This window comes from Bradyrhizobium sp. LeoB3, assembly GCF_055456055.1.
On the sequence record NZ_JBVBEF010000042.1, the window covers coordinates 1 to 53,315 of the forward strand.

Genomic DNA, 53,315 nt, shown 5'->3' on the forward strand with positions numbered 1-53,315 from the left:
CCCCAGCATGGAGTTTGAATCAGAAATTCCTCCAATTGGGAATCCCGATTCCGCTAAAAAACAACACGCTCTAGAGCGCCAAGCGGTAGGTGGATTAACGTCCCGAGCTTCGCTTCAGCGCGCGACGGCGCAAGCGCAATCGTCGCGAGCAGGGCGGCGGGTTACGCCTTACAGCTTCGTGCGTTGAGGCCGCCGAGACTGGGGGGCGGCTAACCGACCCTACGAAACTATGCCGATCATCCAACCGCAAACGGCTTGGCGGGGCGGTGGCGGTCGGCCTGGCTCTGCGGCAGCCGTGTCACGCCGGCAGCGCGCTTGATGCCGCGCTCTGACGGCGGCTCCGGACGGGGAAACAGGTTGGCCTCGAAACGTACGCCCGGCGCTTGCTCCGCGGTGCCTGAGCACACCGCGGTCTGGCCCTTGAACACCCCGGTCAGCTTTGCCTCGACCTCGTCGACACCGAACACGGTGGTCGGGCCTTCGGCGTAGCGCTTGGTCGTCAGCGTTGCGGTGAACCGGTCTTCGTCGAGCTCGTAAGTGCCGCTATAGGTGAACATGCAGTCGCCGCCCGAGATCCTGCCATTTGCAAGATAGATGATCCCGGTGCCTTCGCCGTGCGGCGTCCGAAACCAAACGGCATATTCGCCATCCCTGATCATCGAACACACCCATAACGAGAAAATTTGCGTCGTGCACTACCTAGAGCGCGACGCCGCCAACTTCCAGCGAGTGAGGGCGCGAGGGTTAATGGGGCGTGAAAGGCCGCGCGTAAAATCACCATCATGCCTGACCCGCACGTGTATCAGATCGCCAACCTGATCCTCATCGATGGACCGGCACGCCTCACGTTCTAAGCCTCGTTCTTGGGCGTATATTTGCCCATGACGCATTTGTAGCTCTTCAGCTTCCACTCGTGATACGGCCCCTTGGAGAGCCAGTCGGCGATGCCGATTTGCGCGTTCACACTGCAGGCTGCCATGGTGATGCCGGATTGCTCACTGTTGGTGACGACTTTTTCAAGACAAAGCGGGCCGTTGCAGAGAATAGCGACAAGCGTGACAAGCATTTTGACCATCGGCTGATTGGGGAATACCCGGTTGGATTGGTTTATGCAGGCTTCGTGCCAGTGGTTGGACTTGCGTGATCACATCTCTTCGAAATGTGATCTGCGCTCGCCTGCATCTGACCTGCTGTACGTAGTTTCCCGGGGTATGCTTCCGATGCAGAGGTGCCCGGCGTTCCGCTACTTGCAGGTGGGATTAGCCGGATCCGCGACCGAGAAAAAAGTGATGCTGGTCGGGGCCAGCTCGGTACGCGATGTCGCGAGCGGCTCGCCTTCCAGCACAGGCAATTCATCATCTGCAGCGAGCTTCAATTCGCGGCCATTCAGGCGCACGCGCGAGCCAGTGAGACTGGCTGCGGTCAGGGTGTAGCGTCGCGCCGTTCCGGAGAACTCAAGCGACCGCCGCGCCATCCGATCGGTGTTGATGGCAAGCAGCGCCACGCCGCCTGACTTGTCCCGCAAGCAATGCGCGTAGAGATATAGTCCCGGCACCGCCGCCGATCCGGCGTCGAGCACGACCGTGCCCATCAGTTTTCGCCAAAGCAGTGCCGCCCAATAGTTCGGGCGCGGCGTGAAATCCTTCTCTTCCAGCAGGCCGTAGTCACTGGCTGCAAGCGTGTTGTGCATGAGGACTTGCACCTGCCGTTTGGCCATGCGCCCGAGCGTATCGAGATAACGGAAGCTATCGAGGAAAGTCGAGCTCCAGGGATTGCCGCCGCAGGCGGCATCCGCCGTTTCCGTGATCCACAGCGGCCGGCCGGGTGCGAACCGGTCGCGCAATTTTGCGTAGAAGGAGGCTGCACGGTCGATGCCGGACAACCAGTCCTGCGACAACGCGTTGTTGTCGCGCGCCGCAGCCGACGGCACCGTCCTGCTGCAACGTGGCGAGAGCGCGCCGTAATAGTGGAACGAGATCGCGTCGAACACGGGGCCTGCGGCCGCCAACAGCTTCTCACTGCCGAGCGCATCGCCTGATCCGCCGGTGCTCACGGTATCAGGGCCAAGCAGGATCGTTTCCGATGATGCATGCTTGAGGAACGGCGCGAACACGGCGATGTCGCGGCCGAAGCTCGCGGCATCATAGCCGGAAGGCGTGCCGCCGATGGCGGCGAGGTCAGGCTCGTTCATGAACTCGGCGGCGGCGATGTTGCCGCCGAGGGCCTGCGTCGCCGTGATCAGCTTCTCGGCCTGCGCCGGCGTCCAGACGCCGCTGGCATCGCGCGTGCCCAGGCCTGTCGCAAAGGAGGTGACGAGCCTAGCGTCCGCCGCGCGCGCGAAGTCGATGACACCTCTCCATTGACGGCGGGTCAGCACGCCGTTGAAGCCGGGAGGCGGGGACCGCGCGCCCTCGTCGGCGTCGTCGAAATAGGTGGTGTTGGCCCAGGTGCCGCTCACGCGCAGATAGGCCGGCCCCAGCGCCGCGGTGAGCTTGCGCAGCCGCGGATTGGCGAGATCGATCGGCTTGCGGTAGGCGTACATTGCGGGATCCCTGCCCGCGGGGATGACATCCCCTTTTGAAGAAGGTTTGCGCCGATCGGCGTAAGGACGCCAGAAGTGCCCGCCGGTCACCTCGACCATCTCGACATTGTAGGATTGAAAGCGCTCGTCGACCGAGCCGATGCGCGCCATGGCCGCCGGCGCGAGCGCGATGCTCGGATCGGTCGCCGACGCAGGCGGGGCGCACAGGATGGCGAGCGCAAGACCGATCAACACGCGCATCGGGCAAGGCTGAACGCTCGTTCCGTTCGGCATGCTGCAATGCTACACGAAAGCGCTGAGATAAGCTCGGTTTGCATCCGCAATGGACGCTCTACTCCCTCTCCCGCGTGCGGGAGAGGGCTGGGGGGAGGGTGTCTCCGCGATGGGACCATTCACGGCGAGAGAGTCCTCAGCCACCGTCAAAAAGCCGCGACCCCCGCCAGGGGAGCTAGCGAGGGCCGCGTTGGAACACCTCGTTGCGCCTAGGTTCGCAACAAAGTGTGGGAGCTGGTTTGAAGTAGGTCAGAACGGCAGCAGCACGTCCATCACCTGCTGTCCGTAGCGGGGCTGCTGGACGTCGGTGATCTGGCCGCGGCCGCCATAGGCGATGCGGGCCTGGGCGATCTTGCTTGAATCGATGGTGTTGTCGCTCTGGATATCCTCGGGCCGCACGACGCCCGCGACGATCAGTTCGCGGATCTCGAAATTGACGCGGATCTCCTGCTTGCCTTCGACCACGAGATTGCCGTTCGGCAGCACTTGCGTGACGACGGCCGCGACGTTGGTCTGCAACGCTTCCTGCCGGTTCACCGAGCCCTTGCCGTCGCTGGAAGAGGTCGAGTCCGTGGTGAGGATCTTGCCCGGCAGGACCTTCAGTGGCTGCGTAACCGTTTGGGAGCCGAGGAAGTCGGTAATACCAGAATCTTCCTTGGCGGTACGGCTGCGCTGGGTCTCGTTGGCGATGTTGGCCCTGTCGGTGAAATTGACGGTGACCGTTAGCAGGTCGCCGACGCGTGCGGCGCGCTGGTCCTTGAAGAAGGCCCTCGAGCCGTTGCGCCACAGCGAGTTCGGGCTGTAGGAGGCCACTTCCGGTTTCGGCATCGGCATCTGCACCGGCTTGTAGCCCGGCTGCGTGGTCGGATTTTCGATCGCGGTCAGCTTCGGCTGTTCGCCGATCTGCGAGAGGCGGTCGATCGAGGAGCAGCCGCTGGCGAGGATGCCTAGCGTGAAGAGGGCGCCGGTGAGGACGAGGCGGTTGATACGGGGAGCGGACATCACGGTTACTCGGCTTTCGGGGCGACTGAACTGACGTTGGCGACGGCGACGGGGCTCGCCTGCTCGGCGGGCGCGAGCGAGGCGGTGGGTTCAAGGACAGTTGCGGCGCGCGGCGGGGTGATCGTGACCTGGCCGCGGCCGGTGACGGTGCCGGAGACGGTGCGCTTGGACTGCAGGTTCATCACGCTGACGACATCGCCCTCAGTGCCGCCGTCGAGCGCCTTGCCGCGGATCGTGAGGTAGAGCCCGGCCGCCTGATAGATCAGCGTCACGTTCTGATCGCGGGTCACGAGATCGGGCCTGGCGAGATCGGCGCTCTTCAGCGCCTGTCCGGCGCGGAGCTGGCGACGGGCCTGCATGCCGACAGCATTGTCACGGAGCGCGAGGTCGTTGCCGACCTCGGCTTTCGGGCGGCGCTCGACCAGCACGTCCGAATGCTTCAACATTTCGCCGCGCTCGACAGCGCGTGCCAGCACGGCGGCTTCGACGGTTTCGATCGCGGTGCCGGTGAAGCGCAGCCTGGTCGGCGCGGCGCCGGTCTCGTTCGCGATCTCGAAGGTGATGTCGAAGCGGCTGTTGCGCGGATCGTAGCGGAGAGCGATCGGCTGCAGATTACCGGAATTGGTGGCTTCCAGCCTGATGTCGCCGACGTCGCGATCGAAATTGATGGTGAGATTGGCGGCTTCGCCAAGGCCGTTGCGGCGCTCCAGCGTGCGGGCGACCGCTTGCTCGACCTCCTGCCGATCTATCGCGCGCGCGGCGCGTGTCACCGTAATTTCCTTGAGGTCGCGGGTGTCGACGCCGATCACCTGATGGGTCCGCAGCGTGGCGAGCACCTGCGCGACCGGCAGCGTGCCTGTGGTGCCGAGATCGGGCGCGCGATAGATCGGCGTCGTGCCGAAGCTGCCGGCGTTGTCGACGAGATCGCCGATGCGGACGATGTCGCTTGTGATGGTGACATTGGCGCGCAGCGTCGGCGGCGTGATGACGTCGTTGCGGTCCCGCGCGACGGCGTCGCTGCGGCTCTGCGCGATCGCATTGGAGACCGACGCGGCAAGGAGCAGCGCGGCGAGGAGAAGCGGGCGGGCGAACATGGTCACTCTCCCCCTCAGCGGAACAGGTTGGAGGTGGATTGCAGCATCTGGTCGGCAGCGCTGATCACCTTGGCGTTCATCTCGTAGGCACGCTGGGCCGCGATCAGGTCGGAGATTTCCGACACCACCTCGACATTGGCCTGTTCGAGGTTCGACTGCTGCATGTCGCCGAACCCGTCGGTGTTGGCGATGCCGTCCTGCGGCGTGCCGGAGGCCGGCGTGTCGACGAACAGGTTGTCGCCGATCGGCTGCAGGCCGGCCTTGTTGATGAAGCGCGTCAGCCCGATCTGGCCGACCAAAGTCGGCGTGGTCGAGCCCGGCAGCATCACGGTGAGCTGGCCCTGCGCATTGATCGTGATCTGCGAGGAGTTCTGCGGGATGGTGATGGTCGGCTGCACCGGGTTGCCCTGCGCGTTAACAACGCGCCCCTGCTGGTCCATCATGAACGAGCCGTCGCGGGTGTAGGTGTAGGTGCCGTCGGGCATCTGGATCTTGAAGAAGCCTTCGCCGCGGATTGCGATGTCGAGATCGTTGCCGGTCGGCGAGAGCGTGCCCTGGCTCATCAGGCGTGGCGTGCCGACGGTCTTGACGCCGCCGCCGAGATCGATGCCGACCGGCAGGATCGTGCCCTGGTCGGAGGCCTGCGAGCCGACGCGGCGCACATGGTCGTAGATCAGGTCCTGGAACGCGGCGCGCTGCTTCTTGTAGCCGGTGGTGCGCAGGTTCGCGATGTTGTTGGAGATCACCTGAACGTTGAGTTCCTGTGCCGCCATGCCGGTCGCTGCAGTGTAGAGAGCGCGCATTGACTATTCTCCTTTACGCCGGAACGTCGGCGAGCTTGTCGATCGCCGATTTGTGCAGATCGCTCTGCTGCTGCAGCAGTGACGAGATCTGGGTGTAGGTCCGCGTGATCTCGATCATGCGGCTCATCTCGGTGACGGAATTGACGTTGGACTTCTCGACGAAGCCCTGGCGCAGCCGCGAGGTGGTATCCACCGCGGCCGGGTTGCCTTCGCCGGCGGAATAGAGGTTGTTGCCTTCCTTCACGAGCTGCTGCGGCTGGGCGAAATTGACCACGCGCAGCTTGCCGCGGATCGAATCGATGCGGCCGGTGCCTTCGAGCACGGTGACATAGCCGTCGGCGGCGATGCTGATGTCCTTGTCGGTCTGCTGGAACACGATCGGGCCGGCATTGCCGAGCACGGGATAGCCGGACTGGGTGACGAGCTGGCCCTGGTTGTTGACGGTCAGATTGCCGTCGCGGGTGTAGCGCTCGCCTTGGGGCGTCTGCACCACGAGGAAGCCCGAGCCGTCGATCGCGACGTCGAGCGGGTTCTTGGTCTCCTGCGACGGTCCTTGCGAGAAGTCGTGGAAGGTGGCGCGGTCGTTGACAAAGGACACGCGGCGGTCGGAGGGAGCAAAATTATCCTCATGCGCGCCGGACCTCAGGAATTCCTGGAACAGCGAGCGGTCGGCCTTGTAGCCGTTCGTCGTGATGTTCGCGATGTTGTTGGCGACGACATCCATCTGCCGCTCCAGCACAACCTGCCGCGATAGTCCGACCAGAAGCGTATTCTGCATCGGCGGTTCTCCCCTTCGTGGACGGTCCGCGAAAAAGAGGTTCTCCCAAACCCCAAGCCCCCGGACCTCGTGAACCTTTGGGCTCTCCCAAACCCGCCGGCTCGCATGGTCTTCAGCGAAAGCCGTGCCAAGTCGGAAAGTGATGATTTGTGAGGAGGTTAGGTGTTCAGCCTGGGGCGGAGAGGGCGGCAGAAAGGTCTTGTTGACCATGTTTGCCCGGCAGTTTTTTCCTAGTTGCGGCGCAATCGAAAGAAACCATTAACCATTCTTACCCTAGCGTTGCACCGTACAGAGCGCGCGTGCGCTGGCGGCATTGGTATTGCGTCTTAAAGGGCTTGGCTGGGGCAAATCGCGTTCGTCTCCGATCTTTTAGCGGGCGGGCGATGGCGGACGAGGACAAGGCGGAGGGCGGCGCCGAGGGCGAGGCCGCAGCTTCGAAGAAGGGCAAGCTCAAGCTGATCATTGCCGCCGTCGGCTTCCTCGCCATCCTTGGCGGTGGCGCCGGCTGGTTCTTCTTCATGCGCGGCCACGGTGAGGAGGTGCATGCCGAAACGCCGCCGCCGAAGCCGCCGGCCTTCGTCGAAGTGCCCGATATGCTCGTCAACCTCGTTGGCGCGCCCGGCGAGCGCATCCAGTATCTGAAGGTCAAGCTGGTGCTGGAGGTGAAGGAGGAGAAGCAGGTCGAGGCGATCAAGCCGTCGCTGCCGCGCGTCACCGACCTGTTCCAGACCTATTTGCGCGAACTGCGCGCCAGCGACCTCAACGGCTCGGCCGGCCTGTTCCGCCTCAAGGAAGAACTCACCAAGCGTGTCAACGCGGCGGTGTCGCCCAACCAAGTGAACGCGGTGCTGTTCAAGGAAGTCGTGGTTCAGTAGCGATGGCCGGCAACGACCAGATGGACCAGGATGCGATCGCCGCCCAGTGGGAGGCGTCGCTCGACTCCGAGGATCCCGCAGCCGCTGCGGAAGAGGCTGCGAAGAACGAACTGTCGGAGAGCATGTCGCTGCAATGGGCGGCCATGGTCGAGGACGGTAGCCGCGACTTCGGCACCAAGAACGGCGGCGAGCGGGTCCTCTCGCAGGAAGAGATCGACAATCTGCTCGGCTTCACAGTCGGCGACGTCAATCTCGACGACAATTCCGGCATCCGCGCCATCATCGACTCGGCGATGGTGTCGTATGAACGCCTGCCGATGCTGGAAATCGTGTTCGACCGCCTGGTGCGGTTGATGACGACATCCTTGCGCAATTTCACCTCCGACAACGTCGAAGTCTCGCTCGACCGCATCACCTCGGTGCGCTTCGGCGATTACATGAACTCGATCCCGCTGCCGGCGGTGCTCAGCGTGTTCAAGGCGGAGGAGTGGGAGAATTTCGGGCTCGCCACCGTCGATTCCAGCCTGATCTATTCGATGATCGACGTGCTGCTCGGCGGCCGCAGGGGCCAAACCTCGCTGCGCATCGAGGGCCGCCCCTACACCACGATCGAGACCAACCTGGTGAAGCGCCTGATCGAGGTCGTGCTGTCAGATGCCGAGCAGGCGTTCCGGCCGCTGTCGCCGGTGAAATTCACCATCGACCGCCTCGAGACGAATCCGCGCTTTGCCGCGATCAGCCGTCCGGCCAACGCCGCAATCCTGGTGCGGCTGCGCATCGACATGGAGGACCGCGGCGGCAATATCGAATTGCTGCTGCCCTATGCGACCATCGAACCGATCCGCAACGTGCTGTTGCAGATGTTCATGGGCGAAAAGTTCGGCCGCGATCCGATCTGGGAAGGACATTTCGCGACTGAGGTGGCGCAGGCCGAGATCTCGGTCGAGGCCGTGCTCTATGAAGCCGACATTCCGCTCAAGCAGTTGATGAAGCTGAAGGTCGGCGACACGCTGCCGCTCGACATCCGCGCGGACTCGCTGGTGTCGGTGCGCTGCGGCCACGTCACCCTGACCGAGGGCCGCATGGGCCGCGTCGGCGACCGTGTCGCGATCCGCGTCAGCAAGAATTTGCGCAAGCCCAATACCACCTTTGCGATGTTCGAGAAGGCCGACGAGCAGACCAAGATGATGGAGGCATAGTTTGAATCATTCCCTCGGAATTGCGATTGAAAGCCTGGTCGCCGTGCTGTTGATGCTGACGATCGGCTACTGCATGCTGCTCAACAAGCGCCTGCAGCGGCTGAAGGCCGACGAGCACTCGCTGAAGGCCACCATCGCCGAACTGATCACGGCAACCGAGATCGCCGAGCGCGCGATCGGTGGGCTGAAGCACACCGTGCGCGACGTCAACGAGAATCTCGGCAGCCAGCTCACCGCGGCGACGCAGATGTCGGCGCATCTGAAGGGCCAGCTCTCCGAGGCCGACGCCATGATCCGGCGGCTATCGAGGATCGTGCAGGCGGGACGGCCGGTGACGGAGGCTGCGCCCGCGGCAGCCGCTGCACCCGCGCCGGCAGCGCCGAAGATGTCGCCGGCCAAGGCGGTGGCGGCGGCTGCTGAAGCCTTCACCGAACGCAGAAAGGCAGGCGGTCTGGCCGCATGAGCGCGTTTCGCGACATCCGCGTCATCCCGGTCGTGCTGGTCGCGATCTTCGGCCTCGTGGTGCTGAAGGTCGCGGGCCTCGTGCTCGATGGCGGCTATGTGTTCGACTACAATCCGCAGTCGACCAAGCCGTCATGGGCGCAGGAGATGCTGAATTTCCCGGGAGGAAAGAACAAGGGAGATCCGAACGACGTCACCGGCTCCGTGCATGCTCCGGCGGAGAAAAAGAAGGAAGAGCCGCCCGCGGCGACCGATCCGCCGCCGCAGCCGGATGGCGTCGTGATCAATCCGAACCTGCCCCCGCAGATCTCGGCCTCCGAGCGCGCGATCCTGGAACGGCTGCAGGCGCGCCGGCAGGAACTCGATGCCCGCGCGCGCGAGATCGAGATCCGCGAAAGCCTGTTGAAGGCCGCCGAGAAGCGCATCGAGGCGAAGGTGGAGGAGGCCAAGGCGAGCGACGCCAGGACCAGCGCCAGCGCGGCGCAGAAGGCCGAAGCCGACGCCGCGCGCTTCAAGGGCATCGTCACGATGTATGAGGGCATGAAGCCGAAGGATGCCGCGAAGGTGTTCGACCGGCTGGAAATGGGCGTGCTCTACGAGATCGCGTCCCAGATCGCGCCGCGCAAGATGGCTGATATCCTCGGCCTGATGCAACCCGAAGCGGCCGAGCGGCTCACCGTCGAGCTCGCCCGCCGCGCCAGTCCCGACAAGCTGCAACCTGCCGCCGACCTGCCGAAGATCGAGGGCAAGATGCTCGCGCCGAAGCTGAATTGACGACTTCAGCGCATCGCTTGCAGCAGTACTATCAAGCAGCCGGTGCAGCCGGCGCAGGTGGAGTAGGAACAACCGCTTGCGCGCCGGCCAGCGCCGCCCGCAACGCGTCTTCCTTGGTGTGGTCGAGAGACGTCTTCAGCACGGTCCCGCCTTCGCCCCTGAGGCCTTCGAGCACTTTGTCCCCGGTCACCCTGCGTGCCAGCACGAAGAGGGCCGCAGTTCCGGGCTGAATGGCTTCAGCGGTCTGCTTCATCCATTTGTCGTCGATACCGACATCGGTCAGATATCCGCCGAGCGTGCCGCCGGCGGCGCCAAGCGCCGCTCCTGCCAGCGGCATCAGGAAGATCAGGCCGATCAGGGTGCCCCAGAAAGCGCCGCCGACCGCGCCGGCCGCGGTGGTGTTGATGAGCTGGTTCAGCTTCACCCGGCCTTCGGGATCCTTCACCGCGATCACGGCATCGCCGAGTTCGATGAGGTACTCCTTCTGCATGGCCAGCAATTTCTGACGAACTTCTTCCGCCTTCGCCTCGGTTGGGAATGCGATCACGACAAGATCACTCATTTGCAGTTCTCCTCTATGGCCGCCCGACTCTATTGCGTCTCCATGACCATCCGAATGCAAAGCAAATGGCACGCGAATGCGATTGATTTACATCAACCCCCGGCGAGGAGAGCGTAGCACGTTGTTCAATCTGTGGCTTTGCGGCCTTTGTCACAAATGAAGCGGGGAACCCGGCTACCGCCGACGGGCCCCGGCTGGCGCTTTCGCGCCTGCGCCCGCGAAATACGGGTTGGCAAAACATTCGGCTGCGCGGCCTGACGCCGACGCCTTGCACTGAGCCATCGATGTATATCCGCAGCCGATGGCAGGGCCGTCAATGCTGAAGACCTGCATGCAGATCGGGTAACGCGGATCGTAGGTCTGCGCCTGGGCGGGCAAGGCCGCCAGGATTGCGACGCCAACCAGGATCGCCCGAGCCACGGGGCGCATCGGAATCTCCTTAAAGGGAAGTCACTTCCCGTTTTCTTTCTACTTCCTTCTACTTTGGAGATTTTCCTTGTGTATTATAGTTGACAGTCACAGGGTGTGTATCCTAGTACACGCGATGCAGATCATCCAGACCGAAGCTTACTCGACGTGGTTCGCTAAGCTTGGCGACATTCAGGCCAAAGCCCGCATCGTTGCCCGCATCCGCCGCATGGAGTTGGGCAACCCCGGCGATGCCAAATCGGTTGGCGACAGTGTGAGTGAAATGCGGATCGACCACGGCCCGGGATATCGGGTTTACTTCACGAAGCGCGGCAAGACCGTTGTGATCTTGCTCTGCGGTGGCGACAAGAAATCACAGAAGCGAGACATCGAAACCGCGAAGCGAATGGCAAAGGAGGTCTGATATGGCCATCAAGACAACCCCCTTCAACATCCTTGATCACCTCAAGACTCCAGAGGAGCAAGTCGCTTACCTTGAAGCGGCCCTGGAGATCGATGATCCGTCATTCATCGCGGCAGCTATTGGCGATGTTGCCAAAGCCCGCGGTGTGAGCGAATTCTCTCGCGAGACTGGCCTAAGCCGAGAGGCGATCTACAAGGCGTTCAAAAAGGGAGGCAATCCAACCCTTGAAACGCTAGACAAAGCGCTGAAACCCCTTGGAATGCGACTGACACTTACTGCACGAAACGCAGCTTAACGACGCGCCGCGCTCCGCGGCTTACCGATCGCACTGATAGACGCGGCCAGCGGCGAACTGCGCGTCATCGATCTGGCGATGAGCATGCAGCCGTGCAAGCGGGGCGTTCCGAGCTGCCGAGCCTGACTCGATGGTTGCCCGGATGGGCAACCAGGTGGAGCCACTCAAGGCCGAGCTTGAAACGATGTGCATGTCCGCTTCCGAAGTTCAGCGGTGTAGGCGGCTCGGATGTCTTCAGTGAACGCATCGATGACCTTTGGGCGTACTCGCGCTGGTCCCGATAGCCATCAATGTCCCCGCCGGAGCACTGCTCTATTTCCTCGATTTCGGGGACCGTTCCCCGAAGTTTCGAAGTGGTCGTCGTTAACAACTCCTTAAGCGAGCCAATTCAAGATTCGGATGCGGGGTGGCGCATTGGTGGCTGCTTCGAGGCTTGAGGGCTGAAAGACGTAACTGGCATGGCGCGACGGGCTGCCGCTGGACTAAGGTCGCATGGCCGCGTTTTGCCGCGGACGGCGTATCTTTGCCTGGGCCGGCTGCTGCCGCTTGCCGTGCTCCTGATTTCCCTGACACTTGCCCCGGCCGCCCGCGCCGACGATCCGGTCAAGGGCGTGGCGACGTTCTCGGCGGCGAACGGTTTTGCGCGGCTGGTGTTCAAGCTCACCGAGGATGTCGAAACCGAGGTGTCGACGGCCGGCTCGATCGTCGTGATCCGCTTCAAGCGGCCGGTCGATATCCCCGTGGAGAGATTGGCCGATGCTGTGCCCGATTATGTCGGGATGGCGCGGCGCGATCCGGACGGAACGGCGATCCGCCTGTCGCTGTCGCGGCGGGTGACGATCAACACGATGACCGCGGCGGAGCGGATCTTCATCGACTTCCTGCCCGATGAGTGGGCCGGGCCGCCGCCGCCTTTGCCGACGGACGTGATCCGCGAACTGGCCGAGCGCGCCCGCGCGGCCGAGCGTGCGTTGCGCGCGCAGCGGGCGGCGGACGCAGCCAGGAAAAAGCCGCCGGTGCGCGTGCGCGCTTCGGTGCAGCCGACCTTCGTGCGCTTCGTGTTCGAAATTCCCGATGGCGTCAGCGCGTCCTCGGTGCTGAACGAGCAGAAGCTGACACTGTTGTTCAACAGCGTGCTCAGCTTCGACCTCGCGGATGCCAAGGTAGCGGCGCCGCCGAACGTCGCCTCGATCAACCAGCGCTCCGACACCGACACATCAGCTGTCGACATCAACCTGATCGGCGAAGTCGATGTGCGTTCCTTCCGCGAGGACAAAAACTACGTCGTCGACGTCGCCTTCCAGCAGCCGGAGAAGCCGGCAGCGGATGGGCACGCCGCCAACGTTCCACCCGCGCCGGCAAAGCCGCTGGTCGCCGTGGCGGCCGGGCAGGGCAGGGCGATCAGGGAGACCACGCCGTTGCAGCAACCGGCCCCGGTCGCTCCGGTGACCTCAGAGAGTTTCGCGGCGGAGGCCAAGATCGCCATCAAGCCCGAGCAGGGCACAAATGCGCCGCAGGCGGAGCCCGCGGTGGCGGCTGAGAGCACGGCGCCTGCGGTCGCGAAGCCGCAGCCCCCCGCCGCCGAAACGCCCGCGCCGGCGTCCGAGAAGGTCGCGCAGGAGGTGCCGCCGGCTCCGCCTCCACTGCAAGCGGCGCCTGCCGAGCCGCCGCAGCCTGCAGGAGCGTCCGCGAAGGAAGCTTCACCGCCATCTGCGAATGTCGCGCCGAAACAGGCCGCTGCAGCAACGCCACAGACTTCCTCCGCTGAGAAGCCTGTTACGGTCGACGCGCAGCGCGACAGCGACGGCTTGCGCGTGACGTTCACCTTTCAGAAAGCGACGCCGTCGGCGTTGTTCCGTCGCGCCGATGCGGTGTGGCTGGTGTTCGATTCTTCAGAACCGATCGATGTCGCGCCGATCTGCGACAAGGCCGGCGCCATCATCTCCGACGTCAGCCGCTTGCCGCTGGACCAGGGGCAGGCGATCCGCTTCCGCCTCAACCGCCCGCAGATGCCTTCGCTCGAGGCCGACGAGCGTTCCTCCGGCACCGGCTGGACGGTGACCTTCGCCGACCGGGTGCAGAAGCCGCCGCAGCCCTTGATGGTGGTGCGCAACGTCAGCGATCCCGCACTCGCCAATGTCAGCGTGCCCCTGGCCAATCCCGGGCAATTGCACCGGCTGGTCGATCCCGATGCCGGCGACATGCTGTGGGTCGTGACCGCGCCGCCGCCGTCGCGCGGCTTCATCCGTCGGCAGGATTTCGTCGAGCTGTCGCTGCTTGAATCCGTACACGGCCTCGTGGTGCATCCGAACTCCGACGACGTGACGGCCGAACTCGGCGCCGACAAGGTGGTGCTGGGACGTCCTGGCGGGCTGACGCTGTCATCGGCCGACGTTGCCGCCGAACGCGCCACCGCCGCGGTCAAGCCGCTGTTCGATGCCGAGGAATGGAAGAACAACCAATCGGAGAACTTCATCAAGCGGCTCGATGGGCTGACCACGGCCAGCGCCGAGGCGACCACGTCGCCCGAGCAGCTCGCGCAGTCGCGGCTCAACCTTGCCAAGTTCTACGTCGCACGCGCCATGTATGAGGAAGCCCACGGCGTCGCCAACCTGATGCTGTCGGAGAGCAAGCGCGGCGCCGAGGATCCGGCCGTGCTGATGATCCATGCCGCCAGCAGCATCATGATGGGCCGGCCCGAGCGCGCGCTCAAGGATCTCGCCAGTCCCTTGATCGGCAACGGCTATGATTCCCAATTGTGGAAGGGGCTCGCCCTTGCGCGCCAGGGCAAATGGGCGGATGCGCGGGAGAAATTCAAGAACGCGGAGTTCTCGGTCGCGACGCTGCCGCCCGATCTGCAGCGCGTCGTCATGCTGGAATCGATGAGGGCCGCGCTCGAGGTCAAGGATTTTGCCGGTGCCGCGCGCCGCCGCAGCGAGCTTGAGGTGATCGGACTGCCGAAGGAATTGAAGCCCGCCGCCGCGGTGCTGCGCGGCCGGCTCGCCGAAGCGCTCGGCTATGAGAAGGACGCGCTCGACGCCTACCGCTTTGCCGCGAACTCGCCCGATCGGCAGGCCGCGGCAGAAGGCAAATTGCTCGAGGTCATACTGAAGCAGAAGCGGGGTGAGATCACGCAAGGAGAAATCCTGCGCGAGCTCGAACTGCTCGCGGTGATGTGGCGCGGCGACAGCATCGAGCTGCGCACGCTGCAGATCCTGGCGAAGATCTATTCCGACACCGGCCGCTATGCGGAGGCGTTAGCGGCTACCCGCGCCGCGACGAAACTGCAGCCGAACTCGCCGGAATCGCGGCAGGCACAGGATGCGGCGTCGGCGCTGTTCTCGCAGCTTTTCCTCGGGCCCGCCGGCGACAGCATCCCGCCGATCGATGCGCTGACGATGTTCTATGAATACCGCGAGTTGACGCCGATCGGTCGCCGCGGCGACGAGATGATCCGCCGCCTGGCCGACCGTCTCGTCGGCGTCGACCTCTTGGATCAGGCCGCCGAACTGCTGCAGTACCAGGTCGACAAGCGGCTCGAGGGCGCAGCGCGCGCGCAGGTCGCCGCACGCCTTGCCATGGTCTATCTCACCAATCGCAAGCCGGAGCGCGCGATCGCGGCGCTGCGCCTGACCCGCATCTCGGATCTCTCGGGCGAATTGCGCCAGCAGCGACTGCTGCTCGAGGCGCGCGCGCAGAGCGACGTCGGCCGGCATGACCTCGCGCTCGACATCATCTCCAACATTCCCGGCCGCGAGGCGATCCGGCTGCGTTCCGACATCTATTGGGCGCAGCGGCACTGGCGCGAGGCCTCCGAGCAGATCGAGCTCTATTATGGCGACCGCTGGCGCGACTTCACGCCGCTGAACGCGGCCGAGAAGGGCGACGTCATCCGTGCCGTGGTCGGCTATGCGCTCGCCGAGGACGCGATCGGGCTCGCCCGCTTCCGCGAGAAATATGCGCCGCTGATGTCGGGCGAGGCCGACCGAACGGCGTTCGACATTGCAGCCAGGCCGGCTGCCGCCAACAGCGCCGAATTCTCAGAGATCGCAAGGATGGCCGCCAGAGTCGATACGCTCGACGGCTTCATCCGCGACATGAAGCTCCGCTTCCCCGACGCCACCGCCCGCGCGCCGCTGCCCGATCCGATCGCGACCGGCACGGTGCCCGGCACGAAAGCCGATCCCGAAGCGCTGCCTGCGATCGTCGGCACCAAGCGCACCAGCGCGGCAAGGTAGTACCCTGCTCCTTCTCCTTCCCCCTGAAAGGGGGAGGGAGGGGTGGGGGTTAGCCACGGGCGACGGCGTTCGTGGAGAGACCGGATCCCCACCCGGTTTTGCGCGTTGCACGCGCAAAACCGACCTCCCCTTTTCAAGGGGAGGTGAAGCACGCTCGCAAACACTAACGTGAATCTCGCGGTTGTGTGACGACGATCGTCCTCTCGACAGCGCCGCGTTTAGGCGGCAATTTGCGGCGGCCACGCAAATCGCCGGAGGATGTCGTCACCATGAGCAAGCCGACCAAGACCGAAGCCGAACTCATCGAGATGGCAAGAGCCGAGCTGAAGGTCCATGCCGATTGCCCTGATGGCATCGTGATCTCCGTGATCCGTGACGGCGACAGTTGGGAATTTCGTGCGGCCGCCGACGCCGCGACGGTGGCTAAGCCGGGTTATCCCGAATGCGTGGCGATGCTGGTCCAGGTCGGCGATCACCTCAGCAAGCAATATGACTTCAAGAACTGACCGGCTGCGCTGTTATCCGTGACGAGCGCCGGCTCGCTACGGCGTGTAGTCGTAATCCCCCGCCGCAGATCGGTGGCGGTTGTGGGAGTTGGCTTCGTGCCACCACCAGTTACCCACGTAACGCAATTCCGGATTTCCGAAATCTTTCTGTAGGCGTCCTGCGCCATCATCGTCGCTGGTGGATGGTCACTTCTAACACGAAAGGAGCTTCCATGAAGATTCAAGTCCGCAGGCTCGCGATTGCAGTCGCAATTGCTGTCCCTCTCGCAGCGGCCGCCACGGCCAAATCGTCTGCTGCGCCGATCAATGGCATGTCGATCAAGGCGGCGGTACCAGCCGTGACGATGGACGTGCGCTATCTGGTGCGTCGGGATTATCCTTCGTACTGGGGCTATCCCACCTATAACTCGTACTGGGGCTATCCCACCTATAATTCGTATTGGGCCTACCCGACCTATAATTCATATTGGAGCTATCCGAGCTATTACTACTCCTATCCCGGCTACACTTACGGCTGGTGATGACGTCAAGCATTGGCAGCGTGCGGCTCCCTTCGAGCCGCCGCTCGCCAACATGTATTTAAGAGATTTTATCCTTCCTCACCGGCGAGATTCTGCACGTCGATGGTGGCCAGAGCGCCGGTCGCTAATTCGAGCGCGATCCAGCCATCTCCGTCGGCGATGGCAGGAATCAGAACTAACCATTTCCTTTTCCGTCGGCGAGGCGGCTTAACCGATGTCGATGTCAAGCACCCACGCTCACCGTCATCCGCATTCAGCCGCGGCCAATCATCATCATGAAGGCGGGCCGGTCTGGCTGTCGGCTGCGGCGGGGCTTTGCGCCTCGCTGGTCGGTCTCGGGTTGGCGCGCTTCGCCTACACGCCGCTGATCCCGGCGCTGATCGCGGCAAAATGGTTCAGTCCGGCCGATGTCGTCTATCTCGGCGCTGCCAATCTTGCGGGCTATCTCGGCGGCGCGATTATCGCGCGCCAGGTCGGCGCTCGCATCGGGGCGGTGCGCTCGCTGCGCGCGATGATGGTGCTTGCATCGCTCTGCTGCTTTGCCTGCTCGGTGCCGATCTCGTTCGCCTGGTTCTTCGTGTGGCGCTTTCTTGCCGGTCTGTCCGGAGGCGTGATCATGGTGCTTGCGGCGTCGACGATCCTGCCGCATACGCCGCCGAACAAGAAGGGCGTGGTCGGTGGCGTGATCTTCGCCGGCGTGGGCCTCGGCGTTGCGGCGTCCGGCACGCTCGTGCCGTTGTTGCTGCGGCAAGGGCTGCAAGAGGCCTGGTATGGACTTGGGATATTGTCCGTGCTGCTGACCCTGGCGAGCTGGAAGGCCTGGCCGGCCGAGGTCCGCGGCGCGAAAGCCGTAGCTCAACATCGCATAGCATCGCGGCCGCGATCACTGGCGATCCGCGCGCTGTATGCGGAGTATGGCCTCAACGCCCTGGCGCTGGTGCCGCACATGGTTTTCCTGGTCGACTTCGTGGCGCGCGGGCTGGGGCAGGGGATTCCGGCCGCTTCGCAATACTGGGTGCTCTACGGCATCGGCGCGATCGCGGGTCCGCTCGTGACCGGGCATCTCGCCGACCGTGCGGGCTTCGGCCCGGCGCTGCGCGTCGCCTTCCTGGTGCAGGCGGTTGCCATCGTGCTGCCTGCGGTCAGCGTGGCTCCGGCCGCGATGATCGTCTCGAGCGTGATCGCTGGCGCCTTCACCCCCGGCATCGTGCCGCTGACGCTCGGCCGCATCCATGAACTCGTTCCGCACAACAGCGCCGCGCAGGGCGCGGCCTGGGCGCAAGCAACCACGAGCTTTGCGCTGTTTCAGGCCGGCGGCGTCTATGGCCTGTCCTACTGCTTCGAGCAGACCGGCGGCAACTACGCGCTCCTGTTCATGATCGGAGCCGCCGCCATCATCACAGCGCTCGCCGTCGATCTCGTGGTCGGCCTATTGGGCGATCGCGCGCGCTCGTAGTTCGTCGCGCTATCCCCCGTAGCTCTGCACCAGGCTGCCGGCGACCAGCGACCAGCCGTCGACCAGCACGAAGAAGATCAGCTTGAACGGCAGGGACACCACGACCGGCGGCAGCATCATCATGCCCATCGACATCAGGACGGAGGCGACCACGAGGTCGATGATGAGGAAGGGCAGGAATAGCAGGAAGCCGATCTCGAAGGCGCGCTTCAATTCGGAGATCATGAAGGCGGGGACGAGGATGCGCAGCGACATCTCTTCCGGGCTCGCGGGCGGCGGCTCGCCGGAGAGATCCATGAACAGCTTGAGGTCCTTCTCGCGCACATTCTTCTGCATGAAGCCGCGCAACGGGACGGAGGCGCGCTGCAGCGCGTCCTCGACGCCGATCTGGTTGGCGACCAGCGGGCGGATGCCGTCGTCATAGGATTTCTGCAGCACCGGGCCCATCACGAACGCGGTCAGGAACATCGCCAGCGCGATGATCACGGAGTTCGGCGGCGCGGTCGCGGTGCCGAGCGCGGTGCGGAGCAGCGACAGCACCACGACGATGCGCGTGAACGACGTCATCATGATCAGGATCGACGGCGCGATCGAGAGCACGGTGAGCAGCGCGATCAACTGGATCGCGCGCTCGGTGACGCCGCCATTGCCCTGGCCGAGATTGATGCTGATGTCCTGCGCAAGCGCAGGCGCCGCCAGCGAGCTGGCGGCGATCAGGACGGCGCTGAATAAAACTCTACGCGGAAACTTCGGCGGCCTCACGAAGGGTTCTTCGGGCGGCCGAGCAAGGAGGCCATCTCGTCTTCGAGATTCTCAAAGCCGCTCTTCTGCGGCGCAGGTGAGGGCGGAGGTTCGCTGCGTGCGGGGCGCGGTGCAGGTGCCGGCTCGGGCGCCACCGGCGGCGCGGCAGCTTCGCTCGGCGGACGGCGCAGCGCGGCCTCGAGCCGCTGCGCCATCTCGGCGAGATTGGCGTCGGCGCTGGATGTGTCCGGCGGCGGCGGAGGAGGAGATGGCGGAGACGGAGGCGGCGGTGTGGGTGCTGCGGCACGCTCGGGGGTGCGCAGCGGCGCGATCTTCGGCTCGGTCGTGCGGGGCGGGCGCGGGATCAGGGGCTCGGTGCGGGGCACGCGCGGCGGGATCGGCTCCGACCGCGGTTCGGTGCGCTCGGGGCGGCTGCCGATCGGCTCCGGCGTGAAGCCGGTGAGCGGATCGCGTCGCTCTGTCAGCGGCGGGCCGGCCGGACGGCGGAGCTCTTCGGCAAAAGACGGGCGCGCGGGCCGCGGCGGCGGCTCAGGCATCGTCGGCTCCGGCGTATCGAAGATCTCGGTGCGGGCGCTTTCGGCCTCGGCCCACGCGGCATCCGGGAGCGGCGCAACCCGCGGTGGCGGTTCGGCGCTGGGGATGACCGGACGCGGCGGCGCCTGGTCGCGGGCCGACGCGCGGACGATATTGGGTTCGACGACGATGTCGGTGGGGCCGCCGATCATGAGGAGATGCTCGACATTGTCGCGGCGGACCAGCACGAGGCGGCGCCGCCCATCGACCGCGGCCGCGTCGATCACCGCCAGCCGCGGCATCCGCCCGCGGTTGGTGTTGGCTCCGAGGCGGTTGCCCGCAAAGCGGCGGACCAGCCATGCGGCCAGACCGATCAGCGCCAATACGGCGATGAACGCAAAGAGGAACCACAGGATCTGCATATTACTGTCCCCGGCCATCTGGCCCTGCTTTCATGCTGGCGTCGACGGATGCGGGCTGAAGCGATCCGATCAGCGAATCACGCCCGAGATCAGCCTTATTTCTTAATTCCCCACGGCAGTCACGCCGCCCATGTTTACTAATAGACCAAGAATCGATTGTTCCAAAACGACTTCTAAGCCCACCTGCGCGCGCTGGTTAACGCAGCCATCGTGGCGAAAATGTGCACTTCCGGATGATTCGGAGGCCTGCCCACGGCCTCCCGGAACAATTTAACCAGCCGTTAACCATACACCGGGCAAATTCTGCCTACCTCGGGGACGGCCCCAGAGGTTAACGGGGGCGCGGCGATGGCCATCAACGATCTACCGATCCTGTCGGCGCTGCGCACCAAGATGCAGTGGCATCAGGAGCGCCAGCGGGTGCTGGCCGAGAACGTCTCCAATTCGGATTCGCCGAACTTTCGGCCGCGCGACCTGGTCGAGCCGACCTTCGGCCGCAATGGCGCGCCGGTCGGCGGATCGATGGGCACGCTGCCGATGATGCGGACCGCCTCCGGCCATATCGCGGCCTCCGGCGCGCCGGAGAATTTCGACCATGACGGCGGCAAGAACGCCTTCATGACCAGGCCGGCCGGCAACGCCGTCAACCTGGAAGAGCAGATGCTGAAGGTCTCCGCCAACCAGATGGACTATGCGGCGGTGACCTCACTCTACAGCCGCAGCCTCGGATTGATCAAAACCGCCATCGGCAGGCGCTGACAGGTTTTTAGGGAGAAGGGATCATGGCCGACGATGGAAGCGATTTCGCCCGCTCGATGACGATTGCCACCTCCGGCCTGCGCGCGCAGGCCGGACGGATGCGGGTGATCTCGGAAAATATCGCCAACGCCGATTCGACGGCGCAGACCGCGGGCGGCGATCCCTACCGCCGCAAGGTGCCGACCTTCTCCTCCGCACTCGACCGGACGCTGGATGCCAAGGTGGTGACGCTCGGCAGAGTGCGGCCCGACCAGTCGGCGTTCCGCGTCAAATACGAGCCGAGCAATCCGGCGGCGGATGCGACCGGCAACGTGAAATATCCCAACGTCAATCCGCTGGTCGAAATGACCGACATGCGCGACGCCCAGCGCTCCTATGAGGCGAACCTCAACATCATCAGCGCGACGCGGCGGATGATCCAGCGCACGCTCGATATCCTCAAGTCCTAAGAAACAGGAAGCGATCCAACATGGCCACACCGACAGTTGCCGCCAATGCCTATGCCAGTCTCGCCCGCATGATGGAGCGGGGCGGTGCCGAGAAGGGCGGCGAGACCGCAGGCCCCTCGTTCGGCGCGCTGGTGAAGGAAGCCATCGGCAGCGTCATGGATGCCGGCCGCAAGTCCGACGCCCAGACCGTGGCGATGACCTCGGGCCGGGCCAATGTGATGGACGTGGTGACCGCGGTCGCCGAGACCGACGTCGCGGTCTCAACTCTGGTGTCGGTGCGGGACCGGGTGATCCAGTCGTATGAAGACATCATGAAGATGCCGATCTAGTTCGCCCCTCATCCTGAGGAGCCGGCGCAGCCGGCGTCTCGAAGGATGGCCACGGGCGAGATCGGGGCCTCATGGTTCCCAAGGCGACGCGAAGCATCGTCCGGAGACGGCGCTGCGCGCCTCCTCACCATGAGGGGAGACAGAGAGGAAATGAAAATGACCGGTGCTGAAACCCTCGACGTGGCGCGCGATGCGATCTGGACCATCGTGGTGGTGTCATCGCCCCTGATGATCGTCGGCCTCGCGGTCGGCGTGATCGTGTCGCTGTTCCAGGCGCTGACGCAGATCCAGGAACAGACGCTGATCTACGTGCCGAAGATCCTCGCGATCTTCGTGACAATGCTATTGGCGCTGCCGTTCATGGCTGACGCGATGCACGCCCACATGCTGCGGATATCGTCGCGAATCATCGGCGGTTAATGCACTGTGCGTAAATTATGCGCATCGACGTATCCCTGCTGCCGGCGCTCGCCGCGACCTTCGTGCTGGTGTTTGCGCGCATGGGGGCGATGGTGATGCTGCTGCCCGGATTCGGCGAGAGCAATATCCCGGCGCGAATCAAGCTCGGGATCGCGCTGCTCTTGACGCTGATCATCCTGCCGCTGCACCGCGCCGACTATCATGTCGACATCACGTCGGTGACGTCGCTGATGGTGTTGATGGTGCACGAGATCGTCATCGGCATCGTGCTTGGGGCGACCGCGCGCGTGACGTTGTCGGCGCTTGCAGTCGCGGGCTCGGTGATCGCCCAACAGCTCGGGCTCGGCTTCGTCACTGCGATCGATCCGACGCAGGGCCAGCAGGGCCAGCTCATCGGCAACTTCCTCACGATCCTCGGCATGACGCTGTTGTTTGCGACCGACACCCATCATCTGGTGCTCGCGGCGCTGAACGAGAGCTACAAGATCTTCTCCCCGGGCGCGACGATGCCGACCGGCGACGTCGCGGCGCTGGCGACGCGCGCCTTCGCGGAAGCCTTCAAGATCGGCCTGCAACTGTCGGCGCCGTTTCTCGTATTCGGTCTCGTCTTCAATATCGGGCTTGGTGTGCTGGCGCGGCTGATGCCGCAGATGCAGGTCTATTTCGTCGGCGTGCCGCTCTCGATCCTCGCCGGGTTCCTGATCCTCGCCGTGGTGATCGCGGCGATGATGGGGACCTATCTCGAATACTTCATCGGCGTCATGCACCAACTGACGCCGCTGAAATAGGAAGCCGCCATTAAGGAAGCGCGATGGCCGAGGATAGCGACGACAAAACAGAAGACCCTACGCAAAAACGTCTCGATGACGCACATGCGAAGGGCGATGTCGCCAAGAGCCAGGAGGTCAACACCTGGTTCGTGATCGCTGGCGGCACCTTGGTGCTGTCGACCTTCTCGACCTCGACGGCAGCAGGCATCCTGACGCCGCTGCGCAACCTGATCGCCAATTCCTGGATGATCAGGACCGACGGCCCGGGGCTGATGTCGCTGATGCAGACGCTCGTGATCGCTGTCATCGCGGCAATCGGCGTGCCGCTGCTGATGCTGATGCTGGCGGCGATTGCCGGCAACATGATCCAGCACCGCCTGGTGTGGTCGACGGAGTCGCTGACGCCGAAATTCAGCAAGATCTCGCCCGGCGCCGGCTTCAAGCGCATTTTCGGCAAGCAGGCGGCGGCGAATTTCCTCAAGGGCATCTTCAAGGTCGTCGCGCTCGGCGCGGTCATGACGGCGGTGCTGTGGCCGGAGTGGCACCGGCTGGAATCGCTGCTTAGAATCGACGTCGCCTCGATCCTGCCCGCCACCACCAGCCTGACCTTGCACCTGCTGGGCGCTGTGGTGGCGATGCTCGCCGCGGTCGCGATCGCCGACTATTTCTTCCAGTACCGGCAATGGTACGAGCGGCAGAAGATGTCGGTGCAGGAGATGAAGGAGGAGTTCAAACAGTCGGAAGGCGATCCGCACATCAAGGGGCGCATCCGCCAGTTGCGGCAGCAGCGCATGAAGAAGCGGATGATGGCCGCGGTTCCCAAGGCGAGCGTGATCATCACCAACCCGACCCACTATTCGGTGGCGCTCGCCTACGACCGCGACATGCAGGCGCCGGTCTGCGTTGCCAAGGGTGTCGACATCATCGCCTTCAAGATCAGGGAGATCGCCAAGGATCACGACATCCCGATCGTCGAGAACGTGCCGCTGGCCCGCGCGCTCTATGCAACCGTCGATATCGACGAGGAAATTCCGGTCGAACACTATCACGCGGTCGCCGAAATCATCGGCTACGTCATGGGCTTGAAGCGTCGCGGGCTGTCGGGACAGCGAAGCTGACGCGGCATGGGGCTCCGGGAATGGAACGAAAGCGGCCTGAGATGGGCTTAACCTGGGAAATCGCGGCCTGATGGACTTGCGCTCCAAGCTCCGATTGAGGCACTCAGGAGGACGGGCGAATCTGCGCGCCTTCACCGCCGACGGGCAGCTTCAGTCAATGACCGCCGAGACCGATCACAACCAGGCTGCCGAGCCGTTCGTGGCCCACGAACCGGCGCGGCGGAGCGGCAGCATTGTTCTGGTGCTGCTGGTGGCGGCCGGCCTCGTCGCGGTGGCGGTCGCGCTGATGACGATCGGCCGCGGCCAGGCACAGCCCTATATCCTTGGCGTGCTGGCGCTGCTCGCCATGGTCGGGCTGTTCAGCCTCTTCGCCTTTGCCGCCGGAATCGTCCGTTTCTCCGACCGTTCCACCGACGACCCCGTGATGGGCCGGATCGCCAACCACGCCTATGACGGGCTGGCGGTCACGGATTCGCACGGACAGGTGGTCTATTCCAATGCCGCCTATTTCGCGCTGACGGGGGCTTCGAGCCCGCAGGAGGTGCGGCCGGTCGAGCGCGTCTTCATCGGCAATCCGGATGTCTCCGAGGCCGTGTTCCGCCTGCTCAAGGCCGCGCGCGAAGGCAAGCGGCAGCAGGAGGAGGTCCGTATCGCCGGCCATGACGGCCTCCAGGGGCGGTGGCTCAGGATGCGGGTGCGCCCGCTCGGCCAGAGCAAGCGCGAACAGAAATATGCGGTGTGGTCGATCGCCGACATCACCCGCGACCGCGAGCGCCAGGAAGACGTGTTCAAGGAACTGCAGCACGCGATCGAATATCTCGATCACGCGCCTTGCGGCTTCTTCTCGGTCACGCCGTCCGGCGAGATCGCCTATGTCAACGCGACGCTCGCGAACTGGCTCGACTACGACCTCGCCGAGATCGGCTCGGGCGGCTTGAAGCTCACCGACATCGTGTCCGGCGACGGCGCGGCGCTGCTGACCTCGATCGTGCCGGCGCCGGGTGAGGTGAAGACCGAAGTCTTCGACATCGATCTCAGGATGCGCAGCGGCAAGCCGATGCCGGTGCGGCTCTATCACAAGCTCGCCTTCGGCGCCGACGGCGCGCGCGGGGCCTCGCGCACGCTCGTCATCAGCCGCGCCCGCGACGAGCATCACGATCCCGAGCGCGCCGCCGAAGTGCGCTTCATGCGCTTCTTCGACCATACGCCGATGGCGATCGCGACCGTCGACCGCGGCGGCAATGTCGTGCGCGCCAATGCGCGCTATGCCAAGCTGGCGCAAGGCCTGAGTGCGGATGGTGCTGCCGCCAAGTCGATCTTCCGCGCGGTCAATCCGCGCGACCGCAGCCTGGTGATCGCGGCGATCAACCAGGCCGCCGAGGGCAGGGGCGACATCGCGCCGGTCGAGGTCATGCTCGACGGCGCCAAGGAACGCTGGGGCCAGTTCTTCATCACCGCGGTGGAGGAGGACGAGCGCGATGCCGAGGCCGCGATCGTCTACATGCTCGAGACCACCGAGCGGCGCACGCTGGAAAACCAGATCAATCAGTCGCAGAAGATGGATATGGTCGGCCAACTGGCCGGCGGCATTGCGCACGATTTCAACAACGTGCTGTCGGCCATCATGATGGCGAACGATTTCCTGCTGAACGCACACAAGCCGACCGATCCGTCGTTCCAGGACATCATGCAGATCAAGCAGAACGCGACCCGCGCGGCGACGCTGGTGCGGCAACTGCTCGCCTTCTCGCGCCGCCAGACGCTGCGGCCGCAGGTGCTGGATCTCGGCGACGCACTATCCGACCTGACCATGCTGCTGCGCCGGCTGATCGGCGAGAAGGTGAAGCTCGACCTCGTGCACGGGCGCGACCTCTGGCCGGTGAAGGTCGACGTCTCCCAGTTCGAGCAGGTGGTCGTCAACCTCGCCGTCAACGCGCGCGATGCGATGCCTGATGGCGGCAAGCTGATCATCAAGACCCAGAACGTGGCGGCGGAGGAAGCGGGCCAGCTCGCCTACAAGGGCCTGCCCGCGGCGGACTATGTGCGGATCGACATCACCGATACCGGCACCGGCATTCCGCTTGAGATCATCGACAAGATCTTCGAGCCGTTCTTCTCGACCAAGGAGGTCGGCAAAGGCACGGGGCTCGGCCTGTCGACGGTCTACGGCATCGTCAAGCAGACCGGCGGCTTCGTATATGTCGATTCCACGCCCGGCGAGGGCACCACGTTCCGCATCTTCCTGCCGCGCCACCGGCCCGAGCAGGAGGTCGCGCCGGAGCCGCAGCCGACCAATGGCGCGGCCAAGGAAGCGGCAGCCGAGCCGCCGAAGCCGAAACCCGACCTGACCGGGCAGGGCACGATCCTCTTGGTCGAGGACGAGGATGGTCTGCGTTCACTGAACGCCCGCGGCTTGCGTTCGCGCGGCTACAGCGTGATCGAGGCGTCCAACGGCGTCGAGGCGATGGAAGCCTTCGACGAGAAGAATGGCGAGATCGACCTCGTCGTCTCCGACGTGGTGATGCCCGAGATGGATGGCCCGACGCTCTTGAAGGAGATGCGCAGCCGCAATCCGGATCTGAAGATCATCTTCGTCTCCGGCTATGCCGAGGATGCGTTCGAGAAGAGCCTGCCGGAGAACCAGCAGTTCGCCTTCCTGCCAAAGCCCTTCACGCTGACGCAGCTCGTCGCTGCCGTGAAGGAGACGATGACGCTGCAATAACGTCATCGCCAGGGGAGGCGACGAAGCAACCTGCCCTCCGTAGTGGCAGTCTGCAGCGCCTCGCTCCGGTCGCAATGACAGGGTTAAGAAGCCGCTAAAACCCGTGAAAAGACGGGCTTTTGTCACATCCCCGCGACTGAGGGCCGCAGTGGTTGTTCCCGTTTACGGCTTCCCTTTTGGGCGGCCGTGCCCATCTTAGTGCCACTTTCCCCATTTCGGGGATTCAAGGAAACACAGATGAATTTCACGCAACACACGCGCGGAATTGTTCGGGCTATCGCGGTCGCGATCGCGCTGGCGCTGCCCCTCACGGCTATCAGCATCTCGGCGGCCGACGCTCGCGCCGGCGGCGGCTTCGGCTCCGGTTCCCGCGGCTCGCGGAGCTTTTCCGCGCCGCCCAGCACCAACACGGCGCCCGGCGCGACGCAACCGTTCAACCGCACCTATAGCCAGCCTGGCACCGGCATGAACTCGCCGGCCGCGAATTCGGGCGGCCTGTTCAACCGGGGCGGCATGGGCCGCGGCCTGCTCGGCGGCCTCGCCGCGGGCTTCCTCGGCGCCGGCCTGTTCGGCCTCTTGTTCGGTGGTGGCCTACTCTCCGGCCTCGGCGGCCTGACGTCGATCCTCGGCCTGTTGCTGCAGATCGGCCTGATCGTGCTGGTGGTGCGGCTCGCGATGTCGTGGTGGCAGCGCCGCCAGACACCGGCCGCCGCCTATGCCGGCGGACCGACACCTGCACCCGGCGTGGGCCCACAGCCGAATTATCGCTCGGGCATGGGTTTCGGCCTCGGATCGGCCAACGCACCTCTGGAAATCGCGCCGGCCGACTATGAGGCCTTCGAGCGCCTGCTCGGCGAGGTCCAGGCTGCATGGTCAAATGAGGATGTCGGCAAGCTGCACTCGCTCGCGACGCCCGAAATGGTCTCCTACTTCTCCAAGGACCTGGAGGAGAACAAGGCTCGCAACGTCGTCAACAAGGTGACGAATGTGAAACTGCTGCAGGGCGATCTTGCCGAAGCCTGGCGCGAGGGCGAGTCCGATTACGCCACCGTGGCGATGCGGTTCTCGCTGGTCGACCAGACGCTCGACCGCACCACCAGCCGGCCGGTCGCCGGCAGCGAGCAGCCGCAGGAAGTGACGGAGGTCTGGACCTTCGTGCGCCGGCGCGGCAGCGACTGGGAACTCTCGGCGATCCAGCAGGCGAACTGATCGTCCGCTAGATAACGTAACATCGAGGCGCTGCGGTTCATTCCGCAGCGCCTTTTGCTTTGCGCGATTCATTTTCGCGGTCACAGCGTCGGAATAATCAGTGCCGCTACGGGTTGATGTCGGAAGCCAAGAACAATCAGGAGGAGCAAATGAATATCCGTGCCATCATCGTGCCGACATGTTTCGCACTCGCCGCTTTCGCGCTGCAACCGGCGCAGGCGCAGTCGGCCAACGCGAGCTTCTTCCTGACCAGCAACGGCATCGGCAATGGCGGTAATCTCGGTGGGCTTGCGGGTGCCGACAATCATTGCCAGACGCTGGCGCAGGCGGCGGGCTTCGGCGCGCCGAAAACCTGGCACGCCTATCTCTCGACACAGGCGGCCGACGGCCAGCCGGCCATAAACGCGCGCGACCGCATCGGCAAAGGGCCGTGGCAGAATGTGAAGGGCGTGGTGGTGGCCAAGGACGTCGCCGAGCTCCACAGCGCCGGCAACAATCTCACCAAGCAGACCGCGCTTTCCGAAAAAGGCGAGGTCATCAACGGCCGCGGCGACACGCCGAACCGTCACGACGTGCTGACCGGCTCGCAAGCGGACGGCACGGCGTTTGCCGCCGGCGAGGATCGCACCTGCAAGAACTGGACGAGCAGCACGCAAGGCACCGCCATCGTCGGCCATTCCGACCGGATCGGCCTGCGCGACGACGAGCCATCGAAGTCCTGGAACTCGTCGCATCCTTCGCGCGGCCCCGACGGTGGCTGCTCGCAGGCTGACTTGAAGAGCACCGGCGGCGACGGCTTGCTGTACTGCTTCGCCGTGAACTGAAGTCCATGCCGCCAATCTCGGCCGCCTGGAGCATGATCCGATTCCATCCAATCGGATCATGCGCCAGCGCGTGATGTCTCTTGGCTGAATCAGTCTCGCCGCAAGTTCACCTCTTCCCTAGGGAGAGGTCGCGCCGAAGGCGCGGGTGAGGGGGTGCGGCCCCTCGATAGAGCAAATCCACTCACCCGGCGTTACACGCCGACCTCTCCCTACGGGAGAGGTGAAGGGACGCAGCGCCATCGCGGACACGATTCGACCTCATCCCACCATGCTCCAGCAAGCGCTCAGGCGGCCTTCTTGGTGGCTTTTTTCTTCGCGACTTTCTTCTTTGCTTCCTTCTTGGGAGCTGTTTTCTTCTTCGCCACATAGGCCGCGACTTTCTTCGACGAATGGCCTACGGCAGCGACCGCGGCCTTCAACTTGGCCGGTGTGACTTTGAACTTCTTGGACCAGTAGCGCACTTCATAGGGCTCGCTTACCGCAATCCGCGCACGGTCCGCGGCGAGGTGCTTCTGCTCCTTGAAGTAGGCTTCCACCTTCTTGGCGGAATGTCCGACTTTCTTGACGGCGGATTTCAGCTCGGCCGGCGTGACCTTGAACTTTTTTGACCAGTAGGCGACCTCATAAGCTTCGCCCAACGCGATCCGCGCGCGATCACCAGCGCCGCGCTTCTTCTTGCTATCCGCCATCAATATTCTCCTATCCGATCGGGAATCGGATGTTCCAAGATCGGAACAGGCTAACATCGTCGCGCGTTTGCAAACAATTGCGATCACGGGGCAGCAGAGCGCCGGCCACAGAGTGTGGTGTTGTCATGAGCTTGTCACTGGGGAGGCATCGTCCATGCGCTATCAATTGTACTACTGGCCCGACATCCAGGGCCGCGGCGAATATGTGCGACTCGCGCTGGAGGATGCGGGTGCTGATTATGACGATGTGGCGCGTGGCGCAGGCGGCACAAGCGCGATGATGGCGATGATGGAAGCGGGCAAGAGCACACCGCCCTTCGCGCCGCCGTTCCTCAAGGCCGGCAAGCTCGTGATCGGGCAGACTGCGAATATCCTGTTCTTTCTCGGCGCGCGCCATGGCCTGGCGCCGAAGGCCGAAGCGGCACGGCTTTGGGTGCATCAAATGCAGCTCACGATCGCCGATCTCGTGCTGGAAGTTCACGACACCCATCACCCGCTCGGGCCGAGCCTTTATTACGAGGACCAGAAGGCGCCGGCGAAGAAGCGCACCACGGAATTCTGGAAGGAGCGGGTGCCGAAATATCTTGGCTATTTCGAAGATATCGTGGAGGCAAATGGCGGTGCTTACGTCAGCGGCCGCCGCCTGACCTATGTCGATCTGTCGCTGTTCCAGATCGTGGAGGGCCTCCGTTATGCCTTCCCGAAGCACATGCAGGCGTTCGAGGAGAACATTCCCCGCCTGGTTGAATTGCGCGATCGCGTCGCCGAGCGGCCGAACATCAAGTCCTATCTGGCAAGCGAGCGGCGGATTCCGTTCAACGAGCAGGGCATTTTCCGCCGGTACAAGGAACTGGATCTTTGAAGCGTCGCTCTATCCGCTCGTCATGGCCGGGCTTGACCCGGCCATCCACGGTTTCGGTTGCCAAGAACGTGGATGCCCGGGACAAGCCCGGGCATGACGGTGCATGAAACGACATCAACTGTTCTTGCCGTCGAACGGCGTCATCGCGAGCTTCGACAACTCGATGCCGTCGATGCAGCTCACGTTCAGCGCCACCACATCAGTGCCGTCGGGCTTCTTGCCGTAGGCAAACACCTCGGCGCCGCAATCGATGCAGAATTGATGGCGGATGGCGTGCCGGTTGAAGAGATATTCCTTCAAGTTCTCCTCGCCGGCGCGGAGCTGAAAACTCCTCGGCGGCAGGAAGGCGAAATGCAGGCCCTTCTTGGTGCAGATCGAGCAGTTGCAATTGGTCACCATGGCAAGATCGGAGGTGCATTCGAAACGCACCTGTCCGCAATGGCACCCGCCGGTATAGGTTTTGCTGTCAGGCATCGTTCTTCCTCACCGCATCCCGGGGAAAGCATGATAACGCAACGGCTCGGTCCGGTCAGCAGGTCGCGCAAGCGCTATTCGTCCTTGCCGCGGGTGATCGCGATCGATGCCTCGGTCTTGGTGCGCGTGCAGTCCATGTTGAGGCGGCGGAAGCGCATGCTGACCTTGTCGCCGCGCAACAGGCCCATGCGCTTCAGGCAGCGCGTGGCGCCGGTTGTGGTGTCGTCCTTCGGCACGGTGAAGATGATCGCCGCCGCCGAGCTGACCAGTTGATAGAATTCCGGCTTCGGCTTCCGGTCGCCCTTGGCATAGAGCTCGATGGAGTAGCTCTTGCCGCGGCAGCCGAGCGACAATTCCCTGGTCGCGGGATGGGTCAGATAGACGATGTTGGCGGCCTTGAAGTTGACCTTGAGGCCGTCGATCTGGCTGGCGAGCTGCTTGGCGATGTCGTCGCACTGGTCGGCGTGTGCCGGCAATGCGGCGAGGGCGGAGAAAAGCCCCAGCACGGCGGCGAGCGCTGCGCCTCGAAGACGCAATACGAGTGTTCTGGTCACGGATGCCCCCCTGCCGGCATGGAAAACCACACGGGTTCAATGCAGGGTCGAGCGGGTTGCGTCAATATGCAGCGGCCAGGCCTGCGCGAGACCGCAGGTGCCCCGGATCGCTGGCTAGCGTTCCCACGCCTTTCCTTTACGGCAAAAATGCTTAGAACGGCTCTAGATGCCGGGCCGACGTTCCGGCCCCAACCCGAGATCATGCCCATGAACGCTCCCACCGCTTTCCCCGACCAGTCCAAGCCTGTTCCGCCCTACAAGCACACGCCGTTGTTCCCGCTGGGGCAGGACACGACGCCGTACAAGAAGGTCACGGCGGAAGGCGTGCGGGTCGAGAAGGTGCTGGGACGGGACATGCTGGTGGTGTCGCGCGAGGCGCTGCGGGCGCTGTCGGAGGCCGCCTTCGGCGAGATCAACCATTACCTGCGGCCGGGGCACCTCAAGCAGCTTCGCAATATCCTCGACGACAAGGAAGCCAGCGACAACGACAAGTTCGTGGCGTTCGATTTCCTCAAGAACGCCAATATCGCCGCCGGCGGCGTGCTGCCGATGTGCCAGGACACCGGCACCGCGATCATCATGGGCAAGAAGGGGTGCAACGTCATCACCGAGGGCCATGACGAGGCGGCGCTGTCGGAAGGCGCGCGCGACGCCTACTTGCGCCGCAACCTGCGCTATTCGCAGGTGGCGCCGCTGTCGATGTATGAGGAGAAGAACACCGCCAACAACATGCCGGCGCAGTGCGAGATCTACGCCGAGGGCGATGATGCCTATAAGTTCATGTTCATGGCCAAGGGCGGCGGCTCTGCCAACAAGAGCTTCCTGTTCCAGGCGACGCCGTCTGTCTTGACCAAGGATAGGCTGCTGGCATTCCTGAAGGAGAAGATCCTCACGCTCGGCACCGCGGCGTGCCCGCCTTATCACCTCGCCATCGTGATCGGCGGCACCTCGGCCGAGCTCTGCGTGAAGACGGTGAAGCTCGCCTCCGCCCGCTATCTCGACGCGCTGCCGACGCATGGCTCGCCCGACGGCAATGCGTTCCGCGATCTGGAGATGGAGCAGGAAATCCACAAGATGACGCAGTCTCTCGGCGTCGGCGCGCAGTTCGGCGGCAAGTATTTCTGCCACGACGTGCGTGTGATCCGGCTGCCGCGCCATGGCGCCTCATTGCCGATCGGGCTTGGCGTCTCCTGCTCGGCGGACCGCCAGGTGCTCGGCAAGATCACCAAGGACGGCGTCTACCTGGAGGAGCTCGAGCATAACCCCGCGCAGTATCTGCCGCAGGTCGAGCAGTCGCTTGGCGGCGACGTCGTCAAGATCGATCTCAATCAGCCGATGAAGGATATCCTGGCTACGCTCTCAAAGCATCCGATCAAGACGCGCGTATCGATGACCGGCACCATGATCGTCGCACGTGACTCCGCGCACGCCAAATTGCGCGAGCGGCTGGAGAAGGGCGAGCCGCTGCCGGATTACTTCAAGAACCATCCGGTCTATTATGCCGGTCCGGCCAAGACTCCTGATGGCTACGCGTCCGGCGCGTTCGGTCCGACCACGGCCGGGCGCATGGACTCCTTCGTCGACCAGTTCCAGGCCGCCGGCGGCTCGATGGTGATGGTGGCGAAAGGCAACCGCGCGCCGGCGGTGCGCGAAGCCTGCAAGAAGCACGGAGGCTTCTATCTCGGCTCGATCGGTGGCGCCGCGGCGAACCTCGCCGAGCACTGCATCAAGAAGGTCGAGGTGGTCGAATATCCCGAGCTCGGCATGGAAGCGATCTGGCGCATCGAGGTCGTGGATTTTCCGGCCTTCATCATCATCGATGACAAGGGCAACGACTTCTTCAAGGAATTGAACCTGGGCTGAGGTGTCGTTGCGATCTCACGATGTGTCATGGCCGGGCTTGACCCGGCCATCCATCGTTCAAAGGAGATGGATACGCGGGTCAAGCCCGCGTATGACGACTGAGTTTGCAGCAAATGCCGCGCCAATAATGGCGCCGCTTTACGCCCTTGTCCCCGTGAACGGGAAGCTGCCCATCGGGCCGATGCCCATTTCGCCGGCGATGCTGTCGCCCGTCACCTTTCCGGTGAATTCGAGCGTGAGCGGCATCGGGTTGGTGATGGAAACCTTCCAGGCGACATCGTCGCCGTTGGCGGTGCCGTCGAAGATCTCGGCCGAGCTGCCTTCGGCGCCCTGCGTGCCCGTGAGCGTGCCGCCCGAGTTCTTCAGCGACAGTGTCGCCTGACGATCGCCCATCGGCGTGCTCATGGTGAGATTCCAGTTTCCGTCCACCGCCATGCCTGTCTCCCCGAGGTTAAGATGCAACTCGCACGGCGGTATAGCCTATCCAGGCGCGCAAGCCCAACGCTGTATTTTCGCCCTGCGATCATTAAGCGCGGGCCGCCGCGCGCAGCCGGCTCGTCACGATGTTGCGGAAGAGGACGTATTGGATCGCGAAGGCAGCGATCTTCAAGCCGGCGGCGACCAGTGTCACATAGGTTGCCCATAGCTTGATGTCGCCGGTCGCGGCTATTGCGATGGTGCCGGCGCCGATCGCGAACGTCAGTGCCGCCCAGGCATAGCCGGCGAGGGTGACATATTCCGGAATGGTCTGGACCACGATCGGCGGCATGTAGCGCAGCATCCAGCCGCGCTTGAGCATGATCGCGCCGATCGCGAAATGCGCGATCGCCGGCTTTGCCAGCACAAAGCGCGGATCGTGGGTGAGCAGGGTGGCGCTGCCGAGCACGATCACCAGCGCAAGGCTGGCCCAGGTCATGAAGCCGAGCGTCTCGCCCTTGATGCGGGAATGCACCACCTGTGCGATCGCGCCGGCAATCGCGATCCCCGTCGCGAGCAGAACGTTATCGGTGGCGAAATAGACCGCCAGGAACACGATGGTCGAGAAGAAGTCGGAAGCGAGCTTTGCGAAGACGTCCTTCATCGCGATGTCCCCTGCAACACTCAGTTCGCGCTGGGCAGCGCGTTGACCGGATGGGTGCCGTGTTTCGTCATCCGGTAGTGCGGATACCACTTGGTGAAGAAGACGGCACTATTGCGCGCGGCGAACGCAATCAGAAGCCCGCTCCACAGCGGCAGGCTCGGCATGTAGACGATGGCGATGTTGCCGACCATCATCAGCAGCGCGGCGATGGTCCAGGCCCAGGTGATGACGTAGTTGACGCGCAGGAAGCCGGGTTGCTGCACTGTGTTGCCGTCGACCACTTCGCGCGCATATTGCAGCGTGAAGGGGCGGCGGGCCAGGATCGAGCCGAGCGAAACCAGGAAGATGCCGGTGTCGACGGCGAACCTCACCGACGCGGTGCCGAGGTGCTGATCGACGAAGGCGACATAGAGGCCGATCGCAGCGAAGGTGATCACCGAGCCGACGCCGAGGATCTTGATCGAGAGGCCGCGTATCACGTCGAATGCGATGACCGCGAGGCAAATCGCGGCGGCGGCAAACAGGCTGGCAGTCGCCGACGTCACCAGCAGCAGGGTTGCGAAGGCACCATAGGGGGCGAGGATGAGGAAAATCGTCATGGCCGCCTCTCCGTGCTGATCTTGACAATGTAAAGATAAGCTAGAGGTATTGCGAGAAACCGTCAAGCAAAATCTTTACAGTGTCAAAATGAAGGCGATGTCGGATAAATCGGAATGATGTCAGTCGTTTAGGACAGTGTCATTCCGGGGCGCGCGAACCCGGAATCTCGAGCCCACAACCTCCAGATTCCGGGTTCATCGCGTTGCGATGCCCCGGAATGACGGGAGAGCGGGCGTGCGGGCTCAATTCGCGCCAACCCAATTGCCGTGGAAGCCATCGGGTACGCGGTGGCCGAGATGGACCAGTGCGATCGGGCCGGCCTGGACGTCGCGCGCGTTGAACACGGCGAGGTCGCTGCGATTTTCCCGGGCGCGCCAGACCACTGCGAGCAGCCAGCCGTCGCCCTCGGGCGCATCGCTCCCGCGCTCGACGAACACCGGCTCCGAGATGGTGTCGCCGGCGGGCAGCAGATAGTGGCCGCGGCGCTTGCCCGTGCCATCGACATGCACGATGCCGGAGAGCGCGCCGAACATCGGCAGTGCAGGATTGGCGCAGGCGTACCAGCCATGGGCGAAAGCATAGCCGGTATGGCGATCGTCGATGCGCGGGAATTCGCCGGTGAGGTCGTCGAGATAGGTTTGCGTGAAACGGTCGGTATTGCCGGCGAGATCGAAGGTCCAGCGGCAATAGCGCGCGCGGTTCTTCTTCGGGTCCGTCGGCGAGCCGTCCGGATGGTTGAACAGCGGCGCTTCCTCGAACTGCATGACGTCGGCGATGATGCGGCTGCCTTCCTCCCAGGCGTTCACGACGTGGAAGACGTAGCAGCTCTCGGCGCGGAACCAGGTGATGTCCTGCGCGGAGGCGCTCCGCTTCATCACGCCGACATAGGCGCCTTTCTCGGGCTCCCAGGCATATGGCGCTTTCCCCCTCATCGCCCGCTCCATGCTGCCGGTGACCGGCAGGATCGGAAACAGCAGATGGTTCTCCGTGACGATGAAGTCGTGCACCATGCTGGCATAGGGCGATTCAAAACGCGCGAAGCGCGTGACCACACCGGACGAATTGACCGAGCCGAAGGAAAGGGCAGGGGTCAGGGGTCCTGCGGCGTTGTAGCCGAAGAACACGAGCTCGCCGGTCTTCGGGTCGATCTTGGGATGCGCGGTGAAAGGGCCCTGGATGGCGCCGCTATAGTCGCAATAGCCAAGCCGGTTCAGCGAGCCGGGCTCGATCTCGGTCGGCAGATGGCCTTCCTCGAGCGCGAGCAGGCGGCCGGCATGGAAGATGATGTTGGTGTTGGCGACGCCGCCGTCAGCGGTGGTCGACGGCGGCGCATCCGACAGCTTGCGGCCGAAGCCGCCGAACAATGCGCGGCCGGCATCATGCTCGGCCTGCCATTTCGGCGTGCGGACCCAGCGATTGCGATAGCTGGCACGGCCGTTCTCGAGATGGAATGCGTGCAGCATGCCGTCGCCGACGAACCAATGCGCGCCGGGGGACTCGAATTGCGGATTGGGCCCGTTGCGATAGAGCGTGCCGTTGAGTTCGCGCGGCAGCTCGCCCGATATCCTGAGGAATGGCGCGTCCGCCTCAAAGGGGATCGGCGCCAGGTTGGTCCGCGGTGTCTCAGTGATCGCCTGATCAAGCATCGTCACTCCCTCCATGTTATCTTTACGTTGTAAAGATATGGATACAGGTGGCGCTGCCGACCGTCAAGCAAAATCTTTACAGTGTCAAAATTGCCGCCTATAAGGATTCGCATGACGAGATTGTCGAGAGAAAACAAGGCGAAGGCGTCGCCGGCGAGAACGCGGAAAACGGCGAAACAAGCGGCCGCGAGGCCGGCGCGCCGGCAGCGCCGGTCGGGCGAGGCGCCCTATCATCATGGCGCGCTGCACGAGGCGCTGTTGACGGCGGCCGAGCGCGTGCTCGAGCGCGACGGGCTGGCCGGGCTGACGTTACGGGCGGTGGCGCGCGAGGCCGGGGTTTCGCACGCCGCGCCGACGCATCATTTCGGCGACCTGACCGGCCTGCTCAGCGAGCTCGCCGCCATCGGCTTCCGCCAGTTCAACGATGCGATGCGCACCGCCGTCGCAGGCGGCGCCACCATTGCGGAGAAGGGGCTGGCGCGCGCAAAGGCCTATATCGCCTATGCGCAGGCGCATCCGGGCATGTACGGCCTGATGTTCCGCACCGAGCGGCTCGACATGTCGAGACCCTCGCTGCACGAGGCCGCAAGCGCCGCCTTCGGCGGCCTTGCCGGTGCGGTCGGCGAAAGCCGCCACGAGCATATCGAAGAGCAGAAGCTGTCGCTCGACCAGGCTGCTGCGATCGTGCGTGCCTGGTCGCTGGTGCACGGCTTCACCACGCTGCTGCTTGACGGCCGCCTGTCCGACGTCCTGAAGCGGCTGCCCGAGGGCACATCGGCCGAGACACTGCTGGATGCGATGCTGCACAGTTCGGCCTTCCGTCCACCGGCCAACTAAAATGGTTGAGATTGGTTGGTTTACCCACCGCGCGGCAGTCTTTTGGCGCCGTCGACGTGTAGTTGCTGCTGAATGTTTGGGTGTTTGAATGGGCAAGACTGCCGGCCAGCAGGATGGCGAATACGCATGCATTATGACAAGCTTCATCATGCAAGCCTTCATAGCGGAACCGCGATGACATGGTGATCTCATCTCCTTGTTTGAGCGTGATCTTTTCGGAGAGCCGCTTCCCACTTGACCGGATCATGCTTTATTCGGACGCGTTCATTGTGGGCAAGCTTCAACGGCAAGCGCGAAACACCTGACAGCGGCGCTGAATTGTCCTAGAAGAGCGGCTCCGCACAGCCGTCGCTCGTGCGAAGCGTCCGTTCATTCAACATTACCATGCCCTCGATATCGCCCAATAAACCCTATCGCGTCGGCCGTTCCCGCACCGGACTCGGCCTTTTCGCCACCAAGCCGATCAAGAAGGGTAGCAGGATCATCCGCTATTTCGGGCCGCTCCTGGATTCCAAGAAGAAGGAAGAGGACGAGATCGAGAACAAATATCTGTTCGAGCTCACCAACCGGTGGACCATCGACGGCTCGATCCGCGAAAACGTCGCCCGCTATATCAATCATTCCTGCAAGCCGAATTCGGAATCCGACGTCAAGCCGCGCAAGCGCAAGATCTATATCCGCGCCATCAAGAACATCGAGCCCGGCGAGGAGATCAACTACGACTACGGCACCGATTATTTCAAAGCCTATCTGAAGCCGATCGGCTGCAAGTGCGATTCCTGCGAGAAGAAACGCAAGAAGAAGCGCGCCGAGGCGCGGGCGGAACGGCTCAGGCTAAAGGAGAAAGCCGAGCGCAAGGCGAAGCGGAAGGCCGAGAAGGTCGCCAAGGAAAAGGCCAAAGCTCAAGACAAAGCCAAAGAAAAGGCGAAAAAGAAGAACGGCAAGGTCAACGGCAAGTATCTGAACGGCTCGGGCCGCCCCAAGCCTGCCGGCAAGAAGGTAGTCGCCGGAAAGCGCAAGAGCTCAGCGACGGCGCTACACGCCTAGATTGGCTTGACCGCCTTTGGCCGCGCCGGATAGGCGCATTCGGCGAGCGTCGTTGCATCGAGCTCGCGCAAGAAGGCTTCGCGCGCCGCGGCCAGTCTTCCCTTCAGGCGGCAGCGCGGCGTCAGCACGCAGGCGCCGCCATCCTCACGAAAACATTCGACCAGCGCCTGGTCGTTCTCCAGCGCGCGCACGACCTCGCCGAGCGTGATCGCCTGCGGCGGCCGCGCCAGCGCAAAACCGCCGCGGGCCCCGCGCTGGGTGGTGATGAAGCCGCTATCCGCAAGGTTCCGCACGATCTTTGCCAGGTGATTGCGCGAAATGCCGAATTCGGCCGCGATCTCGGTGGTCGCAAACGAGCGCGTCGGCTCGCCCGCAAGCCGCATCAGGGCGCGCAGGGCGAAATCGGTGAACAGAGTGAGGCGCATGGGAGCCCCGCAAAAATCCGGTTTTGCGAACCAGCCATACTGCCCTAAATGGGTATTTAGAATACCTATTTGAGGAGAGCCGGCATGACAGGGGCAGAGCGGCGCGAGCAGATCACGGCCGACATCGTCGTCAAGACCGGCATCACCGAGGCCATGATCGAGCACCTCGTGCACGGCTTCTACGCCAAGGTCCGCGCCGATGCGGTGCTTGGGCCGGTGTTCGAAGCACGCATCCGGGATTGGGGGCCGCATCTGTCGCAAATGTGCGCGTTCTGGTCGTCGGTCGCGCTGATGACCGGCCGCTATCACGGCACGCCGATGGCAAAACACCTGCCGCTGCCGGTCGACGCCGGTCATTTCGACCGCTGGCTCGAATTGTTCGAACAGACCGCGCAGGAGCTTTGTCCGCCGGAGGCGGCCGCGCATTTCATCGAACGCGCGGAGCGGATCGCTGCCAGCCTCGAGTTCGGTATCGCCGGCGCGCAGGGCGTGATGCTCGGCAAGGGCGAGCGGTTTCGGCGCGGCGAAGACGCTAGCGCCTGAGCTCTAACGCCAGAAAGAGCGGCCGCTGTGAACGCTTAGGGCGGCCGTCCTTTTTGGAGCCGGTTGGTGAAAGCTTGCAGCCTGGTTGATGGTTCAGCGGAACAGCCGGCGGAGCTGACGCATGAGGCGCAATGGACAGAGCCGCTTCGCCGCCCTGGTCTCGGCGGCCTGCACCTGCGCCACGACGTAGACGCCGGTCGAGTAGACCAGCGGTTCCGGTAGCTGCAGCGAACGCGCGATCAGCGATGTCGCCAGATTGAGCAGCCACGTGGCGATGTCGGCGGCGGACGGGAAGGGGCTCGGGTCGGGTCTCATGGTCATCTCCTCGTGCCCTTCGAAGATGATCCGGTCCGCGCGCCTTTTCGATTACCTCGCAAGTAGGAGCTTTCGATTACCTCGGACGTAATGGAATGGCCGAAGGCCGCGTGGTAGTTTTCATTCCATGAACGCACATGCAGCCACGGCGCGGGCCGAACCAACCAGGCCGATCCATGTCGGCGAGCACTTGCGCGAATGGCGGCAGCGCCGCCATCTGAGCCAGCTCGATCTCGCCATCGAGGCGGATATTTCGGCGCGCCATTTGAGTTTCGTGGAAACGGGCCGCGCCGCGCCGTCGCGCGAAATGGTGCTGAAGCTGGCCGAACGGCTGGAGGTGCCCTTGCGTGAACGCAACGTGCTCTTGGTCGCCGCCGGTTTCGCGCCGGCCTTCCCGCAGCGCTCGCTCGACGATCCCGCGCTGAAATCCGCGCGGCAGGCGATCGATCTGGTGTTGAAGGCGCATGAGCCGAACCCGGCGCTGGCCTATGACCGCCACTGGAATCTGGTCACCGCCAACCGCATGGTGGCCCCGCTGCTCGAGGGCATTCCGCAGCGGCTACTGGGCCAGCCCTTCAACATCCTCAAGCTTGCCTTTCATCCCGAAGGGCTGGCGGCACGCACGGTCAATCTCGCCGAATGGACCGGACACCTCCTGGAGCGATTGCACCGGCAATGCGAGGCAACGGCCGATCCGGAATTGCTGAGGCTTTATCAGGACCTGAAGAGCTATCCGATCCCGGCACGCTCAGGGCCGCTGCCGCCGGACAATGTCGCGATCCCGCTCAAGCTGCGCCACGATGGCGGGGTGTTGAGCTTCTTCTCCACCACCATGGTATTCGGCACGCCGGTCGATATCACGCTGTCGGAACTGGCATTGGAAACCTTCTTTCCCGCCGACGATCTGACCGCCGAGCGGCTGAAGCAGATGGCTGACGCCATGAAATAGCGGGTTGTCGGGGTTCCCTTCGCGGCTTATCTCTGCGTCTTTCCAGCGGAGGAACGCCCGATGAGCACCCTGAAGCCGCTTCGCCTCGACATCGTTTCCGACGTCGTCTGCCCCTGGTGCTATATCGGCAAGCGGCGGATCGAGAATGCACTCAAGCTGGTGCCGGATGTGCCGGTTGAAGTGCGCTGGCGCCCGTTCTTCCTCAACGCCTGGGTGCCGCGCGAGGGCATCAGCCGCGACGAATATCTCACCGCGAAGTTCGGCTCGGTCGAGGCCTACAAGGGCATCGCCGGGCGCGTTGTCGCCGCCGCGGGCGAGGAGGGGCTGACCTATCACCCGGATCTCGTCAAGCGCCAGCCCAACACCATCGATTGCCATCGGCTGATCCATTGGGCGGAGGCCAAGGGCAAGGCCGCCGAAATGAAGCAGCGGCTGATGGAGCTTTACTTCCGCGACGGGGGCTACCTCACCGACATCGACGTGCTGGTGCAGGCAGCGGCGGATGTCGGGCTCGATGCCGATGACGTGCGCAGGCGCCTCGCAACCGATGAAGATGTCGCGTTGATCTCGTCGCAGGCACAGGAGGCGTCCGACAAGGGCATCTCCGGCGTGCCGACCTTCGTGTTCGCACAGAAATACGCGGTTTCCGGCGCGCAGCCGGCCGAGCAACTCGCCCGCGCCATCCGCCAGGTATCGGCCGAGATCAACGCCGAGGCGGCGGAGTAGCGCCCGTAGCCCGGGTGGAGCGTGGCGCAACCCGGGACACCTGCATCAGCGTCTTCGAGAGTCCCGGGTTACGCTGCGCTTGACCCGGGCTACGAACCAAAAAACGTCAAAAGAAAATTGGGAGAACGTCATGCTCTATGAGCTGCGGACCTACACGGTGAAGCCCGGCACCCTCGGCGAGGTGGTGAAAGCAGCGAGCACCGTGTCGCGCGACATCCGCAAGGATGACTACGGCAAGCTCGAAGGCTATTGGACGACCGAGATCGGTCCACTCAATCAGGTCATGCACCTGTGGAGCTATAAGGATTTTGACGAGCGGAGCAGGCTGCGCGGCGAGCTCGCCAAAAATCCGCGTTGGACCGGCGAGTATGTTCCGCTGATCCGCCCGCTGCTGCAGCGTCAGGATATCCGCCTGCTCAACGCGGTGAAGCCACCGGTTGCTCCGGCATCGACGGGCAACATCTATGAATTCCGCAACTATCGCGCCAAGCCGGGCGGCGCGATCAAACTATGGCTCGAAGCGCTTATGGAGGCGCTCCCGGCGCGCGAAAAATATTCCAAGATCGTCGGCCTCTGGCAGACCGAGGCAGGCCAGCCGAACGAAGTCTGCCACATCTGGGCTTATCCCAGTCTCAATGCGCGTGTTGAAGCCCGCGCAAACGCCTTGAAAGATCCGGCATGGCAGGAATTTCTCCGCAAAGGCGGCCCGCTGCTCGACGAGATGCACTCGACCATCATGCTGCCCGCGCCACACTCGCCTTTGCAATGAGTTGCGGGACGAACGAATGCCGTGACCCGTAGCCCGGGTGGAGCGCAGCGCAACCGGGACGGCTGCTTCACGAGGGCGAGCGGCCCCGGGTTACGCTGCGCTTCACCCGGGCTACGATTGCTAATGGGACTTGCCGCGATTTCTGATGAACCGAACACCGCTACGTGCGGCTTCCTCCGCAAAACGGTGCACAGCCAGGGCGGTATGGATCATCGGCACGAGCGGATCGTGTCGCCGCAGCGGGATCAGGACGTCGCCGATGGCAAGGCGCCCGCGCCAGATCGGGTTGATCATGGGATGGTCGGGCGCCGCGGTTGAATCCGCCGAGCGGATCGCCGGATCACCACAGAGATGGCGGGTGAGCTCGAGCGTCAACTGCACGCCCGGCGAATATTTGGCAAAGCGCTCATCGACGCCGAGCTTGAAATAGAACGCGCGGTCCTGGTGCCGCAGCACGATCGCGGCTGCGACCGCGGTGTCGCCGGCGCGGAGCGTTACGATCTCGCATTGGCCGGTTTCGGCAAGCGCCGCGGTGGCGCGACGGATGAAGGTGGCGTCGCCATCATGCTGGACGAGCGCGGTGCCGCGCTTGCCTTTCCAGCCGCTGGCTTCGAGGATGAGGAAGGTTTCGAGCGCGGCTGCGACGTCATCGGGCGAGCGCGTCACCTCGAAATGCACCGCGCCGTGTTCGTCGAGACGATGACGCAGCCGGCGCAGCTCCTTCAGCTTCTTGGTTCCGAGTGCTTCGAGCAGCAGTTCGTCCGCATTGCGCGTCGCGTCGAGGCAGGCGCGAAGGCATGACTGCATCAGGCGCGGACGCATGCCGTTCAGCCGCAGCACTTCGGTGAAGGCCCGCATCGCTTTGCCGTCCAGCGACATGTCACGCAGGATCAGCGCATGCGCACCGGCCTTGCGCGCTTCCTGCATCAGCCGCTCCGCTGCTGCCTCAGTGACGTCGCCATCGAGCGGCGGCGTGCACAGCGTGCCATAGGGCTGTGCGCTCACCAGCGCGGGCAGGGGGATTTTATAAGCGCGCCACAGCGAGACGACCGGCAACAGCCCGATCATCCGCGCCGGTCCGTCATAGGCGAGCGGAGCATCGCTGAAGGCGCTGAGCGCGAGCGCGCCTGTGCGGCCGCGAGCGGAGGCGCTCACCGCCAAGACCCAACCCGGCAGGTAGTAGGCATTCGGCTCGACCACGTGCTCGGCGAGCGCGCGCCATTGGCTCATGGGAATATCGGCAAGCGGCGCGAGCGCGGGACTGCCGCTCGCCGGCGCATGCGCCAGCGTGGCGTCGTCGGTCGATGCGCGATCAATAACCGCTTTGTCGGCGATCTCGGCCACTTTCCCCGCTTCCCCGTGCGTGAGCGATGGAGGGACTGTCAACGTCGCCCCTCGTGATCGCGCTTACCGGAAAGCTAGCGGAAGAAATGCAAAATACGGTTGGTTCGGCGCTGCAATTTAAGCGGTGATGTTAACGGATCGTTCACCAAAAAGGGGCCGCCGAAATGCGTTCGGCGGCCCCTTTTGTCTTGTTCAGTGCTTACCAGCGATCGTCACCGACGCCGATACCCACGGTCCCGCCGGGCGTACGAATGCCGACACCCGCGCGCGGGCCGCCATCGTAGTAATCGCGGTCGCGATATTCGCGGCGTTCGATGTAACGCTCGCGCGGCATGTAGTTATAGGAATCGCGGACGATCACGCGCCTGCCGCCGCGGGTGCGATAGCAGTTCCCGTCATCGTCACACACCATGCGCACATGCTGCACGAGTTCAGGGTTGCTGTACTCCGTGGTGCTATAGATGTCGGTGGCCTTGGCAGCGCTGCCGACAGACAACGCGCCGACGCCGGCCAGCAAAGCGATTGCAAATGTCTTCATAGTTCCGCCTCCGCATAAGATACTGCCCTCTCGGCTGACAAAGCTGCGCGGAGGGTTTCGTTCCGAAGGAACTGGCTTGGCGCGATCGGTTCCGTTGCGCGCGCGCTTGTACCGAGGTGGAACAATTCAGTCGTCGGCGAACAGAAATCAGATCGGCTCGTAATTCTCCGTCGCGCAAGTATCGTCGCTGTCGATCCGGCGGCGGTCGGCGATGGCGCCTTCATTGATGAAGACGCGATAGGTCTGCGTGCCCAAGGGCTGGCCCATCACCGATGTCAGTTCAGCGCGCACGCAGGCGGTCCATCCCAGTCCGCGCGGATCATGCAGCGGCTGCGAGACACGAACATTGGCGGGACGCGACGTCGATACGAACACCGAGTCCAGTTTTTCGCTGACCAGCCGCTTGATATCGGGCGGCGCTTCAAGCGGCGGCGGCTCGGCCTCCCTGGAGCGCAAGAACGCCGGCATTGGCAGCGGCGAGCGGCTATCCACGAAGCCGCAACCGGCCAGCGTAGCCGCCAAACCTAACAGCAATGTAATGCGAGCGTTGTCCCACCCCATTCGAGGTACTTACCCTGCGCGAATAAACTTGGCTGCCCCCGAACGGCGCGCTATCGATCAACTATTGCTGAATTGGTCCGGGGCACGCCATGCTGCTGTTTTCCAGTATGAAGATACCGGGGCGGAGTGGCAGGGAGAGAGTAACAATGCGCAAGTTAACGGTCGCCGCGGCGGTATTGGCGCTGATGGCGATGCCAGCCCATGCCCAGATGGTTGGCAAGCGGCATCGCGGCGACGCGGCCGGAAGCAAGCAGGACAGCAAGCCGAAGGTCGACGAGAAGGCTTACAAGGCCGCGCTCGAACGCATCCCCGAGCCCAAGGAGAAATACGATCCCTGGGGCGTGGCGCGGCCGACGGAGCCTGCGAAGAAATCGAAGTGATCTGACGGCAATCCATCGTCGAATAACGCGGCAATGTCGATGGGGGCGTGCGACACGTGAGCCGGCGCATGAACCTTGCCGTCAAACCTCACGACCAATCCGGCAAGCCATCGCATTGCCGGAGATCGTTCGATGTCGCGCCGCTCGCTCGCCAGACTGCTTGTTTCCGCTGCCGTGCTGCTCGGCGCCTGTCCCGCTTTGGCCGAGAACCGGCTGGCGCTGGTGATCCGACAATCCGCCTACAAATCAGTGCCGGTGCTGCCCAACCCGGCCAATGACGCCAAGGCGATGACGCAACTTCTCACCGATTCGGGCTTCCAGGTGCTATCGGCGTCCGACCTCTCGCAGAATGAATTGCGGGCCAAGGTCAGCGAATTCGCCGGCGAGGTCGCGGCGAAGGGCGCCGACACGGTGGCGCTGGTGTTCTACGCCGGACACGGCCTGCAGGTCGATGGAGAGAATTTCCTCGTTCCGACCGACGTCGATCCGAAGCGCGAGGCCGACATTCCGATCCAGGCGGTGCGCCTCAATGATGTCCTGAACACGCTGAATTCGGTGCCGAGCAAGATGCGCATCCTTCTGCTCGATGCGTGCCGCAACAATCCATTCCCGCAGCTCAAGAGCGCCGGCCAGGGACTTGCGATTGTCGACGCCAAGACCGGCGCGCCCGGCACCTTCCTGTCGTTCTCGACCTCGCCCGGTGCGGAAGCCGAAGATGGCGACGGCAGCAACAGTCCCTACACGACGGCGCTGCTCGCGGCAGCGAAAGAGCCGGCGCCGATCGAGGAAACCCTCAAGCGCGTTCGTGTCGCTGTGAACAAGGCGACGGATGGCCGTCAGACGCCGTGGGACAGCTCGTCGTTGACCGAGGATTTCCGCTTCGTAGCTGATACCGCCGGCACCAACGCTGCCGCGCCAAAACTCGCATCGGCCAAGCGCACGGTCGAGCAATGGAAGCGCGAATTGCAAGGCAAGCCGGTCGACACGGCCAATGAGATCATCGTCGCCGACGGCACCGATGAAGCCTATGAAGCCTTTGCTGCGCTCTACGCCTCGACGCCGCGCGGGCTGCAGGCACGTGATTGGCTCGATCGCCATCGCCGCATGGTGGCCTGGAACAACGCCGTCCTGATCAACACCGCGGCCGGTTATCGCGCGTTCCTCGCGCAATATCCGGACAGCGATCTCACCGCGACCGCGCGCAAATTGGAGGAGCGGCAGCGCAACCGCCCGAACGCGGCGCTGGCCCTCGCAGCGCCCGTCAGCGTGCCCGCGACCAACGCCGCGCTGACCTGCAACGCGCCGTCGCAACCGGCGCCGATCAAGAGGGTTGATACGCCGGCCAGGAAGCGCGCCGAGCCGGCGCCGTCCAAGCGTGCCAGCACGCCGCCGCGCCGCTACGTCAAGGAGGAGGACGTCGTGGTCGTGCGCCGTCCGCCGCCGCGCGTCGTCTACGAACCCGGACCGCCGGTCTCGATCGGAATCGGGATCGGCGTCGGCGGCGGCTATGGCCGACCCGGCGGCCATGGTGGCTATGGCGGACGCGGTGGCGATGGCTGGAGCGGTCGCAGGAGTGGATACTGAGCAGGTAATGGCGTAAATCATCCGGGGAAGATGCAGCAGTCCATGACCGCATCTTCAGCGGGACGCCATGCGCCATCTCGTCCGCCTGCTTGCCGTGTTGTGTGTCGCGACGCCGGCCCTTGCATGGGAGCATTGGGGTGGCGATCGCGGCGGATCGCGCTTCTCGCCGCTCAAAGAGATCACGCCTGACAATGTCGCCAACCTGATCCGCGCCTGGGAATTCCGGACCGGCGATCTCGACCGCCGCGCGCCAGAGGTGATGCGGCGGACGAAATTCCAGGCGACGCCGCTGTTCGTCGAAGACAGCCTGGTGTTCTGCTCGCCGTTCAATGAGGTGATCGCGCTCGATCCCGGGACCGGCGCGCAGAAGTGGCGCTACGATCCCGGTATCAGCACCCACCAGCGTCCTGCCAACCGCTATGTCTGCCGCGGCGTCGCCTATTGGGTCGACGACAATGCGCCTGCGGGGGCCGTTTGCCGATCGCGGATATTCATGGGTACCAACGATGCCCGTCTGATCGCACTCGATGCCAAGAGCGGGATTCGTTGCACCGGTTTCGGCAATGCCGGCGAGGTCAGGCTCGATATCGGCATGACGCTGGAATGGCCGGGCGAATTTCAGGTGACCTCGCCGCCGGTGGTTGGCCGCGGCGTGATCGTGGTCGGCTCTGCGATCGGCGACAACCGCCGCGTCGACGCACCGCGCGGCGCGGTGCGCGCCTTTGATGCGCGCAGCGGGGCGCCGCGCTGGAATTTCGATCCGCTGCGGCATGACGGCATCGAGGCGGGCCACGCCAATGTCTGGGCGCCGATGTCGGTGGATGAAGCGCGCGGCCTGCTGTTCCTGCCGACGACGTCGCCGAGCCCGGATTTCTGGGGCGGCAAGCGTTCGGGCAACAACGAGCATGCCAACTCGGTCGTCGCGCTGCGGATCGAGACGGGTGAACTGGTGTGGTCGTTCCAGACCGTGCATCACGATCTATGGGACTACGACCTGCCGGCGCAGCCGACGCTGGCGCGGATCGATGTCAGCGAAGCGATGCGCGATGTCGTGATCCAGCCGACCAAGCAGGGCTTCCTCTTCGTGCTCGACCGTAACAGCGGCAGGCCGGTGTGGCCGGTCGAGGAGCGCGCGGTGCCGCAAGGCGCGGCGGAGGGCGAGAGGCCTTCGCCGACGCAGCCATTCCCGACCCATGTGCCGACGCTGGTGCCACAGAAGATCTCGGTCGACGACGCGTTCGATCCGTTTCCGCTGCTCGGCCGCTCCACCTGCAAGGAGCAATTTGCAAGCGCGCGCAGCGAGGGCCTGTACACGCCGCCATCGACGCAAGGCACGCTGTTGTTTCCATTCACCGGCGGTGGCGTGAACTGGGGCGGCGTCGCGTTCGATCCGGTCCATCAGATCCTCTACGCCAATGTCAGCCGTGCCGTGCATCTGGTGAAGCTGATCCCGCGCGAGCAGGCGATTGGCCTCAATCCGCCGCCCGGCCATGATTTCGGCCGGCAGGAGGGCGCGCCTTTCGCGATGTCGCGCGCAGTGGTGATGTCGCCGCTCGGATTGCTGTGCAACAAGCCACCCTGGGGCGAGATGGTCGCGGTTGACCTCAGGGCCGGCAAGATTCTCTGGCGTTCGACGGTCGGCACGACGGAGGATCGCGCGCCGCTCGGCATTGCACGCCCCTGGGGCATGCCGCTGGTGAATGGCGTCGTGGTCACCGCGGGTGGGCTCGTCTTCACCGGCGCGATGGATGCTTATCTGCGCGCGTTCGATGCCAAAACCGGCCGGGAGTTGTGGCAGGGCCGGCTGCCGGTGCCCGGCGTTGCCAATCCCATGACCTATCTGTGGAGGGGCGAGCAATATGTCGTGATCAGCGCCGGCGGCCATTCGGAAGCGGGCACCACGATCGGCGACAGCGTCGTGGCTTTCCGTTTGCCGCGGCAGGGCGAAGCGCCATCGCTGTGGTCGCGCACGATCGACCGGCCGGGCGGACGCTTCCTTGGCGGTGCGATTTCGGCGGGGCTTGTTGTTGCGATCATGGCGGCTGGGGCGTGGCGCTGGCGTCGCCGGAGCGATGCTCGCTAAGCAATGCTGTGCGGTCACAGCATTGCAAACGCGCTCGACACCATCGCCACCGGCTTGTTGTCGGTGGCGGAGAGCAGTGTGACGCGGCCGAAACTCATGGTGCGGCCGAGGCGGACGACGCGGGCGTCCGCCAGCACGTCGGCGGCACTGACCGCGCGCATGAAATGCGTGGTCTGGTCGACGGTGGTCATCGGCCGATAGCTGCGGTTGGCGGCGAGGTTGGCAATCACCATCGAGGTATCCGCGAACGCCATCAGTGCCTGACCGCAGACGACGCCGCCGTTGCGGCACAGCCGTTCGGAGAACGGCATGCGCAAGAGCGCGCCAGGCTGCCAATCGGCGCCGGCCTCCTGCGGCGGCGCAGCATCAAAGCCCTCGATCGAGAGATTGAGATCGAGCACCCAGGGGGCGAAGACCTCGGCCAGCACCCGCCGCGCATCATCAATGCCGAATTCCGTGACCTCTTCCTGCTGCATGGGGTGCTCGTTCCTCTCCCTGGATGATGACGGTATTCTAGAGGGCATTTCGGGCAAGGGAACAGCAGGGCGGCCGGCTTGAAATTGCCAGACTTTTGGCGCCGGATCACGCCCGAGGCCCTGCTTTGCGGTGCGGCTTGGGCGATGCTATACGCGAGGCCAATCCCCAGGGGAGTAGCAAGGGAGCATTTCATGAGAATTCTGGGCGCCATCGCTGTCGTGGCGATGCTGGCAACGCCGGCCTACGCGCAAATATCGACCCCCCATATCAATCTGCTTTCGGACGGGCCGTCGAAGACGCCTGATGAGATCGAGCAGGACCAGATCAGGGACAAGGCCTACAGGGAATCGCTGAAGAAGATTCCGGACGCCAAGACGTCGTCCGATCCGTGGGGGACCGTTCGGAGCGATGCTCCCAAGGCCGCTACCCCGGCCAAGCCGAAGACCAAGACCGGCAGCGCGCAGCAGTAGCGCCGGCCCGCGCGGAGACTCGGATTCGGTCTCCGCTCGCCCTATATTTGGCCTGTCGTCACCTGGTTTGGAATTGCGACATGGCCCTGCGTCCGCGTGATCTCGCGAGCCGAATGGCCGCCCGGCGAAAGCGGGGCGACGGCTTCCTGCGCGAGACCTTTACCCTGCCACGCGACGAGGCGCGGTTGAAGGCGCGCGACTTCCTCAACCGGTATCCGAAGGCCGCCTATATGAGCGCGGTGGAAAGCTGGCGCGAATTGCCCGGCGACCGGATCGAATTCACGATGCGTCGTCTCGCCAGCGCCGATTGAGAGCCTTGATTTGATGTCTCGGCGGTAGGCTGATCCTGCCTGGTTTCCCCTAAATTGTGAGCGGTTTTGCACAAGCGGGATTCAAGCTTTCCGCCGTAATTCTCCGCTCGCGAGGGGATTACGCAATGACGAGACACCGCAACGATCTCGGTGAGCGCAAGCATGTCCGGGTGGAAATACAAAAGTCGGGATTCCTGATCCCGGCGCCCGATGCGCCGTGGATCGAATGCCGCGTGCACGACGTGTCCGACAGTGGCGTGTGCCTGGAGGTCGGCGCGATGGCGGTGCCAAAAGTGTTCGGGCTCTCGTTCACTGCCGGCGGTGAGGTGATGCGGGTGTGCGCGCTGATCTGGCGCCGGGGCGAACTGGTCGGCGCTCGCTTCGTCAGCGCGAAGGAACTGCGGCAGGGCCAAGGGCCAAACGAGCCGGACCCAAAGCCGCAGACGGTGTTGATCTAGATTTTGTCTTGGCGCGTTTCCTGCGCAGGTGCTCGAAAGCGCTCCAGCTAGTCCAGCGTTTTCGCGACCAGCCGGATCCGGAAGACCGGGCTCCTGGCCTCGTCCAGCAGTTCTATCTGCCACTCCGCATTTTCCTGAAGATGACGCGACACGCCGCCGATCATGTCGGCGCAGACACGCGTCATCTCCTTCCACGCAGCGTCGCGATCGGCGAACTCCGCACCGTCATTGCAGATGCCGGTGCCGTCGGCGGTTCGGATGCGAAAGAAATAGAGCGGCATAAGATGGCACCGGCGCATCAAAGGCCGCCGACCGGCAACCCACTGGGAGCAAAAGCTCAGTGGAGGTCCTGACGGGGGAAAGATCAATCCCGGTTATTTACGGTAGTGCTCTTAGCGCAATGTAGTGCTGTCAGCGCAATGATGAGTCTGCGGTGCTGCTCGCTTCGCGACTGACCTTCTTCAGTTCGCGATCGATGCGTAACTGAACCCGTCTGATCGCGAGCAACTGAAGCTTCGCCTCGGTCTTGCCGGTCTTGATTGTATCGCCGATCTGAAACTGCCACTTCCACACACCGGGGGTGGCCAGTGTGACGGTATATTCGACGCCCTTATGGATCATCTCTTAGGCTCCGCGCACACCCGGCGGTATTCCAGGCCGAACGAAGGTTGCGCCACCTTGCAGTCTGCCGAAGGGCAGTTGCCCCAGCCTTGCGCGATCCGATCGCCGGTCCCGGTATTTCCAAACCTATCACTCGCCGTCCCCAGTTTAACGCAAGTTAACATCGATCGAATCCCACCGTTCCAGCGGGTTGCATATTTTTCCCATGGTTTAGTAGATCCGCTGGGACGCGCCATTGCCGACGCGTTTGATTAAACTGCTTCATGCGGTGCGTGACGGAACTATCTCGGAAACGTGGCAGTCGCGGCGATCCGTCAGGTGTGGAGGGATCCCGTCAAGCAGGCCCGTTCGAAAACTCGTGCGTTCTCGGGCAGATGCACCAAATCGCGAACATTTTGATGGAACTTTGTTCTTGTCCGGAGAACTACGGCGCCCGCGCGGGCTCGATCGGTACATGGACACCCGGTGCTCGCCCACATTGGGTTTCAGTCGCGGACGATCGCTGTCATCGGGGCGGAGCAATCGTAGCTCGGCGGTGGGACTGCAGGTCTGCGCGGGCTGTCGCTCCACTGCTTGCCGTCGGCGGCGATCGGATGCCAGCGAGCAAGCCATTGCGCGCAAGCGTCGATCTGGAGCGCGTGTTGGAGGAACCTCCGCAAGGCACACGACGAGCTTTGCGCGAGCGCCTGATCGATCGCAGTCGAGTTCACGACTGCTGGTTCTTCCCAACCATCTCGACGGGATGGCGCGGCCTTATTGTTGCAACTGCCCTTGCTCGGCGTAGACAGCCAGCCGCTCATATTCTTCGGCGATCTTAAGCAGCCTTTCGCGCGAGCTACGGTACGCAAACGACTCTGCTTTGGTACGGGTTTCCTCCGCTCGCTCTCGCCAGTAGCGCGGGTCTTGCAGCGTGTTTCTCATGGCATTTCCCGTTCTGATCTGTCTGAAAGACAATTCCGGAACGGAAGAGATGCTCCCTCGCAAGGAAGAAACCCGGATGCCCGCTAACTTGCGTTAAGCTCGAAAGGAACTTCGTTCTCGGTCGGAGAACTACGGATTGTCGCCCTCTCTCGGAAACGGCTCAAAGGTTTGACGTCCCAGGAACGTGTCAGGCTTTGCACTTTGTTCGAGGAGTTCGAAAGACTGGGCGACGATCTCGCGCGACCGTGTAGCGATGACATCGTCCTGTGTCCGGGACGGGCGGCAAATATGGGTGCGCCAGTCGATCATGTTCGGGCTCCCTCAGATTTATGCAGGCGGGAGCGCGATTGGTCTCTCAGCCACCGACGCCTACGGGGCGGATCCGCTGCCGATGATGGACGGGCAACTCGGACGGTGCAGGTTTGGTTCGAAGTGAGGGCTGGAGGCAAAAGAACATATTGCGAACATGGAACAAAGGTGGTACAGAATTTTCAACGCAATAAACCATCGATTTCTTATCGCGCCCCGTTTGTCCCGCTAGCGAATCCCCGTCATAAGGAGCACATCCAATGTCCGCCACTGCCCTGCGTATTGTCGAAGGATCCTCCATGGATAAGTCCAAGGCTCTGTCTGCTGCGCTGTCCCAGATTGAGCGCCAGTTCGGCAAGGGCTCGGTGATGAAGCTCGGCAAGAGCGACCGCTCGATGGATATCGAGACGGTATCATCGGGGTCGCTTGGGCTCGACATCGCGCTTGGCGTCGGCGGCCTGCCGAAGGGACGTATCGTCGAGATCTACGGGCCGGAGTCGTCAGGCAAGACCACGCTGGCGCTGCACACGGTGGCGGAAGCGCAGAAGAAGGGCGGCATCTGTGCCTTCATCGACGCCGAACACGCGCTCGACCCGGTCTATGCGCGTAAGCTCGGCGTCAATATCGACGAGCTTCTGATCTCGCAGCCGGATACCGGCGAGCAGGCGCTGGAGATTTGCGACACGTTGGTGCGCTCGGGCGCGGTCGACGTGCTGGTGGTCGATTCGGTGGCGGCGCTGGTGCCGAAGGCCGAGCTCGAAGGCGAGATGGGCGATGCGCTGCCCGGCCTGCAGGCGCGCCTGATGAGCCAGGCGCTGCGCAAGCTCACCGCTTCCATCAACAAGTCCAACACCATGGTAATCTTCATCAACCAGATCCGCATGAAGATCGGCGTGATGTACGGGTCACCGGAAACGACCACCGGCGGCAATGCGCTGAAGTTCTACGCTTCCGTCCGTCTCGACATCCGCCGCATCGGCGCGATCAAGGAGCGCGACGAGGTGGTCGGAAACACCACGCGCGTGAAGGTGGTGAAGAACAAGCTGGCGCCGCCCTTCAAGCAGGTCGAGTTCGACATCATGTATGGCGAGGGCGTCTCCAAGATGGGCGAGATCCTCGACCTCGGCGTCAAGGCTGGCATCGTCGAAAAGTCTGGCGCCTGGTTCTCCTATGACAGCCAGCGGCTCGGTCAGGGCCGCGAAAACTCCAAGGCGTTCCTCCGCTCCAACCCCGATATCACCAGCAAGATCGAGCTTGCGATCCGGCAGAACTCCGGCCTGATCGCCGAGCAGATCCTCGCGGGCACCCCCGAGCGTGACGCCGACGGCGAGGAGCCGGCGGAAGAGTAAGTTTTTTCGAAATATCCGAT

General features: G+C 63.9%; 62 protein-coding genes. 34 read left to right on the plus strand and 28 right to left on the minus strand.

All coding sequences use genetic code 11. From position 1 onward, the window contains the following. Window positions 1-236: 236 nt before the first annotated feature. The 7 genes from ACZXDY_RS24630 to flgF all read right to left on the minus strand — a co-directional run bounded on the left by ACZXDY_RS24630 (window position 237) and on the right by flgF (window position 6,492). On the minus strand, window positions 237-659 hold the full coding sequence (locus ACZXDY_RS24630; protein WP_028163568.1) for a hypothetical protein: 423 nt from the start codon (window positions 657-659) through the stop codon (window positions 237-239). Window positions 660-850: 191 nt separating this feature from the next. Continuing rightward, the gene (locus ACZXDY_RS24635) at window positions 851-1,066 is read right to left on the minus strand and encodes a hypothetical protein (protein WP_028163567.1); all 216 of its coding nucleotides are present in this window, start codon (window positions 1,064-1,066) and stop codon (window positions 851-853) included. A 177-nt stretch (window positions 1,067-1,243) separates the two neighbouring features. Continuing rightward, window positions 1,244-2,815, minus strand: a complete 1,572-nt coding sequence (locus tag ACZXDY_RS24640; RefSeq protein ID WP_210164694.1) for a glycosyl hydrolase family 79 N-terminal domain-containing protein — start codon at window positions 2,813-2,815, stop codon at window positions 1,244-1,246. Window positions 2,816-3,064: 249 nt separating this feature from the next. Beyond that, on the minus strand, window positions 3,065-3,817 hold the full coding sequence (gene flgH / locus ACZXDY_RS24645; protein WP_028163565.1) for a flagellar basal body L-ring protein FlgH: 753 nt from the start codon (window positions 3,815-3,817) through the stop codon (window positions 3,065-3,067). Window positions 3,818-3,822: 5 nt separating this feature from the next. Continuing rightward, window positions 3,823-4,911 (minus strand): flagellar basal body P-ring formation chaperone FlgA, encoded by a 1,089-nt coding sequence (flgA, locus tag ACZXDY_RS24650; RefSeq protein ID WP_028163564.1) that lies wholly within the window; start codon window positions 4,909-4,911, stop codon window positions 3,823-3,825. A 14-nt stretch (window positions 4,912-4,925) separates the two neighbouring features. After that, window positions 4,926-5,714, minus strand: coding sequence for a flagellar basal-body rod protein FlgG (gene flgG, locus ACZXDY_RS24655; protein WP_028163563.1), 789 nt, complete (start codon window positions 5,712-5,714; stop codon window positions 4,926-4,928). 13 nt (window positions 5,715-5,727) lie between these two features. Next, entirely contained in the window at window positions 5,728-6,492 is a 765-nt protein-coding gene (gene flgF, locus ACZXDY_RS24660) for a flagellar basal-body rod protein FlgF (RefSeq protein WP_028163562.1), read from the minus strand. A gap of 383 nt (window positions 6,493-6,875) precedes the next feature. On the opposite strand from flgF, the gene fliL reads away from it, so the two are divergent. From fliL to ACZXDY_RS24680, 4 genes are read left to right on the plus strand one after another with little or no spacing between them, the layout of a single operon-like run. Next, window positions 6,876-7,367: a flagellar basal body-associated protein FliL gene (gene fliL, locus ACZXDY_RS24665; RefSeq protein ID WP_464347276.1), complete on the plus strand. Its 492-nt coding sequence runs from the start codon at window positions 6,876-6,878 to the stop codon at window positions 7,365-7,367. A 2-nt stretch (window positions 7,368-7,369) separates the two neighbouring features. After that, window positions 7,370-8,566, plus strand: coding sequence for a flagellar motor switch protein FliM (gene fliM, locus ACZXDY_RS24670; RefSeq protein WP_028163560.1), 1,197 nt, complete (start codon window positions 7,370-7,372; stop codon window positions 8,564-8,566). Between the two features lies 1 nt (window position 8,567). Further along, window positions 8,568-9,029: a DUF6468 domain-containing protein gene (locus ACZXDY_RS24675; protein ID WP_028163559.1), complete on the plus strand. Its 462-nt coding sequence runs from the start codon at window positions 8,568-8,570 to the stop codon at window positions 9,027-9,029. Further along, on the plus strand, window positions 9,026-9,802 hold the full coding sequence (locus ACZXDY_RS24680; RefSeq protein WP_028163558.1) for a MotE family protein: 777 nt from the start codon (window positions 9,026-9,028) through the stop codon (window positions 9,800-9,802). The genes ACZXDY_RS24675 and ACZXDY_RS24680 overlap by 4 nt, the downstream gene beginning before the upstream one ends. A gap of 31 nt (window positions 9,803-9,833) precedes the next feature. Here the strand turns inward: ACZXDY_RS24680 and ACZXDY_RS24685 are convergent, their stop codons facing one another. Together ACZXDY_RS24685 and ACZXDY_RS24690 are read right to left on the minus strand one after the other, a co-directional pair. Further along, the gene (locus ACZXDY_RS24685) at window positions 9,834-10,364 is read right to left on the minus strand and encodes a DUF1269 domain-containing protein (RefSeq protein WP_028163557.1); all 531 of its coding nucleotides are present in this window, start codon (window positions 10,362-10,364) and stop codon (window positions 9,834-9,836) included. A 174-nt stretch (window positions 10,365-10,538) separates the two neighbouring features. Next, on the minus strand, window positions 10,539-10,793 hold the full coding sequence (locus ACZXDY_RS24690) for a DUF3551 domain-containing protein (RefSeq protein ID WP_028163556.1): 255 nt from the start codon (window positions 10,791-10,793) through the stop codon (window positions 10,539-10,541). Window positions 10,794-10,908: 115 nt separating this feature from the next. Between ACZXDY_RS24690 and ACZXDY_RS24695 the strand changes: the two genes are divergently transcribed. The 6 genes from ACZXDY_RS24695 (at window position 10,909) to ACZXDY_RS24720 (ending at window position 18,212) form a co-directional block, all read left to right on the plus strand. Beyond that, window positions 10,909-11,196: a type II toxin-antitoxin system RelE/ParE family toxin gene (locus ACZXDY_RS24695; RefSeq protein WP_028163555.1), complete on the plus strand. Its 288-nt coding sequence runs from the start codon at window positions 10,909-10,911 to the stop codon at window positions 11,194-11,196. 1 nt (window position 11,197) lies between these two features. Next, complete coding sequence (locus tag ACZXDY_RS24700) at window positions 11,198-11,491, plus strand: addiction module antidote protein (RefSeq protein ID WP_028163554.1); 294 nt, start codon at window positions 11,198-11,200, stop codon at window positions 11,489-11,491. A gap of 458 nt (window positions 11,492-11,949) precedes the next feature. Beyond that, window positions 11,950-15,729 carry a tetratricopeptide repeat protein gene (locus ACZXDY_RS24705; RefSeq protein ID WP_464347277.1) on the plus strand — a complete coding sequence of 1,260 codons (3,780 nt, stop codon included), beginning with the start codon at window positions 11,950-11,952 and terminating at the stop codon, window positions 15,727-15,729. A gap of 269 nt (window positions 15,730-15,998) precedes the next feature. After that, entirely contained in the window at window positions 15,999-16,235 is a 237-nt protein-coding gene (locus tag ACZXDY_RS24710; RefSeq protein WP_028163552.1) for a hypothetical protein, read from the plus strand. A 212-nt stretch (window positions 16,236-16,447) separates the two neighbouring features. Beyond that, window positions 16,448-16,756 (plus strand): hypothetical protein, encoded by a 309-nt coding sequence (locus ACZXDY_RS24715; RefSeq protein WP_028163551.1) that lies wholly within the window; start codon window positions 16,448-16,450, stop codon window positions 16,754-16,756. Between the two features lie 220 nt (window positions 16,757-16,976). Beyond that, window positions 16,977-18,212, plus strand: a complete 1,236-nt coding sequence (locus ACZXDY_RS24720) for a YbfB/YjiJ family MFS transporter (RefSeq protein ID WP_464347314.1) — start codon at window positions 16,977-16,979, stop codon at window positions 18,210-18,212. A 9-nt stretch (window positions 18,213-18,221) separates the two neighbouring features. Here the strand turns inward: ACZXDY_RS24720 and fliP are convergent, their stop codons facing one another. Both fliP and ACZXDY_RS24730 read right to left on the minus strand, forming a co-directional pair. Beyond that, window positions 18,222-18,974: a flagellar type III secretion system pore protein FliP gene (gene fliP, locus ACZXDY_RS24725; protein WP_464347278.1), complete on the minus strand. Its 753-nt coding sequence runs from the start codon at window positions 18,972-18,974 to the stop codon at window positions 18,222-18,224. After that, window positions 18,971-19,927, minus strand: coding sequence for a flagellar biosynthetic protein FliO (locus ACZXDY_RS24730; RefSeq protein ID WP_245287264.1), 957 nt, complete (start codon window positions 19,925-19,927; stop codon window positions 18,971-18,973). Before ACZXDY_RS24730 ends, fliP begins: the two co-directional genes overlap by 4 nt. Window positions 19,928-20,257: 330 nt before the next feature. Here ACZXDY_RS24730 and flgB point away from each other — a divergent pair, with 330 nt between their 5' ends. From flgB to ACZXDY_RS24775, 9 genes are all read left to right on the plus strand, one after another. Beyond that, a complete protein-coding gene (gene flgB, locus ACZXDY_RS24735; RefSeq protein ID WP_028163548.1) occupies window positions 20,258-20,668 on the plus strand; it encodes a flagellar basal body rod protein FlgB in 411 nt (136 codons plus the stop codon). A 23-nt stretch (window positions 20,669-20,691) separates the two neighbouring features. Further along, complete coding sequence (gene flgC / locus ACZXDY_RS24740; protein ID WP_028163547.1) at window positions 20,692-21,117, plus strand: flagellar basal body rod protein FlgC; 426 nt, start codon at window positions 20,692-20,694, stop codon at window positions 21,115-21,117. 20 nt (window positions 21,118-21,137) lie between these two features. After that, window positions 21,138-21,446 (plus strand): flagellar hook-basal body complex protein FliE, encoded by a 309-nt coding sequence (gene fliE, locus ACZXDY_RS24745; protein WP_028163546.1) that lies wholly within the window; start codon window positions 21,138-21,140, stop codon window positions 21,444-21,446. A gap of 156 nt (window positions 21,447-21,602) precedes the next feature. Then, window positions 21,603-21,866 carry a flagellar biosynthesis protein FliQ gene (gene fliQ, locus ACZXDY_RS24750; RefSeq protein ID WP_464347279.1) on the plus strand — a complete coding sequence of 88 codons (264 nt, stop codon included), beginning with the start codon at window positions 21,603-21,605 and terminating at the stop codon, window positions 21,864-21,866. A gap of 17 nt (window positions 21,867-21,883) precedes the next feature. Next, the gene (fliR, locus tag ACZXDY_RS24755) at window positions 21,884-22,654 is read left to right on the plus strand and encodes a flagellar biosynthetic protein FliR (RefSeq protein WP_028163544.1); all 771 of its coding nucleotides are present in this window, start codon (window positions 21,884-21,886) and stop codon (window positions 22,652-22,654) included. Window positions 22,655-22,677: 23 nt separating this feature from the next. Further along, window positions 22,678-23,754 (plus strand): flagellar biosynthesis protein FlhB, encoded by a 1,077-nt coding sequence (gene flhB / locus ACZXDY_RS24760; protein WP_028163543.1) that lies wholly within the window; start codon window positions 22,678-22,680, stop codon window positions 23,752-23,754. Between the two features lie 157 nt (window positions 23,755-23,911). Beyond that, complete coding sequence (cckA, locus tag ACZXDY_RS24765; protein WP_464347280.1) at window positions 23,912-26,476, plus strand: cell cycle histidine kinase CckA; 2,565 nt, start codon at window positions 23,912-23,914, stop codon at window positions 26,474-26,476. A 237-nt stretch (window positions 26,477-26,713) separates the two neighbouring features. Continuing rightward, the gene (locus ACZXDY_RS24770) at window positions 26,714-27,685 is read left to right on the plus strand and encodes a Tim44 domain-containing protein (RefSeq protein WP_028163541.1); all 972 of its coding nucleotides are present in this window, start codon (window positions 26,714-26,716) and stop codon (window positions 27,683-27,685) included. Window positions 27,686-27,834: 149 nt separating this feature from the next. Further along, entirely contained in the window at window positions 27,835-28,509 is a 675-nt protein-coding gene (locus ACZXDY_RS24775; RefSeq protein WP_464347281.1) for a lectin, read from the plus strand. Window positions 28,510-28,793: 284 nt separating this feature from the next. Here ACZXDY_RS24775 and ACZXDY_RS24780 read toward each other — a convergent pair whose 3' ends face one another. Then, window positions 28,794-29,198, minus strand: coding sequence for a DUF3606 domain-containing protein (locus ACZXDY_RS24780; protein ID WP_464347282.1), 405 nt, complete (start codon window positions 29,196-29,198; stop codon window positions 28,794-28,796). 154 nt (window positions 29,199-29,352) lie between these two features. On the opposite strand from ACZXDY_RS24780, the gene ACZXDY_RS24785 reads away from it, so the two are divergent. Beyond that, window positions 29,353-30,060, plus strand: coding sequence for a glutathione S-transferase (locus ACZXDY_RS24785; RefSeq protein WP_464347283.1), 708 nt, complete (start codon window positions 29,353-29,355; stop codon window positions 30,058-30,060). Between the two features lie 114 nt (window positions 30,061-30,174). On the opposite strand, the gene ACZXDY_RS24790 is transcribed toward ACZXDY_RS24785, so the two are convergent. Together ACZXDY_RS24790 and ACZXDY_RS24795 are read right to left on the minus strand one after the other, a co-directional pair. After that, on the minus strand, window positions 30,175-30,534 hold the full coding sequence (locus ACZXDY_RS24790; RefSeq protein WP_028163537.1) for a GFA family protein: 360 nt from the start codon (window positions 30,532-30,534) through the stop codon (window positions 30,175-30,177). 74 nt (window positions 30,535-30,608) lie between these two features. Beyond that, window positions 30,609-31,088 carry a hypothetical protein gene (locus ACZXDY_RS24795; RefSeq protein ID WP_464347284.1) on the minus strand — a complete coding sequence of 160 codons (480 nt, stop codon included), beginning with the start codon at window positions 31,086-31,088 and terminating at the stop codon, window positions 30,609-30,611. A 207-nt stretch (window positions 31,089-31,295) separates the two neighbouring features. Here ACZXDY_RS24795 and ACZXDY_RS24800 point away from each other — a divergent pair, with 207 nt between their 5' ends. Next, window positions 31,296-32,951 carry a fumarate hydratase gene (locus ACZXDY_RS24800; protein WP_464347285.1) on the plus strand — a complete coding sequence of 552 codons (1,656 nt, stop codon included), beginning with the start codon at window positions 31,296-31,298 and terminating at the stop codon, window positions 32,949-32,951. A 138-nt stretch (window positions 32,952-33,089) separates the two neighbouring features. Here the strand turns inward: ACZXDY_RS24800 and ACZXDY_RS24805 are convergent, their stop codons facing one another. From ACZXDY_RS24805 to ACZXDY_RS24820, 4 genes are all read right to left on the minus strand, one after another. After that, window positions 33,090-33,386 (minus strand): hypothetical protein, encoded by a 297-nt coding sequence (locus ACZXDY_RS24805; RefSeq protein ID WP_028163534.1) that lies wholly within the window; start codon window positions 33,384-33,386, stop codon window positions 33,090-33,092. A 91-nt stretch (window positions 33,387-33,477) separates the two neighbouring features. Next, window positions 33,478-34,032, minus strand: coding sequence for an inner membrane-spanning protein YciB (locus ACZXDY_RS24810; RefSeq protein WP_464347286.1), 555 nt, complete (start codon window positions 34,030-34,032; stop codon window positions 33,478-33,480). A 20-nt stretch (window positions 34,033-34,052) separates the two neighbouring features. Then, entirely contained in the window at window positions 34,053-34,631 is a 579-nt protein-coding gene (locus tag ACZXDY_RS24815) for a hypothetical protein (RefSeq protein WP_464347287.1), read from the minus strand. Between the two features lie 243 nt (window positions 34,632-34,874). Further along, the gene (locus tag ACZXDY_RS24820) at window positions 34,875-36,278 is read right to left on the minus strand and encodes a carotenoid oxygenase family protein (protein WP_464347288.1); all 1,404 of its coding nucleotides are present in this window, start codon (window positions 36,276-36,278) and stop codon (window positions 34,875-34,877) included. A gap of 111 nt (window positions 36,279-36,389) precedes the next feature. Between ACZXDY_RS24820 and ACZXDY_RS24825 the strand changes: the two genes are divergently transcribed. Together ACZXDY_RS24825 and ACZXDY_RS24830 are read left to right on the plus strand one after the other, a co-directional pair. After that, window positions 36,390-37,115, plus strand: a complete 726-nt coding sequence (locus ACZXDY_RS24825; RefSeq protein WP_464347289.1) for a TetR/AcrR family transcriptional regulator — start codon at window positions 36,390-36,392, stop codon at window positions 37,113-37,115. Between the two features lie 384 nt (window positions 37,116-37,499). Continuing rightward, the gene (locus ACZXDY_RS24830; protein ID WP_464347290.1) at window positions 37,500-38,162 is read left to right on the plus strand and encodes an SET domain-containing protein; all 663 of its coding nucleotides are present in this window, start codon (window positions 37,500-37,502) and stop codon (window positions 38,160-38,162) included. On the opposite strand, the gene ACZXDY_RS24835 is transcribed toward ACZXDY_RS24830, so the two are convergent. Next, entirely contained in the window at window positions 38,159-38,587 is a 429-nt protein-coding gene (locus ACZXDY_RS24835; protein WP_028163527.1) for an RrF2 family transcriptional regulator, read from the minus strand. The two genes, ACZXDY_RS24830 and ACZXDY_RS24835, sit on opposite strands and share 4 nt — an antisense overlap. An 84-nt stretch (window positions 38,588-38,671) precedes the next feature. On the opposite strand from ACZXDY_RS24835, the gene ACZXDY_RS24840 reads away from it, so the two are divergent. Next, a complete protein-coding gene (locus ACZXDY_RS24840; protein WP_464347291.1) occupies window positions 38,672-39,130 on the plus strand; it encodes a group III truncated hemoglobin in 459 nt (152 codons plus the stop codon). A gap of 93 nt (window positions 39,131-39,223) precedes the next feature. On the opposite strand, the gene ACZXDY_RS24845 is transcribed toward ACZXDY_RS24840, so the two are convergent. After that, the gene (locus ACZXDY_RS24845) at window positions 39,224-39,445 is read right to left on the minus strand and encodes a hypothetical protein (protein WP_464347292.1); all 222 of its coding nucleotides are present in this window, start codon (window positions 39,443-39,445) and stop codon (window positions 39,224-39,226) included. A gap of 127 nt (window positions 39,446-39,572) precedes the next feature. Here ACZXDY_RS24845 and ACZXDY_RS24850 point away from each other — a divergent pair, with 127 nt between their 5' ends. The 3 genes from ACZXDY_RS24850 to ACZXDY_RS24860 all read left to right on the plus strand — a co-directional run bounded on the left by ACZXDY_RS24850 (window position 39,573) and on the right by ACZXDY_RS24860 (window position 41,889). Beyond that, window positions 39,573-40,394, plus strand: coding sequence for a helix-turn-helix domain-containing protein (locus ACZXDY_RS24850; protein ID WP_464347293.1), 822 nt, complete (start codon window positions 39,573-39,575; stop codon window positions 40,392-40,394). 60 nt (window positions 40,395-40,454) lie between these two features. Next, complete coding sequence (locus ACZXDY_RS24855) at window positions 40,455-41,120, plus strand: DsbA family oxidoreductase (protein WP_464347294.1); 666 nt, start codon at window positions 40,455-40,457, stop codon at window positions 41,118-41,120. 130 nt (window positions 41,121-41,250) lie between these two features. Further along, window positions 41,251-41,889, plus strand: a complete 639-nt coding sequence (locus ACZXDY_RS24860) for an NIPSNAP family protein (protein ID WP_028163522.1) — start codon at window positions 41,251-41,253, stop codon at window positions 41,887-41,889. A gap of 120 nt (window positions 41,890-42,009) precedes the next feature. Here ACZXDY_RS24860 and ACZXDY_RS24865 read toward each other — a convergent pair whose 3' ends face one another. The 3 genes from ACZXDY_RS24865 to ACZXDY_RS24875 form a co-directional block, all read right to left on the minus strand. Then, a complete protein-coding gene (locus ACZXDY_RS24865) occupies window positions 42,010-43,233 on the minus strand; it encodes a GNAT family N-acetyltransferase (protein WP_464347295.1) in 1,224 nt (407 codons plus the stop codon). A 199-nt stretch (window positions 43,234-43,432) separates the two neighbouring features. Next, a complete protein-coding gene (locus ACZXDY_RS24870; protein ID WP_028163520.1) occupies window positions 43,433-43,771 on the minus strand; it encodes a hypothetical protein in 339 nt (112 codons plus the stop codon). A 147-nt stretch (window positions 43,772-43,918) separates the two neighbouring features. Next, entirely contained in the window at window positions 43,919-44,305 is a 387-nt protein-coding gene (locus tag ACZXDY_RS24875) for a hypothetical protein (protein WP_464347296.1), read from the minus strand. A 173-nt stretch (window positions 44,306-44,478) separates the two neighbouring features. Between ACZXDY_RS24875 and ACZXDY_RS24880 the strand changes: the two genes are divergently transcribed. The 3 genes from ACZXDY_RS24880 (at window position 44,479) to ACZXDY_RS24890 (ending at window position 48,379) form a co-directional block, all read left to right on the plus strand. Then, on the plus strand, window positions 44,479-44,712 hold the full coding sequence (locus tag ACZXDY_RS24880; RefSeq protein WP_464347297.1) for a hypothetical protein: 234 nt from the start codon (window positions 44,479-44,481) through the stop codon (window positions 44,710-44,712). 132 nt (window positions 44,713-44,844) lie between these two features. Then, the gene (locus ACZXDY_RS24885) at window positions 44,845-46,296 is read left to right on the plus strand and encodes a caspase family protein (RefSeq protein WP_464347298.1); all 1,452 of its coding nucleotides are present in this window, start codon (window positions 44,845-44,847) and stop codon (window positions 46,294-46,296) included. Window positions 46,297-46,363: 67 nt separating this feature from the next. Next, complete coding sequence (locus ACZXDY_RS24890; protein ID WP_464347299.1) at window positions 46,364-48,379, plus strand: pyrroloquinoline quinone-dependent dehydrogenase; 2,016 nt, start codon at window positions 46,364-46,366, stop codon at window positions 48,377-48,379. Between the two features lie 14 nt (window positions 48,380-48,393). Here ACZXDY_RS24890 and ACZXDY_RS24895 read toward each other — a convergent pair whose 3' ends face one another. After that, window positions 48,394-48,855 (minus strand): PaaI family thioesterase, encoded by a 462-nt coding sequence (locus tag ACZXDY_RS24895; protein WP_028163515.1) that lies wholly within the window; start codon window positions 48,853-48,855, stop codon window positions 48,394-48,396. Between the two features lie 192 nt (window positions 48,856-49,047). Here ACZXDY_RS24895 and ACZXDY_RS24900 point away from each other — a divergent pair, with 192 nt between their 5' ends. From ACZXDY_RS24900 to ACZXDY_RS24910, 3 genes are all read left to right on the plus strand, one after another. Continuing rightward, complete coding sequence (locus ACZXDY_RS24900) at window positions 49,048-49,326, plus strand: hypothetical protein (RefSeq protein WP_464347300.1); 279 nt, start codon at window positions 49,048-49,050, stop codon at window positions 49,324-49,326. An 80-nt stretch (window positions 49,327-49,406) separates the two neighbouring features. Further along, window positions 49,407-49,637, plus strand: a complete 231-nt coding sequence (locus ACZXDY_RS24905; RefSeq protein ID WP_028163513.1) for a hypothetical protein — start codon at window positions 49,407-49,409, stop codon at window positions 49,635-49,637. A gap of 125 nt (window positions 49,638-49,762) precedes the next feature. Next, window positions 49,763-50,095, plus strand: a complete 333-nt coding sequence (locus ACZXDY_RS24910) for a PilZ domain-containing protein (protein ID WP_464347301.1) — start codon at window positions 49,763-49,765, stop codon at window positions 50,093-50,095. 47 nt (window positions 50,096-50,142) lie between these two features. Here the strand turns inward: ACZXDY_RS24910 and ACZXDY_RS24915 are convergent, their stop codons facing one another. From ACZXDY_RS24915 to ACZXDY_RS24930, 4 genes are all read right to left on the minus strand, one after another. After that, window positions 50,143-50,376, minus strand: a complete 234-nt coding sequence (locus ACZXDY_RS24915) for a DUF6894 family protein (RefSeq protein WP_028163512.1) — start codon at window positions 50,374-50,376, stop codon at window positions 50,143-50,145. A 130-nt stretch (window positions 50,377-50,506) separates the two neighbouring features. Next, window positions 50,507-50,716, minus strand: a complete 210-nt coding sequence (locus tag ACZXDY_RS24920) for a hypothetical protein (protein WP_028163511.1) — start codon at window positions 50,714-50,716, stop codon at window positions 50,507-50,509. A gap of 753 nt (window positions 50,717-51,469) precedes the next feature. After that, window positions 51,470-51,637, minus strand: a complete 168-nt coding sequence (locus ACZXDY_RS24925; protein ID WP_464347302.1) for a hypothetical protein — start codon at window positions 51,635-51,637, stop codon at window positions 51,470-51,472. A 129-nt stretch (window positions 51,638-51,766) separates the two neighbouring features. Then, window positions 51,767-51,946: a hypothetical protein gene (locus ACZXDY_RS24930; RefSeq protein ID WP_130228479.1), complete on the minus strand. Its 180-nt coding sequence runs from the start codon at window positions 51,944-51,946 to the stop codon at window positions 51,767-51,769. 260 nt (window positions 51,947-52,206) lie between these two features. Here ACZXDY_RS24930 and recA point away from each other — a divergent pair, with 260 nt between their 5' ends. Beyond that, window positions 52,207-53,295 carry a recombinase RecA gene (gene recA, locus ACZXDY_RS24935; RefSeq protein ID WP_028163509.1) on the plus strand — a complete coding sequence of 363 codons (1,089 nt, stop codon included), beginning with the start codon at window positions 52,207-52,209 and terminating at the stop codon, window positions 53,293-53,295. The last annotated feature ends 20 nt before the right edge of the window (window positions 53,296-53,315 follow it).

Bases quoted from the DNA above. Each gene is read 5' to 3' on its own strand.
- ACZXDY_RS24885 (WP_464347298.1), top strand. From the start codon at position 44,845: ATGTCGCGCCGCTCGCTCGCCAGACTGCTTGTTTCCGCTGCCGTGCTG.
- flgG (WP_028163563.1), bottom strand. From the start codon at position 5,714: ATGCGCGCTCTCTACACTGCAGCGACCGGCATGGCGGCACAGGAACTC.
- flgB (WP_028163548.1), top strand. From the start codon at position 20,258: ATGGCCATCAACGATCTACCGATCCTGTCGGCGCTGCGCACCAAGATG.
- ACZXDY_RS24790 (WP_028163537.1), bottom strand. From the start codon at position 30,534: ATGCCTGACAGCAAAACCTATACCGGCGGGTGCCATTGCGGACAGGTG.
- ACZXDY_RS24870 (WP_028163520.1), bottom strand. From the start codon at position 43,771: ATGAAGACATTTGCAATCGCTTTGCTGGCCGGCGTCGGCGCGTTGTCT.
- ACZXDY_RS24925 (WP_464347302.1), bottom strand. From the start codon at position 51,637: ATGAGAAACACGCTGCAAGACCCGCGCTACTGGCGAGAGCGAGCGGAG.
- fliE (WP_028163546.1), top strand. From the start codon at position 21,138: ATGGCCACACCGACAGTTGCCGCCAATGCCTATGCCAGTCTCGCCCGC.
- ACZXDY_RS24920 (WP_028163511.1), bottom strand. From the start codon at position 50,716: ATGATCCATAAGGGCGTCGAATATACCGTCACACTGGCCACCCCCGGT.
- ACZXDY_RS24695 (WP_028163555.1), top strand. From the start codon at position 10,909: ATGCAGATCATCCAGACCGAAGCTTACTCGACGTGGTTCGCTAAGCTT.
- ACZXDY_RS24895 (WP_028163515.1), bottom strand. From the start codon at position 48,855: ATGCAGCAGGAAGAGGTCACGGAATTCGGCATTGATGATGCGCGGCGG.
- fliM (WP_028163560.1), top strand. From the start codon at position 7,370: ATGGCCGGCAACGACCAGATGGACCAGGATGCGATCGCCGCCCAGTGG.
- ACZXDY_RS24640 (WP_210164694.1), bottom strand. From the start codon at position 2,815: ATGCCGAACGGAACGAGCGTTCAGCCTTGCCCGATGCGCGTGTTGATC.
- flgC (WP_028163547.1), top strand. From the start codon at position 20,692: ATGGCCGACGATGGAAGCGATTTCGCCCGCTCGATGACGATTGCCACC.
- ACZXDY_RS24685 (WP_028163557.1), bottom strand. From the start codon at position 10,364: ATGAGTGATCTTGTCGTGATCGCATTCCCAACCGAGGCGAAGGCGGAA.
- ACZXDY_RS24775 (WP_464347281.1), top strand. From the start codon at position 27,835: ATGAATATCCGTGCCATCATCGTGCCGACATGTTTCGCACTCGCCGCT.
- ACZXDY_RS24840 (WP_464347291.1), top strand. From the start codon at position 38,672: ATGACAGGGGCAGAGCGGCGCGAGCAGATCACGGCCGACATCGTCGTC.
- fliQ (WP_464347279.1), top strand. From the start codon at position 21,603: ATGACCGGTGCTGAAACCCTCGACGTGGCGCGCGATGCGATCTGGACC.
- ACZXDY_RS24715 (WP_028163551.1), top strand. From the start codon at position 16,448: ATGAAGATTCAAGTCCGCAGGCTCGCGATTGCAGTCGCAATTGCTGTC.
- ACZXDY_RS24815 (WP_464347287.1), bottom strand. From the start codon at position 34,631: ATGACGATTTTCCTCATCCTCGCCCCCTATGGTGCCTTCGCAACCCTG.
- ACZXDY_RS24830 (WP_464347290.1), top strand. From the start codon at position 37,500: ATGCCCTCGATATCGCCCAATAAACCCTATCGCGTCGGCCGTTCCCGC.
- ACZXDY_RS24780 (WP_464347282.1), bottom strand. From the start codon at position 29,198: ATGGCGGATAGCAAGAAGAAGCGCGGCGCTGGTGATCGCGCGCGGATC.
- ACZXDY_RS24800 (WP_464347285.1), top strand. From the start codon at position 31,296: ATGAACGCTCCCACCGCTTTCCCCGACCAGTCCAAGCCTGTTCCGCCC.
- ACZXDY_RS24785 (WP_464347283.1), top strand. From the start codon at position 29,353: ATGCGCTATCAATTGTACTACTGGCCCGACATCCAGGGCCGCGGCGAA.
- ACZXDY_RS24770 (WP_028163541.1), top strand. From the start codon at position 26,714: ATGAATTTCACGCAACACACGCGCGGAATTGTTCGGGCTATCGCGGTC.
- ACZXDY_RS24680 (WP_028163558.1), top strand. From the start codon at position 9,026: ATGAGCGCGTTTCGCGACATCCGCGTCATCCCGGTCGTGCTGGTCGCG.
- ACZXDY_RS24710 (WP_028163552.1), top strand. From the start codon at position 15,999: ATGAGCAAGCCGACCAAGACCGAAGCCGAACTCATCGAGATGGCAAGA.
- ACZXDY_RS24820 (WP_464347288.1), bottom strand. From the start codon at position 36,278: ATGCTTGATCAGGCGATCACTGAGACACCGCGGACCAACCTGGCGCCG.
- ACZXDY_RS24825 (WP_464347289.1), top strand. From the start codon at position 36,390: ATGACGAGATTGTCGAGAGAAAACAAGGCGAAGGCGTCGCCGGCGAGA.
- ACZXDY_RS24705 (WP_464347277.1), top strand. From the start codon at position 11,950: ATGGCGCGACGGGCTGCCGCTGGACTAAGGTCGCATGGCCGCGTTTTG.
- ACZXDY_RS24630 (WP_028163568.1), bottom strand. From the start codon at position 659: ATGATCAGGGATGGCGAATATGCCGTTTGGTTTCGGACGCCGCACGGC.
- ACZXDY_RS24835 (WP_028163527.1), bottom strand. From the start codon at position 38,587: ATGCGCCTCACTCTGTTCACCGATTTCGCCCTGCGCGCCCTGATGCGG.
- ACZXDY_RS24890 (WP_464347299.1), top strand. From the start codon at position 46,364: ATGCGCCATCTCGTCCGCCTGCTTGCCGTGTTGTGTGTCGCGACGCCG.
- ACZXDY_RS24805 (WP_028163534.1), bottom strand. From the start codon at position 33,386: ATGGCGGTGGACGGAAACTGGAATCTCACCATGAGCACGCCGATGGGC.
- ACZXDY_RS24900 (WP_464347300.1), top strand. From the start codon at position 49,048: ATGAGAATTCTGGGCGCCATCGCTGTCGTGGCGATGCTGGCAACGCCG.
- ACZXDY_RS24880 (WP_464347297.1), top strand. From the start codon at position 44,479: ATGCGCAAGTTAACGGTCGCCGCGGCGGTATTGGCGCTGATGGCGATG.
- ACZXDY_RS24720 (WP_464347314.1), top strand. From the start codon at position 16,977: ATGTCAAGCACCCACGCTCACCGTCATCCGCATTCAGCCGCGGCCAAT.
- ACZXDY_RS24690 (WP_028163556.1), bottom strand. From the start codon at position 10,793: ATGCGCCCCGTGGCTCGGGCGATCCTGGTTGGCGTCGCAATCCTGGCG.
- ACZXDY_RS24850 (WP_464347293.1), top strand. From the start codon at position 39,573: ATGAACGCACATGCAGCCACGGCGCGGGCCGAACCAACCAGGCCGATC.
- fliL (WP_464347276.1), top strand. From the start codon at position 6,876: ATGGCGGACGAGGACAAGGCGGAGGGCGGCGCCGAGGGCGAGGCCGCA.
- ACZXDY_RS24905 (WP_028163513.1), top strand. From the start codon at position 49,407: ATGGCCCTGCGTCCGCGTGATCTCGCGAGCCGAATGGCCGCCCGGCGA.
- fliR (WP_028163544.1), top strand. From the start codon at position 21,884: ATGCGCATCGACGTATCCCTGCTGCCGGCGCTCGCCGCGACCTTCGTG.
- flgF (WP_028163562.1), bottom strand. From the start codon at position 6,492: ATGCAGAATACGCTTCTGGTCGGACTATCGCGGCAGGTTGTGCTGGAG.
- ACZXDY_RS24635 (WP_028163567.1), bottom strand. From the start codon at position 1,066: ATGCTTGTCACGCTTGTCGCTATTCTCTGCAACGGCCCGCTTTGTCTT.
- flgA (WP_028163564.1), bottom strand. From the start codon at position 4,911: ATGTTCGCCCGCCCGCTTCTCCTCGCCGCGCTGCTCCTTGCCGCGTCG.
- ACZXDY_RS24700 (WP_028163554.1), top strand. From the start codon at position 11,198: ATGGCCATCAAGACAACCCCCTTCAACATCCTTGATCACCTCAAGACT.
- ACZXDY_RS24855 (WP_464347294.1), top strand. From the start codon at position 40,455: ATGAGCACCCTGAAGCCGCTTCGCCTCGACATCGTTTCCGACGTCGTC.
- ACZXDY_RS24730 (WP_245287264.1), bottom strand. From the start codon at position 19,927: ATGGCCGGGGACAGTAATATGCAGATCCTGTGGTTCCTCTTTGCGTTC.
- ACZXDY_RS24845 (WP_464347292.1), bottom strand. From the start codon at position 39,445: ATGAGACCCGACCCGAGCCCCTTCCCGTCCGCCGCCGACATCGCCACG.
- ACZXDY_RS24810 (WP_464347286.1), bottom strand. From the start codon at position 34,032: ATGAAGGACGTCTTCGCAAAGCTCGCTTCCGACTTCTTCTCGACCATC.
- ACZXDY_RS24930 (WP_130228479.1), bottom strand. From the start codon at position 51,946: ATGATCGACTGGCGCACCCATATTTGCCGCCCGTCCCGGACACAGGAC.
- flgH (WP_028163565.1), bottom strand. From the start codon at position 3,817: ATGTCCGCTCCCCGTATCAACCGCCTCGTCCTCACCGGCGCCCTCTTC.
- cckA (WP_464347280.1), top strand. From the start codon at position 23,912: ATGACCGCCGAGACCGATCACAACCAGGCTGCCGAGCCGTTCGTGGCC.
- recA (WP_028163509.1), top strand. From the start codon at position 52,207: ATGTCCGCCACTGCCCTGCGTATTGTCGAAGGATCCTCCATGGATAAG.
- ACZXDY_RS24910 (WP_464347301.1), top strand. From the start codon at position 49,763: ATGACGAGACACCGCAACGATCTCGGTGAGCGCAAGCATGTCCGGGTG.
- ACZXDY_RS24860 (WP_028163522.1), top strand. From the start codon at position 41,251: ATGCTCTATGAGCTGCGGACCTACACGGTGAAGCCCGGCACCCTCGGC.
- ACZXDY_RS24915 (WP_028163512.1), bottom strand. From the start codon at position 50,376: ATGCCGCTCTATTTCTTTCGCATCCGAACCGCCGACGGCACCGGCATC.
- flhB (WP_028163543.1), top strand. From the start codon at position 22,678: ATGGCCGAGGATAGCGACGACAAAACAGAAGACCCTACGCAAAAACGT.